Raw genomic sequence first — 57,671 nt, 5'->3', positions numbered from 1 at the left:
GCCGGCGGCCGGGATGCAGTCGGAGCACGCCCGGATCCTGCGGATGTGCGAGGCTCCGACCGCCGTGGTGGAGGTGGCGGCGGAGCTGGCGCTGCCCGTCTCGGTGGTGAAGATCCTGCTCGGCGACCTGCTGGAGTCCGGGGCGGTCACCGCCCGCCACCCCCGGTTCGCGCCGAACAAGGCCCGGCTGCCCGACCTCGACACGCTGAAGCAGGTGCTGCATGGCCTCCAACGGCTCTGATGCGTGGAACGTCGGCGTCGACGCTGCTGCTGACGCCGGCGTCCGGCCCGCCGGCGCGCGCACCCCGCTGCGGGCGACGGCCGACAACGCGCTGAAGATCGTCGTGGTCGGCGGCTTCGGGGTGGGCAAGACCACCCTGGTCGGCTCGGTCAGCGAGATCCGCCCGCTGAACACCGAAGAGGTGATGACCAGGGCGGGCGAGGGCATCGACCCGGCCGGCGCCTGGGGCAAGCGCTCCACCACGGTCGCCTTCGACTTCGGCCGGATCACCCTCTCCGAGCACCAGGTGCTGTACCTGTTCGGCGCGCCCGGCCAGGAGCGCTTCTGGTTCCTCTGGGACCGGCTGTTCAGCGGCGCCCTCGGCGCGGTCGTCCTGGTGGACACCCGGCGGCTGGAGGACTCCTGGTACGCGATCGACCGGCTGGAGCACCACGGCACGCCGTTCATCGTGGCCCGCAACAACTTCGGCGAGCCCGGCCACACCCTGGAGCAGGTCCGCGAGGCGCTGGACCTGCCGGCCGGGGTACCGCTGGTGGACTGCGACGCGCGCGACCGCGAGTCCGGCAAGCAGGTGCTGATCGCCCTGGTCCACCACCTGGCCGCCCTGGCCGGGGCCGACGAGGGGCTTCTGACGGGCGGGGCCGCTCCGGCCGTTGCCGCCGGGGCCGATGCCGCTCCGGCCGTTGCCGCCCGGGCCGTTGCCGCCGGGGCCGAGGAGCCCGCCCAGGCAGGGTCCCGCACCGTGATCTACGAGGAGAGCACCCCGTGACCGAGCCCGCCGCCACCCCGCCCCCGGGCTGCCCGGCGCACCCCGGCGCCACGCCGCTGTACGGGCCGCGCTTCCAGACCGACCCGTCCCAGCTCTACCGCGAGCTGCGCGCCGCGCACGGCCCGGTCGCCCCGGTCGAGCTGGCCGGCGGCGTGCCCGCCTGGCTGGTCATCGGCTACCGCGAGCTCCAGCAGGTGACCGGCCGGCCGCAGCTGTTCGGCCGCGACTCCAGCCGCTGGCACGCCTGGGAGACGCTGCCCGCCGACTGGCCGCTGAAGCCGATGATGGCGCCCGTGCCGTCGATCCTCTACGCCGAGGGCGAGGAGCACGTCCGGCGTTCGCGCGCGGTCACCGACGCGCTGGCCGGGATCGACCCGTACGAGCTGCGCAAGCATGCCGAGGAGATCGCCGACCGGCTGATCGACGAGTTCGCCGGGCGCGGTGAGGCCGACCTGGTCGCCGAGTACGCGCACCGGATGCCGCTGCTGGTGCTGTGCCGGGTGCTCGGCCTGGACGAGGAGCAGGCGCCGCAGTTGATCACGGCGCTGCTGGCGATGCTGGACGGCGGCCCGGACGCGCCGGCCGGCGCCCAGCGGCTGTTGGAGCTGATGCTCGCGCTGGTCGAGGAGAAGGCCGAGTACCCGGGCGCCGACGTCGCCTCGCGGATGCTGGCGCACCCGGCCGGGCTGACCCACGACGAGGTGATGCGCGACCTGCGGGTGCTGCTGATCGCCGGCCACCAGCCGAGCTCGTACTGGATCTCCAACGCGCTGCGGCTGATGCTCACCGACGAGCGGTTCGCCGCCTCGCTGGCCGGCGGCCGGCGCAGCATCAGCCAGGTGCTGAACAAGGTGCTCTGGGAGGACACCCCGACCCAGATCTTCGCCGGACGCTGGGCGGTCCGCGACACCCAGTTGGGCGGCCAGCGGATCGCCGAGGGGGACATGGTCCTGCTCGGCTTCGCCGGGGCCAACACCGACCCGGCCGTCCGACAGCCGGACGGCCGCCCGGCGGAGGGCAACCGGGCGCACATGAGCTACTCGTACGGCGAGCACGGCTGCCCGTTCCCGGCCCAGGAGGCGGCCGAGGTGATCGCCACCACCGCGATCGAGGTGCTGCTCGACCGGCTGCCGGACCTTCGGCTGGCGGTGGCCGAGCACGCGCTGGTGTGGCGGCCGTCGGCCTGGGTGCGGGGGCTGGTGGCACTGCCGGTCTCGTTCACCCCGGGCCACCCGGCCTGATCATTCAACACCCGCCGTTCGAAAGAGAGTTGTCGATGACCGCTGCCCCGGCCCGAATCGCCCTCGACCCGCTGGCCCGTGACAACGCGGCCGAGGGCGCGCTGCTGCGGGCCGCCGGCCCGGTGGTGCCGGTCGAGCTGCCCGGCGGGGTCGCCGCCTGGGCGGTGACGCAGCACGCCGCCGCGCGCGACCTGCTGACCGACGCCCGGCTGGTGAAGGACGCCGCGCACTGGGCGGCGTACCAGCGCGGCGAGGTGCCTAAGACCTGGCCGCTGATCGGTCTGGCGGTGCCCGGCCCGAGCATGGTGACCACGGACGGCGCCGAGCACCGCCGGCTGCGGGCGCTGGTCGCGCAGGCCTTCACCCCGCGCCGGGTGGAGCTGATGCGTCCGCGCGTCGAGGAGATCACCCAGGCGCTGCTGGACGCCCTGGCGGCGGGCGAGCCGGTGGTGGACCTGAAGACGGCCTTCGCCTTCCCGCTGCCGATGACGGTGATCTGCTCGCTGCTGGGCGTTCCCGAGTCGGACCACGGCCTGCTGCGCGACCTGTACGAGCGGTTCTTCGGCATCAAGCCGAACCCGGAGGGCATCCAGGCGACCGTCGCCGCACTGAACGCCTTCGTCAACGGCCTGGTGGCGCAGCGCCGTTCGGCTCCCGGCGAGGACCTGGCGAGTGTGCTGCTGGCGGCCGACACCGAGGGCGGGGCGCTGACCGACGCGGAGGCCGCGGCCACCCTACGGGTGATCATCGCGGCCGGCCACGAGACCACGGTGAACCTGATCGGCAACGCGGTGCGGGCGCTGCTGACCCACCCGGACCAGTTGGAGCTGGTGCGCTCGGGCCGGGTGTCCTGGGACGCGGTGGTGGAGGAGTCGCTCCGCTGGACGCCGCCGACCAGCAACTTCCTGTTCCGGTTCGCCGCGCAGGACATCCCGGTGGGCGAGGTGGTGATCCCGGCGGGTGAGCCGGTGCTGGTCTCGTACAACGCGATCGGCCGCGACCCGCTCCAGCACGGGGTGACGGCCGAGGTCTTCGACCTCACCCGGGACCCGGCCCGCCACCTGTCCTTCGGGCACGGCCCGCACGTCTGCCCGGGCTCCCCGCTGGCCCGGCTGGAGGCGGGGATCGCGCTGCCCGCACTGTTCGAGCGCTTCCCGGGGCTGTCGCTCGCGGTGCCGGACGCCGAGCTGCGGCCGAGCCCCTCGCTGGTGGTGAACAGCCTGCGGGAGCTGCCGGTCCGGCTGTTCTGACCTGATGTGTCGTCATGTCCTCGGCCCTGTCCGGATTTCCGGTCGGGGCCTTCGACTTCTGGCGGTGGCGGTCCGGGAGCCGCCTGGTCGCGGGTCACGGTCGGGACACCGGCTTGTGAAGGTCGAACGTGGACCTTGGCGAGGGGCGGCGGCTGCGTTAACGTCTTCGATCAGTCCGGACGCGGCTCGCCCGTGATCCCGTCCGTGATCCCGTCCGTGATCCCGTCCGTGATCCCCGCCCGTGATCCCCTGTCCGTGATCCTCTGCAGGCCCATCTCCGGTACAGCGCGATGTCGTTCAGCCCACCGTCGGCAGCACGCCCTGGCGAGGAGAACCGCATTGACCCTCAACCCGACCGCGCAGCACCCGGGTTACCGCCGTCGTCCGGTCGCCGCGGCCGCCCTGGTGGCGGCGCTGGCGCTGACCGCGGCCTGTTCCAACAGCTCCGGCGGTTCGGGCGGTGGCGGGGGCGGATCGGCCGCGTCGCTGTCCGGCGACTGCGCCGCGTACCAGCCGTACGCCGGACACGCGGGTACCACGGTGACGATGTTCGCCTCGATCCTGAGCCCGGAGTCGGACAACCTGGAGAAGTCCTGGGCCGAGTTCGGCAAGTGCACCGGGATCAAGATCAGTTACGAGGGCTCGAACGACTTCGAGTCCCAGCTGCCGGTCCGGGTCTCCGGGGGCAACGCCCCGGACTTCGCGATCATCCCGCAGCCGGGCCTGCTGGCACAGATGGTGAAGAGCGGCAAGGTGGTGAAGCCGCCCGCCCAGACCGTCGCCAACCAGGACAAGTGGAGCCCGATCTGGAAGACCTACGGATCGGTCAACGGCACGTTCTACGCGGCCCCGATGAGCGCCAACATGAAGTCCCTGGTCTGGTACTCGCCGAAGGCCTTCAAGGCGGCCGGCTACGAGGCGCCCAAGACCTGGGCCGACCTGATGGCGCTCAGCGACCGGATCGCCAAGGCGGGCGGCGCCAAGCCGTGGTGCGGCGGCATCGCCTCCGGAACGGCCACCGGCTGGCCGGCCACCGACTGGCTGGAGGAGGTGGTGCTCGGCTCGTACGGCGGCGAGGTGTACGACCAGTGGGTCGGCCACCAGGTGAAGTTCTCGGACCCGAAGATCACCACCGCGATGAAGACGGTCGCCGACTGGATGCAGAACCCGGCCTGGGTCAACGCGGGATTCGGTGACGTGAAGTCGATCGCCACCACCACCTTCCAGGACGCGGGTACCCCGATCCTGAGCGGCAAGTGCATGCTGCTCCAGCAGGCCTCCTTCTACGAGGCGCAGTGGCCCAAGGGCACCAAGGTCGGCCCGGACGGGGACGTCTTCGCCTTCCACCTGCCCGCGGTGAACCCGTCGATCGCCAATCCGGTCGAGGGCGGCGGCGAGTTCCTGGCGGCCTTCTCCGGCCGGCCCGAGGTCCAGGCGGTGCAGAACTACCTGTCCAGCTCCGCCTGGGCGAGCAGCCGGGTGAAGACCGCGACCGGCTGGGTCTCGGCCAACCAGGGCGTGGACAAGAGCCTCTACACCGACCCGATCGACAAGCTGTCGGCCGAGGCGCTGACCGACCCGTCGGCGACCTTCCGCTTCGACGGCTCCGACCTGATGCCGGCCGCCGTGGGCGCCGGGCAGGAGTGGAAGTCGCTGACCGCCTGGTTCGCCGAGGGGCAGTCGATCCAGAAGACCGCCGCCGACATCGACGCCGCCTGGCCGCAGTAGCCGACGCGCCGGTCCGCTGCCGGCGGGAGCAACCGATGCGCCGGCTCTGCGGCCGGCGCGAGCAACCGAGGCGCCGGTCCGCTGCCGGCGCACTGGGACCACCTGTCGAGGGCGGTGCGGGGCCACCCACCCGCACCGCCCGCCCCCTTCCCACCACGCCCGAAGGGACGTACAGCCATGTCCGTACCCGGATTCCCGTCGCCCGCCGCCGAGCTGGCCGCGGACCGGTTGGCCGCCGACGGGCTGGTCGCCGAGAGACTGGCGGCCGGCACCTGGAACGACGCGGCGGTCAAGTTCGGCAACACCTTCGGCGCCGTCGCCGGTTTCCTCGGCATCCTGCTGGTGGTCTTCCTGGTCGCCGGCCGGGCCCGGGGCCGCCTGGCCCGTCCGCTGGCGGTCGCGGTGTTCCTCGGCCCGGCGGCGCTGCTGCTGGCCGTCGGCCTGGTCGTGCCGCTGGTCCGCACGGTCTACCTCAGCCTCCAGAACGACGACGGCACCCGGTTCGTCGGCGGTGAGAACTTCGGCTGGGCCTTCACCTCCGACTCGGTGCAGAAGGTGCTGGTCAACACGCTGCTCTGGCTGGTGGTCGCGCCGTTGGCGGCGACCGGGCTGGGGCTGGTGCTGGCGCTGCTGGTGGACCGGATGCGCGGCCAGTCGGTGTACAAGTCGCTGATCTTCATGCCGATGGCGATCTCGCTGGTCGGCGCGTCGATCATCTTCAAGTTCGTCTATGAGTCGCGCGGTCCGGGCCAGCCGCAGATCGGCCTGCTCAGCCAGCTCGCCGTCGCGGTGGGCTGGGACGATCCGCCGAACTGGCTGCTCTCTCAGCCGCTGAACACCTTCCTGCTGATGGCGGTGATGGTCTGGGTGCAGACCGGCTTCGCGATGGTGGTGCTGTCGGCGGCGATCAAGGCGATCCCGGACGAGGTCGTGGAGGCGGCCCGGCTGGACGGCGCGAGCGGGGTGCGGCTGTTCTGGTACGTCACGGTGCCGATGATCCGCACCACGGTGATGGTCGTCCTGACCACCGTCATGATCATCACCCTGAAGGCCTTCGACATCGTCCGCACCATGACCGGCGGCAACTTCGGCACCCAGGTGCTGGCCAACGAGATGTACTCGCAGTCCTTCGTGCAGTTCAACTCCGGGCGGGGCAGCGCCCTCGCGGTGCTCCTCTTCCTCGCGGTGCTGCCGCTGGTGGCCTACAACATCCTGCAGCTGCGGAAGGAGCGTGAGGTCCGGTGACCGGGACGGACGGCCGGGAGGGGACGGCGAAGGCGGTGCGGTCGGAGGGGGCGGCACGGCCGGAGGGGGCGGTGCGACCGGCCGGTGCGGTGCGGCCGGTGCGGAAGGCCTTCAGCAGTCCGCTGGCCTCGGTGTTCGTGATCGCGATGACGGTGCTCTGGACGGTCCCGACGCTGGGTCTGCTGGTGACCTCGCTGCGGCCCAAGCAGGACGTGACCGCCAGCGGTTGGTGGAACGCCTTCCTCCACCCCGACCTCGGCCTCGGCAACTACCACTCGGTGCTGTTCGAGGGCGGATCCGGGGTGTCCACCGGCCTGATGCCCTTCCTGGTCAACTCGCTGGCGATCAGCATCCCGGCGACGGTCTTCCCGCTGGCACTGGCGGCGATGGCGGCGTACGCGCTGGCCTGGGTGCGGTTCCGGGGGAGCGACGCGGTCTTCTTCACGGTGTTCGCGCTCCAGGTGGTGCCGCTCCAGATGGCGCTGATCCCGCTGCTGCGGCTGTTCGCCGGCGGCGCGCACCTGGGCGCGCTGACGTTGATTCCGGCGGTGGACCTGAAGGGCAGCTACGCGCCGGTCTGGCTGGCGCACACCATGTTCGCGCTGCCGCTGGCGGTGTTCCTGCTGCACAACTTCATCGCCCAGCTGCCGCGCGACCTGATGGAGGCCGCGGTGGTGGACGGCGCCTCGCACTTCAAGATCTTCCGCTCCATCGTGCTGCCGCTGTGCACCCCGGCGCTGGCCTCGTTCGCGATCTTCCAGTTCCTGTGGGTCTGGAACGACCTGCTGGTGGCGCTGACCTTCGCGGGCGGCACGCCGGAGGTGGCGCCGATGACGGTGCGGCTGGCGCAGCTGTCCGGCTCGCTCGGCGGGCGCTGGGAGCTGCTGACGGCCGGGGCGTTCCTGTCGATCGTCGTGCCGCTGATCGTCTTCTTCAGTCTCCAGCGGTACTTCGTCCGCGGGCTGCTGGCCGGGTCGGTGAAGGGGTAGCGGGGGAGTCCTTGGTGGTGAGGGCGTTCTGAACGCGTTCAGAGCTGACTTTTGAACCTGTTCAGAATGGTCTACAGTCGGCAGCGGCCGGGGCGCCGGGAGCGCCCGCCGGTGGACCGCCCGACGGGCGGCCGCCGCATGCCCGCCGACCACTGAGGGGGACTCATGTCTGGTCCGTCCGTTCCTGCCGCGTCCGATTCGCCCGGTTCGTCTGGCCTGCCCGGCTCGCCCGGCTCCACCGGTTCGACCGAGCCGCAGGGGGCGTCCGAGGTGCCGGGGGCGACCGGGGTTCCGGGCCTGTCCGGGGCGACCGAGGAGGCCGGGGCGGCCGGCCCGACCGAGCCGCACAACCCCTATGACGCGTACGACCCGTACGGCCCGTACCGTGCGACGGGCCCCGGCCCGCAGGGACCGCAGGGACCGCAGGGACCGTCGGGCCGGCAAGGGCGGCCGGGCCCGGACCGGGTTCCCGGTGCGCCCGCGCCCTCGACCGGTGCGTGGCTGCGCCGCAGCGACCCCGAACGCCGGGTGGCGGCCACGCCCGGGGGCGCCCTGGCGGCCCTGCTCACCGGCCTGCTGACGGCCTGGCTGCTCTTCGACGGCCTGGGGCCCAACCTGCTGGTGCTCGGCGCCGCCGTCGCCGCCGGGGCGGGGGTCACCGCCCGGGCGGCCGGTCGCCGGATCCGGCCCTGGACGGCGGCGTGGAGCCTGCTCGCCCTCGCCCTGCTCGCCGTTCCGGCCTGTTGGGACGCCTCCTGGCCCACGGCGCTGGCCGCCGTCGGCGCGCTCGCGCTGGCCTCGCTGGCCCTGCACGGCGGCCGCCGCTGGGCGGGCGTGCTGCTCCCGCTGCCCGGCATCCTGTGGCAGCTGGTGCCCTCGGTGGTCTGGGCCTGGGAGAGCGTGGACCGGCGGAACCTGCCCGGCCGCGGCCGGATCGTCCCGGTGCTCAAGGCGCTCGCGGTCGCCGCCGGCCTGCTGACTGTCTTCGGCCTGCTGTTCGCCAGCGCCGACGCCGCCATGGCGGACCTGCTGGGCAGCCTCAGCCCGGACCTCGACCTCGACCAACTCCCGGGGCGCGGTGCCTTGTTCGTGCTCGGGGCGGCGACCGCGCTGGGCTTCGCGCACATCGCCGCCGGCCCGCGCCGCTGGGACCGTACGGCGGTCCGGCCGGGCTGCGAGCGGCGCCGGCTGGAGTGGGCGCTGCCGCTGGTCGCGCTCAACCTGATGTTCGGCGTCTTCGCCGTGATCCAGGCCGTGGTGGTGCTCGGCGGGGCGGACGCCGTGCTGAGCAACACCGGGATGAGCCGCTCCGCGTACGCCCGGCAGGGCTTCTGGCAGCTGAGCGTGATCACCGTGCTGACGCTGGTCGTGGTGGCGGTCGCCAAGCGGTGGGCGCCGCGCAGCACCGCGGCCGACCGCCGGATGGCGCGGATCCTGCTCGGGCTGCTCTGCCTGCTGGCGCTGGCCGTGGTCGCCTCGGCGCTCGGCCGGATGTGGTTCTACGTGGACGCCTCCGGGCTCACCCGGCTGCGGCTCTGGGTGCTGGTGGTCGAGGTCTGGCTGGGCGCCGTCTTCCTGTTGCTGATCGCGGCAGGGCTGACCCGCCGCACCGGCTGGCTGCCGCGCGTCGTCGTCCTCAGCGGGATGCTCACCGTCGCGGTCTACGGCCTGATGGGCCCGGACGCGATCGTCGCCGAGCAGAACGTCACCCGGTACGAGCGGGCGCTGCGGACCGACCCGCACACCGCGGCGATCGACCTGCGCAACGTCCGCCGGCTCGCGGCGGACGCGGTGCCCGCCCTGGACCGGCTCCCCGAGCCGCAGCGGAGCTGTGCGCTGCAGCTGATCGGTCAGGGCGTGGGCGGCGCGTCGAAGCCCTGGTACGCGACCAACCTGGCGGCCGCCCGGGCCCGGGAGATTCTGGCGGAGCGGCCGTTGACGGACTCGACGGCGCCCGGCCGCACGGCCTGCGACTGGGCGAAGCTGGCGTACGAGGACAGGTAGGACGACCGGGGCGGGGCCCGCGGACGGCGGCAGGGCCGGTCGGGAGCGTGCTGCTCCCGGCCGGCCCTGCGTCTTGCGGCGGCTTGTTGTGCCTGGTTGTGGCGTGTCGCGCGTGTCGCGGTGTCGCGGTGTCGCCGTTTCGCGGCCGCGGGCCGCGGTGTCGCCGCATCGTGACGGCGTCGGACTGCCGGACTGCCGTGACGGTGTCGGAGTGCCGTGACGGTGTCAGTGCATCGCGACGGCGGAGGAGCCGCTCGGCAGGTCGCTGGCCTTGGCCTTGATCGCGAAGACCGCGACGAGCAGGGCGACCGCCGCGAGCGCGGCGCCCACGATGAAGCCGTGCGAAATGCCCTGGGTGAGCACGGTGTTGGCGGCGTCCGTGCCCGGCGGGAACTCGTGGTGCTGCTGGAGGTAGGCCAGCTGCTCCGGCGTCGCGCTCGCCATGAACTTCGGCAGCTGCGCGGTGGCCTCCGCCGTGGCGTAGTGCGCGAAGACCGTGGTCAGGATCGACAGGCCGAGCGAACCGCCGATCTGCTGCATCGAGTTGAGGAGGCCGGAGGCGGCGCCGGTCTCCTCGCCCGGGACACCGGCGACGGAGAGCAGCATCACCGGGACGAAGATCAGACCCATGCCGAAGCCGAACACCACCGTGGGGCCGAGCACCCCGTCCAGGTAGCCGCTGTCCTTGCTCATCTGGGTCAGCCAGCCGAGCCCGACGGTGACCAGCAGCGCGCCGCCCGCCATGAAGGGCTTCGGGCCGTACTTGGCCTGGAGGTTGGAAGCGATCTGCGCGGCGATGATGATCGCGACGCTGATCGGGAGGAAGGAGACGCCGGCCTTCAGCGGGCTGTAGCCGAGCGGACCCTGCACGAACAGCACGACGTAGAAGAAGATGCCGAACATGGCCGCGGCCAGGCAGAGCATCATCACCAGGCCGCCGGTGCGGTTCCGGTCGGCGAACAGGTGCATCGGGGTGATCGGCTGGTCGGTGCGGCTCTCCACCACGAGGAAGGCCGCGAGCAGGATCGCGCCGGCGGCGAAGGAGCCGATCGTGATGCCGTCCGACCAGCCGTCCGAGGCGGCCCGGATGAATCCGTAGACCAGGCCGACCAGGCCGAGTGTCGAGGTGAGCGCGCCGGGCAGGTCGAAGCGGCCCGGGTGGCGCTCGGACTCGGCGATGTAGCGCGGCGCGGCTATCGCGATCAGGATCGCGATCGGCACGTTGACGAAGAATACCCAGCGCCAGTTCAGGTACTCGGTGAGCAAACCACCGGCCAGCAGGCCGATCGCGGCGCCCGAACCGGCGACCGCCGAGAACACGCCGAACGCGCGGTTGCGTTCGGGCCCCTCGTCGAAGTTGGTCGCGATCAGGGCGAAGGCGGTCGGGGAACAGATCGCGCCACCGATGCCCTGGAGCGCGCGGGCGGCCAGCAGCAGAGTGCTGTCCTGCGCGAAACCGCCGAGCAGCGAGGCCAGGCCGAACAGCAGGGTGCCGAAGATGAACACCCGGCGGCGGCCGAGGATGTCGCCCGCGCGACCGCCGAGCAGCAGCAGCCCGCCGAAGGTCAGGGTGTAGGCGTTGATGACCCACGACAGGTCGGTGGTGGAGAAGCCCAGGGCGTCCTTGATGTGCGGAAGCGCGATGTTCACGATGGTCGCGTCGAGGACCACCATGAGCTGGGTGGCCGCGATGACCGTCAGGGTGATGCCCTTGCCCCGCCCCTGGCTGGTCCGCGGTGGCGAGTTCTTGCTGAGCGTGTCGGAGATGGCCACGAATGCGCCCCCTGCTGGCTGTGTGCTCGGTGGTGCGGTTCGGCGGAGTCGCCGGTCCGGGTGCGGCCGCGCGCCCTTGCGCGTGCCGAGAAGGAACGGGATCGTTCACTAATCGGGACGATATCCTGGCCGTGATTGTGAACGCAAGCGTTCCTTAAGGATGGTGGCGATGGAGCGGTTGGTGCGGCGCCTGATGGCGGACCGGTCCGGTCGGTCGCACGGAGGCTCCCCGGGGGGTTCGCCGGGAGGGCCGGCAGGCTCGGCCGGCTGGGCGGACCCGGCGCCGGGGGAGGCGACTGTTCGGCCTGCGGAGGCGGACGCCGGGGCGGCGGTCGCGGGGCAGGGCGCCGGAGCCGGCGCGGAGCCGGGCGGCAGGCCGGGCGCGGACCCGGCCTTCTGCCCGGTGCGGGCCGCCCACCAGGCGCTGAGGCGGCCGACGCGGCGCCGGGGGAAGGAACTGGAGGCGGCGATCTTCGAGGCCGCGCTCGACCAGCTCACCTCCGGCGGATACGCGCGGCTGACCATGGAAGGGGTCGCCAGTGCGGCGCGGACCGGGAAGGCCGCGCTCTACCGGCGCTGGGCGTCCAAGGACGAACTCGTTCTCGACGCCCTGGACGCCACTCTCCCACGCCCTTACGACACCCCCGACCTCGGGTCCGCACGGGACGAACTCCACCAGCTCGTCGAGGGGTTCACGAAGGCGATGACCTCCCGGGTGGGCTCCGCGCTCAATGCGCTGATGGGCGAGATCGACCACGAGCGGGCCGAGGTCTTCAAGGCCTTCGTCACCGACCGGGTCATCGAGCCGACCGCGCGGACCATCCTGGAGATCCTGCGCCGCGGCGCCGAGCGCGGCGACGTCCGGCCCGGCGCGGCCACCCCCCTGGTCGCGGACGTCATCCCGGCGGTACTGCTCTACCAGGTCAAGATCCGCGGGCTGGAGAACATGGGGCCGGGCTTCGCCGGCCGGCTGGTGGACGAGGTGCTGGAGCCGATGATCCGCGCCTGAGGCGCCCGGCGCCGGGCGCGCGGAGCGTGCCGCCCGGCGGCCCGGCGGCCCGGCGGCCCGGCGGCCCGGACGGTCGGGCCCCGCCCGCCCGTCGACGGACCTGCCCGTCCGGGAGGGCGGACTCGGCGGTCGCGGGCCGGGCTTAGGCTGGAGGCTGCCCCCGCTGAACGGAAGACGCCATGCCCATCGTCCCCCCGACGCACTCCGTCGAACGCTCGCTCCGCCGGGCCGGCGCCAAGATCGTCGTCGGTCTCGACGAGGTCGGGCGCGGCGCCTGGGCCGGGCCGGTCACCGTGGGCGCGGCCGTCACCGGCCTGCGCAAGGCGCCGGAGGGGCTGACCGACTCCAAGCTGCTCACCGAGCTGCGCCGCCGCGCGCTCGCCCCCGTGCTCGCCGACTGGGTCACCGCGTACGCGCTCGGGCAGGCCTCCCCGCAGGAGTGCGACGAGCTCGGCATGACGGCGGCGCTGCGGCTGGCCGCCGTCCGCGCGCTGGAGGCGCTGCCGGTCGAACCCGACGCGGTGATCCTGGACGGCAAGCACGACTACCTCGGCGGCCCCTGGCGGGTGCGCACGGTGATCAAGGGTGACCAGTCCTGCATCTGTGTGTCCGCCGCCTCGGTGCTCGCCAAGGTCCACCGCGACGGCCTGATGGCCGAACTGGGCGAGGGGTGCCCGGAGTACGGCTTCGCCGACAACGCCGGCTACCCGTCCCCGGTGCACCGCGCCGCGCTGGAGGAGTTCGGTCCCACCGGGCACCACCGGCTCTCCTGGGCGTACATGGACGCACTGCCGAAGTGGAGCCATCTCAAGCGCGTCCGGGAGGGTGCGGGCGACGGCCGTGGGTCCGCCGACGAACAGTTGACGCTCGGTTTCTGACGATCCGTCTGGAATTGCCCCGGGAGGGGGCGGCAGGAGACCGGTGCCCAATGGGTGGGGCGCCCGTGCGCGTCCGACCGGCATTTGATAGATATCCGGGTATGCCTGTCTTCCCCGAGGAGCCGGAGATTCACGAGAGCATCCCGGGCCCCGGCGTTCCCTTCCCCCGCGAGTCGGACGCACAAGCCCCCGCCACCGCACCCACCACCACCACCGTCGCCGCCCCGGCCCCGGTGCCCGGCCCCCGTCCGGCGCCTCCGCGCCCGGTCCCGCCGCGCGCCGCCCGTCCGGGCCCGCCGCGACTGATCCCCAAGCCCGGGCCGGCACCGCGCCGCCCGGCTCCCGCCGCACCGCAGGTGGAGGTCCAACGGATCGCCGCCACCCCGGCGCGGGCCGTGGAGCACGCCGACGAGGCGGTCGACCTGCTGTTGGAGTCCGGCCGCGATCCGGGCGACATCCTGGTGCTGACGGTCGGCGAGGCCCACCCGTGGCAGCAGCACGAGCTCTCCTTCGGTGAGGAGCGCTACTGGGCGCAGCTCGCCGAGGGCGGGGACGTGTTCTACGCGGACGCCGCGCTGACCCGTCCGGTCACCCGCGAGGTGGTCGTCCTGGTGGTCAACGGCGGACCGTCCGCCCGGGCCGCCGAGGCGTACACCAAGGCGCTCGGCCACGCGACCGCGCTGCTGGTGGTCTGCGGCGACGCCGGCCCGGCTGCCGTGGGCGCGGCCGGAGCCGCGCCGAGCCGTCCGGTCAAGGCCTGACCACAGTCGTCCACCCCGGGCCCGGTGCCGTCGTACGGTGCCGGGCCCGGGGTCCGTCCCACAGCGCCCGGGGCCGACGGTGTCGTCGGTTTCGGCAGGTGTCGACGGCCCGGTGGGGCCGGTGGCCGGTGCGGACTCAGCCCGTGCCGGTGCGGCGCGTCGGTTCGGCCGCTGCGACCCGCGCCGCTGCCCACGGGGGCTCGGACTTCGGGGAGCGTGCCGCGTCCTCGCCGCGCTCGGCCTGGTCGGCGGTCTGTTGGCGGGTGCGGTGGTTGCGCGGGGCGTCCAGCGCCGAGCGCGGCGGCAGTTCCGTCACGGTGTGCACCGGCCCGTCGGCCCACGAGCCCGCGTGCGGGTTGCGTCCGCCCCGTCCGTCCCCGAGGACCTGCCAACCCGCCGGGGTGAGCCCGATGTACGCGCCGCAGCGCAGTCCGTGGAGTGCGGACGCGTCTCTCAGTGCCCACATCCAGGCGCCGTCCTGCTCCGTCCAGCCGGGTGCGCCGTCGCGGCAGCGCAGCAGCACGGCCGTCCGGGCCGGCTCGGACCGTCGCAGGTCGTGCGGAATGATCCGGCGCAGGTGCGTCAGCAGCGCGTTGCGGTGCTGCCAGCCGTCGGTGTCGTGCGGCCAGGGGGTGAACGAGGCCGAGGCGACGAGGCGGTGGAGCGCGTCCACGACGGCGACCACGACGGTGCCCGGCTGCGGCAGGTGATGCTGGTGCAGTTCCAGGACGAACTCGCGGGGGTCGCGCAGCAACGGGATCCCCGAGGCGGTCCAGGTCTCCAGGTCCAGCACCCGTCTGGGTTCCGGACTCCCGGAGAATGGATTCTGACCTCGGTCGATACCGTTGATCACGATCCTCCTTCCTGGCCCGTGGGCAGGCGGGTGCCTGGGTACGCCGAAGGGCGGGGCCAGCGGACCGGGTTTCGGGTACCTCCCAATTCTCAGGGCATCGGGGGCAGAGCGGCAATGATGAAAAGATGAACGCCACCCGATAGCCCATGGTCTGCCGGATATGTTCCACAGCGGACCGAGTGCCGAGCAGGTGCCTCCAGGCCTTGATCCACAGCGCCCTGAGGGCAGGGCGAACCGTCGTCGGCATGGTGAGCACTCCTTTCCCGGATCGTTCGGCCGGTGTGATCGAAATCGCTTCGCCTGATCCTTTCTGTTAGGCCATTCGGGTGAGTGGGTGGGCTTCGTCGACGGCCTTCCGCCGTCCCGTCACCCCTGCACGGCCAGCACCAGCGGCAGCACCGCGCTCGCCCCCGCCCGGCGCAGCAGCCGGGCGGCCACGGTGACCGTCCAGCCCGAGTCGACGAGGTCGTCCACCAGGAGCACCGGCCCACCGGCGGCCGCCACCGCCTGCTCCACCTCCGGGGGCAGGACCAGCGCGCCGGCCAGCGAGTGCAGCCGCTGGGCGCTGTTGCTGCGGGCACCGTGCGGGGGCAGCCCGCCGGCGTAGTCGATCCCGCCGAGCAGCGGCAGCCGCCCGACCTCGGCGATCCGGGCGCCCAGGCTGCCGACCAGCCGCGGCCTGGTCGAGGAGGCCATCGTCACCACGCCGACCGGCCGCTCCAGCCGGGCGCCCTCCGTCGTCGCGGGCCCGGCCCAGCCGCCCGGGCCCCGGGCCCAGTCGGCGAGCACCGCCACCAGCGCGTCCACCGCCTCGCCGGGCACCGGCACGTCCGGCGCCTGCTCGGCGAGCAGGGTGCGCAGCCGGGTGCCCCAGCCGATGTCGGACAGCCGGCCCAGCGCCCGGCCGGTCTCCGCCTGCTCGCCCGCCGGGATCCGGCCCTTGAGCGGTACCCCCAGCGAGTCCATCCCGGTCGGCCACAGCCGGCGCGGCTCGAAGCTCACGCCGGGGCGGCCGAGCGCGGCCCGGGCGGCCGCCAGCGCCTCCGCGGAGACGTCCGGGGTGTGCAGCGGCCCCGCGCAGTTGTCGCACCGCCCGCACGGCACGGCCTGCTCGTCGTCCAGCTGGCGGCGCAGGAACTCCATCCGGCAGCCGGTGCCCGCCGCATAGTCGCGCATCGCCCGCTGCTCCGCCTCCCGGGAGGCGGCGACCTTGGCGTAGCGGGCGCCGTCGTACGCCCAGCTCTGCCCGGTGGCCGTCCAGCCGCCCTTGACCCGGCGGACGGCGCCGTCGACGTCGAGCACCTTGAGCATGGTCTCCAGCCGGGCCCGGCGCAGGTCCACCCGGGGCTCCAGGGCGGCGGTGGAGAGCGGCCGGCCGGCCTCGGCGAGGGCGTCGATGGTGCGGCGCACCTGCTCCTCCGGCGGGAAGGCCAGCGAGGCGAAGTAGCGCCAGATCGCCTCGTCCTCGCGCCCGGGCAGCAGCAGCACCTCGGCCCGGTCCACCCCGCGCCCGGCGCGGCCGACCTGCTGGTAGTAGGCGATCGGCGAGCTGGGCGAGCCGAGGTGCACCACGAAGCCGAGGTCGGGCTTGTCGAAGCCCATGCCGAGTGCGGAGGTGGCGACCAGGGCCTTGACCCGGTTGGCCAGCAGGTCGGCCTCGGCGGTGCGGCGCTCGGCGTCCTCGGTGCGGCCGGAGTAGGAGGCCACCGGGAAGCCGCGCTCGCGCAGGAAGGCCGTCACCTCCTCGGCGGCGGCCACCGTCAGGGTGTAGACGATGCCCGAGCCGGGGAGCCGTTCGAGGTGGTCGGCGAGCCAGGCGAGGCGGTGGGCCGGGTCGGGCAGGGAGAGCACGCCCAGGGTGAGGCTCTCCCGGTCGAGCGGCCCGCGCAGCACCAGGGCGTGCTCGTCGGTGGCGCCGGTGCCGAGCTGTTCGGCGACGTCCGCGGTGACCCGGGCGTTGGCGGTGGCGGTGGTGGCCAGCACCGGGACGCCGGCCGGCAGGTCCGCCAGCATGGTGCGCAGCCGGCGGTAGTCGGGGCGGAAGTCGTGCCCCCAGTCCGAGATGCAGTGGGCCTCGTCGACCACCAGCAGGCCGGTGGAGGCGGCGAGCTCGGGCAGCACCTGGTCGCGGAAGTCCGGGTTGTTCAGCCGCTCGGGGCTGACCAGCAGGATGTCGACCTTCCCCGCGGCGACCTCCTCCTGGATCGCGGCCCACTCGTCGCTGTTGGCCGAGTTGATGGTGCGGGCGTGGATGCCGGCCCGGCCGGCCGACTCGACCTGGTTGCGCATCAGGGCGAGCAGCGGCGAGACGATCACCGTCGGCCCGGAGCCGCGGGCCCGGAGCAGGGCGGTGGCGATGAAGTAGACCGCGGACTTCCCCCAGCCGGTGCGCTGGACGACCAGCGCACGGCGGCGGTCGACCACGAGGGCCTCGATGGCCGTCCACTGGTCCTCGCGCAGGGTGGCTCCGGGGCCGGCGAGCTCGCGCAGGACGGCCTCGGCCCGCGCCCGGACCTCGGCGCGGTCGGCGGTGCTGGTGGTGTGGGTGTCGGGCTGCTGCATGGCGTCCATGTAACCCCGTACCGCTGACAAGCGACGAATGCGGGGGAGGGGCAGCGGGGGAAGGCGGGGTGTATTTCATCCGCTGATCCGCTGAACGGCAGACAAAATCCACCCGTGGGAGTGAGTCTTGCCTACTCCGAATGAGCGAAGGAAAATTCGGGGGCGGAGTTATCCACAGGAAAAAACTCGGTTCCGGCGTCGTCCGCGGATTGCGTCCACTCTTGCGGCCATGAACGCGATGAACAACGAACACGTCATTATGTCCCTCGGTCCGGCCTCCGACCACCGGTCGGTCGTCATGCGCGGCCCGGCCGACATGGCCGAGCTGCTTCCGTACTTCCTGGGCTTCTACCCGGACGACAGCATCGTCGCGGTCGGGCTCCACGGCCCCGGCCTCCACCAGGGCGGGGTGATCCGGGCGGACCTGCCGCGGTCGCCCGCGCAGTGGCCGGCCGCGGCGGAGGAGACGGCCGCCCTGCTGGTCGCCCTCTCCGACCGGCACGGCGCCCGGCCGCTCCAGGTGCTCCTCTACCTCTGCCAGGATCCCGGCACGGCCCACGCCCCTCCGGTGGTGGACGGGCTGCGGCCGCTGGCGCAGGCCCTCCGGGCGGCCTTCGGGCGCCGGGGCGTGGCCGTCAAGGAGTCGCTGTGCGTCTCGGACGGCCGCTGGTGGTCCTTCCTCTGCCGCGGCGACGGCTGCTGCGACGCGGCCGGCAATCCGGTGCGGCGCAGCCCCGACCCCGGTCCGGCGGCCGCCGCCGCGACGGTCGCCGGCCTGGTGCCGCGCGGCAGCCGGAAGGCGATCATCGGCGGGCTGGAGCCGGTCGGCCCGCCGGAGGCCGTCGCCCAGCGCGAGGCGCTCGCCCGGGCGGAGGCCGTGGACGCCCTGGCCAGGGAGCAGCGCATCGCCCTGCTCGACCAGGCCGTCGCCGAGTTCCGGGCCGGGGCCGGGGAACTCGATCCGGACCGGACGGCCCAACTGCTGCTCGCCCTGCGGGACCGCCTGGTACGGGACCGCGGCGTCGAGTACGCCCGGCCCGACGAGCTGGCCCCGGCCGAGCGGCTCTGGCGCTTCCTCGCCCGGCGGGCCGTGCCGCCCTACGAGGGCTGCGCGGTGGCCCCGCTCACCCTGCTGGCCTGGACGTCCTGGGTCGCGGGGGACACGGCGACGGCCCGGGTCGTGCTCGGCCACGTCCTGCGGCTCGCCCCGGGCTACCTGCTGGCCGAACTGCTCTACGAGTCGCTCAACGACGGCATGACGCCCCAGGGCCTGTTGGCCGCTGTCGAGGCCCAGCGGCGGCGGCGCGAGGAGCCCGAGGCCGCGGCGGCCCCGGTCGACGAACCTCGGCCCCCGGCCGGCGGAGCGCCGAGCGCCGAGGGGTCACCGCCCGCTCAGGAGGTGCCGTCCGGTGGCGCGGCGGCTCCCGGGCCCGCCGCCCCGGGGGCGGGTGCGGCTCCCGGTGAACGGCCCGGACGGTCCGCCGGTGGCCGACGGCATCGGCGGGGCGGTCGCCGGAAGGGCTCGTCCACGGCATCGGCACCGGCCGATCCGGGGCCGGGCGCGCCCGACGGCCCCGACAGCACGGAGCCGCGCGGTGGCGCCGCCGGGGCGGTCGCCCTGCTGCCGGCGCCCGGACGGGTCGAGCAGCCCGGGCACACCCGGGCGGCCGGCGAGCCGTCCGCCCGGGGCCTGCGGCTCGGCCGGGCCGCGGCGTGCGCGCCCACCGCGGTCCGGACCGGCCTCCACCGCTGCCGGGGCGTCCGGCGGGCGGGGAGGGGGAGCCATCGTGCGCACTGAGCCCCGCGGCACGGCGGCGCCGGCCCGCGGGCGGCTACGCCTCGCCGCGCGCCATCCTGATCAGGCGGTCCAGCACCTTGCCGCCGCTCAGCCGAAGGCCGTCGTGCTCCCACTCGTTGGTGATCCAGGCCCGCAGGCCGCGCACCGCGCACGCGGTCTCCAGCGAGTCGGCGGTGTCCACGTACATGTCGTCGTGGTACACCGCCGCCACGACCGGCACGGTGTTGGCGGCCAGCCGCGCCCGGTCGTACAGGTCGGGCCAGTCGGTGCGGGCGGCGAGCAGGTCCGCGGTCTCCTTCAGCGGGCGCAGCGCCGGGTCGGTGTCGAACATCCAGGGGTAGATCATCTCCCCGGTGAACAGCACCGGCGCGTCGGACTCCAGCGCGGCCCGGGCGTCGAACTGCGGGAACTCCTTGCGGACCCGCTCGGCCGCCCAGGCGGTGCCGCCCTGGGCCACCGACCGCTGGCCGTAGATCGACTCGTGCAGCACCGCGTACAGCGGACCGCCCGCGAAGGAGAGCTGGGCCTGGGCGCCGGCCAGGAAGGTGTCGGAGAGCTCGGGCCCGGCCGAGCCCTCCACCCAGGCCTCCTCCAGCAGGTAGTGGAGCGTGCCGGAGCCGTTGCCACCGCCGAGCAGCAGGCCGAGCAGCTGGAACGCCTCGACGGTGAGCAGCCCGCCGTCCGGCAGGGTCGCGGGGGAGTCGGCGAGGTGGGCCGCGATCCGGCGCACCGCCTGGACGTCCTGCGGGAACCGGGCGTAGTGGTCCTCGTTCTTTCGGACCACCCGCGGGTAGGCGGCGCGGTAGACGTCGTCGGCCGAGCTGCCGAGGCCGGAGAGGCCACCGGTGATGAAGGCCTCGGTCAGGCCCTCGGGGGCGATGGAGAGGTAGGTGAGGGTGCAGAAGCCGCCGAAGCTCTGGCCGAGCACGCTCCAGCGCCGGTCGGCGCCGAGCAGCCGCTCGCGGATCAGCTCGGCGTCCCGGACGATCGAGTCCGCCCGGAAGTGGGCCAGGTAGTCCGCCTGCTCCTGCGGGCCGCCGCGCCGGGCGAGGGTCTGCCGGGTCGCGGGGGTGGAGCGCCCGGTGCCGCGCTGGTCGAGCAGCAGCACCCGGTAGTCGTCCAGGGCGCGCTCCAGCCAGGAGTCCCGGCCGAGCGGGCGGGCCGCCTTGCCGCCGGGACCGCCCTGGAGGAAGAGCAGCCAGGGCAGGTCGTCCCGCTCGCGGCCTGTGGCCACCACCTCGCGGGCGTACACCTCGATCTGCTCGCCCTGCGGGGCGGCGTGGTCGAGCGGCAACTGGAACACGTGGTCGGTCGTGACAACCCCGGGCAGCCGGCTGATGGTGGACATGCAACTCCTCGGTCTCTGCTGGTCACAGCGATGGCGTCGCGGTTCACGGGGTCACCGGGTGCGGGGGCCGCGACCCCCGCACCGTATCCTGGCGGCGGTCGAGCACCGGTTCGACCGCCCCGCCCGCCCGATCGGACGGCCGAGCCCGACCGGCGGACGGCCCGAGCCGGCCCCGGCACCGGCCCGGACGGTGGGCGCCGGCCCCGGAGAGTGGACGGCGACGTGCCTGCAGCGAGGCCCCGGTGACGATCCGACGGAAGTGGTACGACCGCCGAGCCGGGCCGCCCTGACCAGCGGCGCAGCGGCGGGGCGTGACCTGACGGCGGTGCGCGGCGTTCACCCCCGGGGCCTGCACCCGGTTCGGGCGGGCCGATCGGGCCGATCGCCGGGCGGTGCGGACCCGGCCGCCCGGGCACCGGCAGCGCTGGGTGACCGCGTGCGGCGCCACGACCGGCTGCCGCCACGGGACCGTACGGCCCGGAGGGCGCGGGCCGCGGGGGAAGGGCGTCACCGGTAGACCGGGGCGCCGGACCTGACGGCGTGCCGGGCACGGCGGCGAGCCCCGGAACGAAGGCGCGGCGCGCCGGTACCCACCCGGTACCGAGCACCGCATGGCACGACCCACCGCCGGGTACGGCCAGACACGGCACATCCGCCGACGGGACGGCCCCGCCGGCCCGGCACCACCAGCACGCGATCGAGCACGCTCGCGGCCCACCGGCCTGACCCGGCCACCGGACCGCCGAGGGGAGGAGAGTCCGGTGACCGCCATGAGGCCACCACAGGCCATGCCGGCCGAGAGCGTGGTCGGCGCGCCGCCCAGGCCGATGGGCCGCCCCGACCAGGCCCCGGTGGCCGGGCCCGCGGGCGCACCGGTCGGCCCGGGCCGACCCGCGGCCCCGCCGCGCCCGCAGCCGCCCGCCGTCCACCACGCGGTGATCTGCGTCAACGCCCCGGCGATGGCCGCCTCCGGCCCCGACGGCCAGCTGCGCGGCCACGGCCTGCACGGCTTCTACCGCAACGGCGTCCGGGTGCTCGCCCGGATGGAGCTGCGGCTGGGCGGCATGGAGCCGCTGCCGCTCCAGGGCACCCTGACCAGCACCGCCGAGGCCCGCTTCCTCGGCGCGGTCCGCGTCCCCGGCGACCTGGACCCGGACCCGGCGCTCACCGTCGAGCGGCTGCGGCACGCGGACGGAGTGGAGACGGTGGTCGTGCGCAACTCCGGTCCGCGGCCCGCCCGGCTGCCCCTGGAGATAGCCCTCGGCACCGACCTCGGCCCGGTCGCCGAGATCGCCGCCGGGCACCGCCAGCCCGACCTGCCGGGCCAGGTGCAGTCCGCCGGGCTGCGCTGGACGGGGCCGGTGCACAGCGCCGTGGTCAGCGCCCAGCCCTCCCCGCACGCCGTCCTGGCCGGCGCCGGCGTGCTGCGTTGGGACCTGGAGGTCCAGCCCGGCGCCCGCTGGTCGGTCGAGCTGCACACCGAGCTGGAGAGCCCCGTCGGCGGCCCGCGCCCGCCGGGCGGCCGCGGCACCGGCGCCCCGCTGCCCTGGTCCGAGCCGGAGGTCCGCAGTGACGACGGCCGGGTGGCTCCGCTGGTCTCCCGCTCGCTGGACGCCCTCGGCGGGCTGCTGTTCGCCGACCCGGACCGCCCGACCGACCTCTACCCGGCCTCCGGCGCGCCCTGGCGCTTCGGCCTCGCCCCGGCCGACGCGCTCTGGGCCGCCCGGCTGACCCTGCCGCTCGGCACCCGGCTGGCGGCCGGCACCCTCCGGGCGCTGGCCCGCCGTCAGCAGCTCGCCCCCGCCCCGGGCCGCACCGAGGGCCTGCTGCCCGGCGCCCTGCGCCACGGCGGTCCCGAGCTGCCGCCCACCTGCACCGCCACCGAGGCCACCCTGCTGTTCGTCACCGTGCTGACCGAGGCCTGGCGCTGGGGCCTGCCCCCGGCGGAGGTCGCCGAGCTGCTCCCGGCCGCCGAGCGGGCCCTGGCCGCCCTGCGCGAGGGCCTGGTCGACGGCTTCGTCACCGACCTGAGCCGCCCGCTGGAGGAGCGCTCCGCCCACCCGGTCGCCGCCCGCGCCGAGGTCCAGGCGCAGGCCCACCGCGCCGCCCTGCACGGGGCCGAGCTGCTGGAGGCCTTCGGCAGGCCGGGCGCCGAGGACTGGCGCGGCTGGGCCGCCGCGCTGCGCGGGCGCTTCCGCGAGCGGTTCTGGATCGACGACCTGTCCGGCGGCCGTCCCGCGGCCGGGCTGGCCCCGGGCGGCCAGCCGCTGCCCGCCGTCGCCTCCTCCCTGGTGCACCTGCTGGACACCGGGCTCGCCGTCGACGGCGGCCGGTACGAGAGCCTGCTGGACCGCGAGCAGACCCGGCTGCTCGCCCAGCGCCTGGTCGCGCCGGAGCTGGACAGCGGCTGGGGCCTGCGCACGCTGAGCGCCAAGTCCCCCCGGTTCAACCCGCTGGGCCACCGCGGCGGTGCGGTGCGGGTCCACGAGACGGCCCTGGCGATCGCCGGACTGGCCGAGGCCGGCCACGAGAACGAGGCCGGCACCCTGCTGGAGGGCCTGCTCGCCGCGAGCGCCCACTTCGAGGGGCGGCTGCCGGAGATGTACGCGGGGGAGCAGCGCACCCCGGGCTGCCCGCCGGTGCCGCACCCGGCCGCCTGTCGCCCGGCGGCGGTCTCCGCGGCCGCCGCCGCGCACGCGGTGTTCGCCCTCGCCGGGGTCCGGCCCGACGTCCCGGGCGGCCGGGTGCTGGTCCGCCCGGCCAGCACCGCACCGCTCGGCGAGCTGGAGCTGACCGGCCTGCGGGTGGCGGGCGAGCCGTTCTCCGTCCGGGTGAGCCGGATCGGCGTGGCGATGGTGGAGGAGGCGTCCACGGACCTGCAACTCGTCGCCCGCTGAGCCGTCGCGGGGGCTCGCGCCCCCGCGACGGTGACACCGGGTCACCGACGCCGCGCCTGCCCGTTCCCGGTCCCGCGCTGGACGGGTGCGAACCGCACGGGGCCCGTGCGGGGCCCCGGCCCTGCGCGGTCCCCGCACGGGCCTGTGCTTATCGTCAGAGAGACGACTATGATCGTCGCCATGTCGCGCTACGATCCGTCGGCCTTTCCCCCGTTCGCTGTCACGGTTGACCTCGTGGTGCTGACGGTGCGCGACCACTCGCTCTGCGCCCTGCTGGTCAGACGAGGAGAGCCGCCGTTCCAGGGGTACTGGGCGCTGCCCGGCGGCTTCGTCCGTCCGGACGAGGGCCTGGCCGAGGCCGCCTCCCGAGAGCTGGCCGAGGAGACCGGCCTGCGCGCGCACACCGCCCCCGGCCACGAGGCGGTCGGCCCCGGCGCGGCCGGTGCCCACCTGGAGCAGCTCGCCACCTACGGCCACCCGCAGCGCGACCCCCGGATGCGCGTGGTCAGCGTCGCCTACCTGGTGCTGGCCCCCGATCTGCCCACGCCCCGGGCCGGCGGTGACGCCAGCAGCGCCCGCTGGGCCCCGGTCGGCGAACTCCTCGGCGAGAACCCGGCCGACGGCGTCCCGCTCGCCTTCGACCACGGCCTGATCCTCGCCGACGGTGTGGAACGCGCCCGCTCCAAGATCGAGTACTCCTCCCTCGCCACCGCCTTCTGCCCGACCGAGTTCACCGTCGGCGAGCTGCGCCGGGTCTACGAGGCGGTCTGGGGCGTGGTGCTGGACCCGCGGAACTTCCACCGCAAGGTCACCGGCACCCCCGGCTTCCTGCTGCCCTCGGGCGGCACGACGACGCGTCAGGGCGGCCGTCCGGCCCAGCTGTTCACCGCCGGCGGGGCGACCGTTCTCAACCCGCCCATGCTCCGCCCGGAGTCCTGAGCGCCGCTGGACCCGTGCCCGCCCCGCTCCGCCCCGCCCCGTCCCGATCCCCCACCCGTCCCGCTCCGTCGCGCGAGCCGCCCCGAGGCGGCCGAATGGCCTGACCTGGCTGCGAACGCGGGGCCGGCGGCGCAGAGTGTCGGTGGACGCTCCGGCCGCCGGGTCGGAGGCCTTCCGGCCCAGGGAGCCCCGCGATGGCCATTGAGGACTGCGCCAACCAGCGAACCCTCATCGAGGGGCTGGCGGCGGACTACCGGAGCCTCGACGAGACCACCACCGCCACGGAGAAGGAACTGGCCGCACTGCAGGCCGAGCAGGCGGCGCCCGAGGCGATCGCCGCCGTGCAGGAACGGCTGGCCGCCGAGCGGGAGCGACTGGGCGAGATCACGGTGGAGGGCCAGGCAGCCGTCGACGAGTTCCACGCGGTGTGCGGCGGCGAGCAGCTCCCACCCCCGCCCTGGCCTCCCCGCTAGCGGCTGCGCCCCGTCCTCGGGCACGGCGCTGCGCCCGGCCTGAGCTCCCGGGGTCACCGATGCCGGTGAAGCTCCCGAAGCCCGGTGAAGCTCCCGAAGCCCCGGAGCCATCAGCGTTCCCGGAGCCGGCCGGAGCGGCCCGGTTCTGGAGCAGCCAGGGTCCGGAACGGACCGGTCCCCCGTGAATCGCAGGATCGGATTTTCCCCTGATCGGGTGAGGTGGGCAGTCGGCGGGCCCGTGCCGTTCCCGCAATGCCCGGAATAGCCGTCGTCGCCCCCTAATGTGCTGGCGCGGAGCCGCGCGGGTGCATGCCCGCCCCTCAGGGGCGCTCCGCGTCGAGCAGGTCGGCCGAGGGCATGGGAGCAGCCAGCGATGATCCAGATCACCGGACTGACCAAGGTCTATCGCAAGGGCGCTCCGCCCGCGGTACTCGATCTGACCTTCGACGCCCGGCCCGGCACGGTGACCGCGCTGCTCGGCGCCGAGGGGGCGGGCAAGTCCACCGCGCTGCGGCTGATGCTCGAACTCGAACGGGGCCAGGGCGTCACGTTCTTCGGCGACCGCCCGTACCGCCGGCTGCGCCACCCCGAGCGCGTGGTCGGGGTGATGATGCCCGGCGCGGGGGAGTCCGCAGTGGCCGGTCACCCGGGCCGCAAGGCGCGCAGCCACCTGCGGATGCTCGCCGGGGCCGTCGGCGTCCCGGCCCGCCGGGCCGACGAACTGCTGGAGCAGACTCGGCTGGCCGCGGTCGCCGGGCAGCGGTTGCGCACCTTCTCGCCCGGCATGCACCGCCGCCTGGCGCTGGCCGCCGCCCTGCTCGGCGACCCCGGCGCGCTGCTGCTGGACGGGCCCGCCGACGGCCTGTCACCGCGCAACGTCGAGTGGTTCCACTCCTTCCTGCGCTCCTTCGGCGCCGCCGGCGGAACGGTCCTGGTGACCACTCGCAGCCCGCAGGAGGCCTCGCAGCTCGCGGACCGGGTGGTCACCCTGGACCGCGGCCGGCTGGTGGCCGACCAGCCCGTCGCGGAGTTCCGGCAGACCAGGCTCAGTCCTGAAGTGGCCGTCCGGGGACCGCAGATGGCGCGACTGGCGGATCTGCTGGTCAGCCAGGGTGCGGAGGTCCGCCGGGACGGCAATGTCGGTCTCGCGGTGGCCGGGATCGACCGCACCGAGATCGGCGAACTCGCCTACCGCCACGGGATCCTGCTGCACGAGCTGGCCGACCGGGTGGTCGAGCAGCCGGCGCCGCGGGTCGTCCTTCCGGTCGGCTCGGGCCGCTCCGGCGACCTCCGCCTCCACCCGGAACCCGAGACCGGTCCGAGTCAGGAGCCTGGCCGGCGGCCGAAACGGGAGCCGACCCGGGAGGCGGGCCCGAAGCCGGCCGCCCGGCGGGTCCCCGAACCGGCCGCCGAGCCCGTTCCGGTCGAGGCCGTGACGTCCCCGGCCGAGCGCACGACGGCCTCGCCCCAGCGCCCGCCCCTGCCCCTGACCCCGGCCGAACCGGCCACCGCCGCCGCGCCCGGAGGCGCCGCCGTCCCGAAGCGCGGCGCTCCCCGCCGCCCCCGGCAGGACGGTTCCCTGCCCGCCCGCGCCCTGCCCGCCGTGGCCGTCGCCGCCGCTCTCCCGGCCGCCGCGCTCCCCGTCCTCGGCTCGGCCGGCCGCCGACCCGAGCCGCCGGGCCGTCGCCCCGGGCCGTCCATGCGGACGGGGGCCGACGCCATGGACGAACCCGCGCCCACGGTGGCCGTCGACCGGCTCTTCCGCGACGACCCGGCCCCGCCGCTGGAGCCCGCCCGGGTCCGGCCCCTCGGCCGCCGGGCCAGCGCCGACGACCTGCTCACCGACGACACCGTGCGCCTCCGGCGCCCCGCCTCGGGCGCGACCGCCGTCCGAGCCTCCGCCGTCCGGGGTGCCGCCGCCCAGAGCCCCGTCAGGCGAGCAGCCCCGGCCACTCCGGCGACCCCGGCGACCCCGGCGACCCCGGCCACTCCGGCGACCCCGGCCACTCCGGCGGCCCCGGTCACCCCGGGCACCTCTGCAGCCCCCGCCATCCCCTACGACCACCGGAGCGAGTGACCCGTGCGTGTCCTGGCCTACGAGCTGCGCCGCCTGCGCGGCCTGCGTTCCACCTGGCTGCTGCTCGCCGCCGTACTGCTCGGCGACGCCGGCGTGGCCGCCGTCCTGGCGAGCCAGGCCCCGGACGGCCCGCTGACGGCCCCGGCGGGGGTGCGGCTGCTGACCGCCGCCGTCCCGCTGATCCCGCTGCCCTTCGCGGCGCTCGGCGCCGGGGTGCTGGGCGCGCTCTCGTACGGGCACGAGGTGCGCCACCCGGGGCTGGTGGCCTCGCAGGTGTCGTACCCGCGCCGGGTGCGGCTGCTGCTGGCCAAGCTGGTGGTGATCGGCCCGGTGGCGGCGCTGCTGGCGCTGGCCACCCTGCTGTTCGACACGGCGGCCGTGCACCTCGCGCAGCCGGACGGCGTCACGGTGGCGGCCTGGGCGGACCCGTCCGCACTGTCGGACCGGGTCTTCGAGGCGCTGACCGGTGCGGGGGTGTCCGGGCTGTCCGACCTGCCGGGTGTGGGCGCCCCGCTCGGGCTGGTGGCCGGCCACGGGGTGCCCGCCGCACTGCTGGCCTTCGTCCTGCTCACCGTGGTGGCGGGCTGGACCGGGGTGCTGGCCGCTTCGCTGACCCGCAGCGCCGCGGCCGGGGTGCTGCTGCTGTGTGCGCTGCCGCCGCTGCTGGAGTCCGGCGTCGCCCTGCTGCTGCGCCGCACCGGCAGGCCGTGGCCGACCCGGGCGACCGAACTGCTGCCGTTCCAGTCCGGGATCGAGTGGGCCTACGGCTGGGTGTACGGCGGTGCGCACGAGGCGGTGGCCGGGAGCGCGGCGCTGACCGATCCGGCGCTGCTCGCCGCGGTCGCGACCCCTGCGGCGCTCCTGCTGCTGGCCGCCCTGCTGGCCCAGGCCCGCCGCCGAGCCCTGTAGCGCCGCGTCGCACGGAACGCCCGCGCCGCACGGATCTGCCCGCGTCGCACGGAACGTCCGCGCCGCGCCGCGCCCCAATGGACCGCGCTGGGCCGCTTGTGCGGGGCCGCCCGCCCGGGCCCGAGGCTGCGTCACGGGTGCGGTCCCGCCCGGGACTTCCAAGATCGACCAGCAGTGACCGTAATGCGCGGTTCTTCCTGATAAGAAGTCAATTATCCAGTCACGGTCGATCACCCTTTCGTGTGCTTTTCACGAGAATTCTCAAGCCACGCCTGCCGATCGCCGACAAAGGAGGCGTGAGTACCCTTGCGCACCCCACCATGACCCCCGCCCGTTCCGCCGAAGGGCCCATCCACGGTCCCGGCGACCTGGACCGCTTCTCGTACGCCGACCGGCCGACCCCGCCGGTGCCCCGCTGGGAGGGCGCCGAGTCGGACATCGCCCGGGTCGGCCGCAAGACCACCAGCAGCCGGGGCCGCGGTCTGCACGGCCAGCTGGTCCAGCAGCTCGGCCAGATGATCGTCTCCGGCGACCTCGGTGCCGACCGCCCGCTGGTGCCCGAGGAGATCGGCCAGCGGTTCGAGGTCTCCCGCACCGTCGTTCGCGAGTCGCTGCGCGTGCTGGAGGCCAAGGGCCTGGTCAGCGCCCGGCCGAACGTCGGCACCCGGGTCCGTCCGGTCGGCGACTGGAACCTGCTGGACCCGGACATCATCGAGTGGCGCGCCTTCGGGCCGCAGCGGGACGAGCAGCGCCGGGAGCTGTTCGAGCTCCGCTGGGCGATCGAGCCGCTGGCCGCCCGGCTCGCCTCCGGCCACGGCCGGGAGGACGTCCAGCAGCGCCTGGTCGAGCTGGTCGAGATCATGGGCCACGCCGCCTCCCAGGCCGACCTCTCGACCTACACCCGGGCCGACGCCGAGCTGCACGGCCTGGTCCTCCAGATGGCGGGCAACCGGATGCTGGAGCACCTGTCCGGGATCGTCGCCTGCGCGCTGCAGGTCTCGGGTGGTCCGGCGATCTCCTGCGAGCGCCCCACCGAGTCCTCGGTCAGCCTGCACGCCCGGCTGGTGGAGGCGCTGGGCGCCGGCGACGGCGCCGCGGGCGAGGTCGCGATGCGGGCGCTGCTCACCGTTCATCCCGAGATCGAGCCGTCCGTTCCCGCGCCCAGGGAGCACTGAACGGGCTGTTTTCCACGAGCGGAGGCGCCGGACGGCGGCGGCCCGCTCCGCCCGGGCCCTCCGGCCGCACCGCGCGGCGCAGCCGGGGGGCTTCCGCATGCCGCAGTCCCATCGGGCGGAGCCGGCGGAGGCCGCGTGGCCCGAAGGGGTGGCGCCCCCAGGGGGCGAACCGCCGGGAGCGGCCCGGCGAATGCGGGCGGTGAAAGCGGGCGGCGAATGTGGGCGGCGAAAGCGGGCACCGTCGGGCCTGTCCATGACAAGGGATTCGCCGGCGAGTGCGCGATGATGGATAGCGGCTCCGGGTTGCGGGCGCCGGATGGTGTGACCCGCGACACGAAGGCCATGCGTAACACTTGACGAGTAGCAGCGATGTGTCCTGAGCGGAAGCAGCTCCGGAATACTCCAACATGTCAGAATGCTGTGTTGGTCCGCGGCGCTGCTGCCGTCCTGCAAACCCAGTCCTCAAGCCCGAGTCGGTCGGAATCGACACCGCGCGTCCGACGCGCGATTTCCTTCCCCGCCCGCTCGGGCGGCCGGTACGGGTTCGAGATCCACTCATCGTCCGAGAGGTTGTTCGTGTCGGCCAGCACATCCCGTTCGCTTCCCCCCGAGATCGCCGAGTCCGCGGCTCTGCTGGCTCTCATCGAGCGGGGCAAGGCCCAGGGGCAGATCGCCGGTGACGACGTGCGCCAGGCGTTCGAGGCGGACCAGATCCCGGTCACCAAGTGGAAGAACGTCATGCGCAGCCTCAATCAGGTGCTGATTGAGGAGGGCGTGGACCTCATGGTCAGCGCGGCCGAACCGGCCGGCGCCAAGCGCAAGAGCGTTGCTGCCAAGAGCCCCACCAAGCGCACCGCCACCAAGGCTGTCACCACCCGGACCCCGTCGGCCCCGACCAAGCCGCCCGTGCGGATCGCCCCCGGCGCTCCCGTCGCGGCTCCGGCCGTCGTCGCCGCCGCGGCCACGGCTCCCACCGTCTCCGCCGAGATCACCGCCGAGGAGACGACCGGCGTCGTCGCCGGGGTGAAGGCGCCGGCCAAGAAGGCCGCGCCGGCCAAGAAGACCGCCGCCAAGAAGACCGCCGCCAAGAAGACCGCCGCGCCGGCCAAGAAGACCGCCGCCAAGAAGACCGCCGCCGGCAAGACCGCCAAGGGCGACGAGGAGCTGCTCGGCGAGGAGGAGCTGCTCGAGGACGCCGCGCTGCCCGGTGACAAGACCGAGGCCGAGGGCACCGGTCCGGAGGAGGAGTCGGAGGGCTTCGTCCTCTCCGACGACGACGAGGACGACGCGCCGGCCCAGCAGGTCGCCGTCGCCGGCGCCACCGCCGACCCGGTCAAGGACTACCTGAAGCAGATCGGCAAGGTCCCGCTGCTCAACGCCGAGCAGGAGGTCGAGCTCGCCAAGCGCATCGAGGCCGGTCTGTTCGCCGAGGACAAGCTCTCGGCCGCCGACAAGCTCGCCCCGAAGCTCAAGCGCGAGCTGGAGATCATCGCCGAGGACGGCCGCCGGGCCAAGAACCACCTGCTGGAGGCCAACCTCCGTCTGGTGGTCTCGCTGGCCAAGCGCTACACCGGTCGCGGCATGCTCTTCCTGGACCTGATCCAGGAGGGCAACCTCGGTCTGATCCGTGCGGTCGAGAAGTTCGACTACACCAAGGGCTACAAGTTCTCGACCTACGCCACCTGGTGGATCCGCCAGGCGATCACCCGCGCCATGGCCGACCAGGCCCGCACCATCCGCATCCCGGTGCACATGGTCGAGGTCATCAACAAGCTGGCCCGCGTCCAGCGCCAGATGCTCCAGGACCTGGGCCGCGAGCCCACCCCGGAGGAGCTGGCCAAGGAACTCGACATGACCCCCGAGAAGGTCATCGAGGTCCAGAAGTACGGCCGCGAGCCGATCTCGCTGCACACCCCGCTGGGCGAGGACGGCGACAGCGAGTTCGGTGACCTGATCGAGGACTCCGAGGCGGTCGTCCCGGCCGACGCGGTCTCCTTCACCCTGCTCCAGGAGCAGCTGCACTCCGTGCTGGACACCCTGTCCGAGCGCGAGGCGGGCGTGGTCTCGATGCGCTTCGGCCTGACCGACGGCCAGCCGAAGACGCTGGACGAGATCGGCAAGGTGTACGGGGTCACCCGTGAGCGCATCCGCCAGATCGAGTCGAAGACCATGTCGAAGCTGCGCCACCCGTCGCGCTCCCAGGTGCTGCGCGACTACCTGGACTGATCGACGGCAGTCGTTCCACGCGAAGGCCCGGAGCCGCACGGCTCCGGGCCTTCGCGGCTGTCCGGGCCCGGGTGTGTCAGCGTCCGGGTGGTGGTTGTCGCTCGTCCGGGTGGCGGCGCGGCGGGAAGTGGTCGCACGGTGTAGCCGGTCACCTACGCTGTGCCGGTTGCCTGCTTCCGAGCCTCCTGGAGTCACGGTGCCGACCGAGCCGGACCGCACTGACCTGCCGACGCCCATCCCGTTTCCGGCAGACCTCGCCGATCCGGCAGGCCTCGCCGATCCGGCCGATCCGGCCGTCGGCCGGGCGGGCCGCCGCCGCAGGGCCGCCGTGCTGGCGCTGCTGGCCGCCGTGCCCGTCCCGCTGGTCGCCCTCGGCGGCGCGGCGCCGGCCGAGGCCCAGCGCCGGGTGGTCGGCGGCACGGCGGCGAGCACCGGGGACCACCCGTGGATCGTGGCGCTGTCCAGCCGCCAGCAGTTCGGCAGCGGCCGTTCCGGCCAGTTCTGCGGGGGAGCGCTGGTCACGCCGACGAAGGTGGTCACGGCCGCGCACTGCTTCTACGACGAGGGCAAGGGCCGGGTGGAGCGGCCGGGGCTCAAGGTGATCGTCGGCCGGGACGACATGCGCGGCACGACCGGCCGCGAGGTGGCGGCGCGGTCGGTCTGGATCCACCCCGACTACTCCTTCGACGCGAACATGAACGACGTCGCGGTGATCACCCTGGCCGAGTCCCAGGGCGCCCGGCCGGTGGTCGAGCTGGTCGGCCAGGGCGAGACGGCGCCGTACCTGGCCGGGACCACGACGCAGGTGTACGGCTGGGGCGACACCACCGGGCGGGGCGACTACTCGCCCACGCTGCGCGGGGTGTCCGTGCCGATCGTGCCGGACGGGGCCTGTGCGCAGGCGTACCCGGGCGGGCAGGACGGAAAGTTCGACGCCCGGGGCATGGTCTGCGCGGGCGAGGAGCGCGGCGGCAAGGACGCCTGCCAGGGCGACAGCGGCGGTCCGATGATCGTCGAGGGCCGGCTGGTGGGCCTGGTGTCCTGGGGGACGGGCTGCGCCGAGGCGGCCCACCCGGGTGTCTACACCAGGGTGTCCTCGGTCGCCGACGCGGTGCGCTCGGTCCTGTGAACGTCCGCGGACGCGGTGTGTCCGGTGCCGCGGACGTCGCGGTGGGTGTGCGCCCGGTCACGTGCTGACGCCGGGTTCTGACGCAGTGTCGGCAGTCGCGGCCGGGCCGTCACCGGGCCCGGGAGGGCGCCCGGGGGTACAGCAGAGCCGGGCGGCCGGCCCCCGAAGGGGTCAGCCGCCCGGCCCACCGGTCGCGCGCGGTGCACGACCGGACACAGCTCGACGCCGGCTGCTGGTTTTGGCGCCCGGGATCAGCGCTCGTCTTCGGTCGCCGTAGCGGTGGTCGTGGTGAGACGGCCGCTCTCGTCCTGTATCTCCACGGCGATCTTCTTGAGCTCGGGCTCGAACTTCCGGCCGTGGTGGGCGCAGAAGAGCAGCTCTCCGCCGCTGGCGAGTACGACGCGCAGGTAGGCCTGGGCGCCGCAGCGGTCGCAGCGGTCAGCCGCGGTGAGCGGGCTCGCAGGGGTCAGAACAGTAGTCACGTCGCCTCTTCTCTAGCTCGACGAGCTGTCGTACCAGGGTCAACATCCAACCAGGCCGAAAACGTTCCCGCTCGTGGCTTTTCTTCTCTGAGGATTCTGCTGTGTTGATGAGGACGTGCCCCGGGCGTCGGTGGTTCATGCGTGCCGATTCCCGGGATCCGCCCGTCGCTCGAACGCCCGATCGGGATCGGGTACGAGGTCCGCGTAGCATAATCCTCTGCCGGGTTGGAGCATAAGCCCCGCCCCGGGCCCCGGTAGCCTGCATAACGGCAGTTCCGGAGCCTGTGCCGGGTCCCACGATCCGCCAGGACCGGTGGTACCGGGAGGAGATGGCGCCCCCGGGGTCCGTACCCGGGTGCGGTGCTTGTTCGCGCAGCGCGTACAAGCTGCGCGGGGCCGGCCCGTCGTGCTGTGCACCCGGCGCAGGGGATCGGGCACGCAGGGCGACGGGTGTCGGTGCGGCGTGCTGCACTGGCGTTTGGTCCGGATGCGTCCGGATGTGACCGATGAGACAGAACTTCACCGAGGAGAGTGCCGCGTGAGTGCCGAAACGACCGTGCCGTCCGCGCTGCTGGCCGGCGACGACGGTTCCAACTACACCGCGCGGCACCTGCTCGTCCTGGAGGGCCTGGAGGCGGTCCGCAAGCGCCCCGGCATGTACATCGGCTCGACCGACAGCCGCGGCCTGATGCACTGCCTCTGGGAGATCATCGACAACTCCGTCGACGAGGCGCTCGGCGGCTACTGCGACCGCATCGACGTCGTGCTGCACCCCGACTCCTCGGTCGAGGTCCGGGACAACGGGCGCGGCATCCCGGTCGACGTCGAACCCAAGACCGGACTGTCCGGCGTCGAGGTCGTGATGACCAAGCTGCACGCCGGCGGCAAGTTCGGCGGCGGCTCCTACGCGGCCTCCGGCGGTCTGCACGGCGTCGGCGCCTCGGTCGTCAACGCGCTCTCCGCCCGCCTCGACGTCGAGGTCGACCGCGGCGGGCACACTCACGCGATCAGCTTCCGCCGCGGCACCCCCGGCCTCTTCACCGAGGCCAGCCCGGACGCGCCCTTCGAGCCCGGCAACGGCCTGACCAGGGCCCGCAAGGTGCCGAAGACCCGCACCGGCACCCGGATCCGCTACTGGGCCGACCGGCAGATCTTCCTCAAGGACGCCAAGCTCTCCCTGGAGAACCTGCACAGCCGCGCCCGGCAGACCGCCTTCCTGGTCCCCGGCCTCACCATCGTGGTGCGTGACGAGCGGCTCACCGAGAGCGAGAAGGTCGAGGAGAGCACCTTCCGCTTCGACGGCGGCATCGCCGAGTTCTGCGAGTTCCTGGCCCCCGACAAGCCGGTCTGCGACGTGGTGCGGCTGCACGGCGAGGGCACCTTCAAGGAGACCGTGCCGGTCCTGGACGACCTCGGGCACATGACCCCCACCGAGGTCACCCGCCACCTCGGCGTGGACATCGCGCTGCGCTGGGGGACCGGCTACGACACCACGCTGCGCTCCTTCGTCAACATCATCGCCACCCCCAAGGGCGGCACCCACGTCACCGGTTTCGAGCGCTCGCTGGCCAAGACGGTCAACGAGGCGCTGCGCGCGGGCAAGCTGCTGCGCGTCGCCGAGGACGACATCACCAAGGACGACGCCACCGAGGGCCTCACCGCGGTGGTCACCGTCCGGCTCGCCGAGCCGCAGTTCGAGGGCCAGACCAAGGAGGTGCTCGGCACCTCGGCGGCCAACCGGATCGTCGCGGCCGTCGTCGCCAAGGAGCTCAAGGCCTTCCTGACCTCGGCCAAGAAGGACCAGAAGCTCCAAGCCCGGGCCGTGCTCGACAAGGTCGTCGCGGCCGCCCGCACCCGGGTCGCCGCCCGGCAGCACAAGGAGGCCCAGCGCCGCAAGACCGCGCTGGAGACCAGCTCGCTGCCCGCCAAGCTGGCCGACTGCCGCAGCGACGACGTCGACCGCAGCGAACTGTTCATCGTCGAGGGGGACTCCGCGCTCGGCACCGCCAAGCTCGCCCGCAACTCCGAGTTCCAGGCGCTGCTGCCGATCCGCGGCAAGATCCTCAACGTGCAGAAGGCCTCGGTGAGCGACATGCTCAAGAACGCCGAGTGCGCCGCGATCATCCAGGTGATAGGGGCCGGCTCGGGCCGCACCTTCGACATCGACCAGGCCCGCTACGGCCGGGTCATCTTCATGGCCGACGCCGACGTCGACGGTTCGCACATCCGCACCCTGCTGCTCACGCTCTTCCACCGCTACATGCGGCCGATGGTCGAGCAGGGCCGGGTCTTCGCCGCGGTGCCGCCGCTGCACCGGATCGAGCTCACCAGCCCCAAGCGCGGCCAGGAGAAGTACCACTACACCTACTCCGACGCCGAACTGCGCTCCACGCTGCTGGAGTTCCAGCGCAAGAACCAGCGCTGGAAGGAGCCGGTGCAGCGCTACAAGGGCCTGGGCGAGATGGACGCCGACCAGCTGGCCGAGACCACCATGGACCCGCGCCACCGCACGCTGCGCCGGATCAACCTGGGCGACCTGGAGCAGGCCGAGAGGATCTTCGACCTGCTGATGGGCAACGACGTCGCCCCGCGCAAGGAGTTCATCGTGGACTCGGCGGCCACCCTGGACCGCTCCCGCATCGACGCCTGATCCCGGCCGCGCGCGAGGGCCCTCCACCCGTGGGTGGAGGGCCCTCGCGCCGCCGGTTCCACCCGTGGTCCACCCCGGCTCCGATCAGCGGGAAGCGCCGGATCCGTAGCGTCGGAGAGGTCAGCAACAAGCCTCTCCCCGGGACGGAGAATTCGATGAGTTCCATCGCCAACATCCTCGTGGTTCTTGCGGTGGTGGTCCTGGTGGTCCAGCGCCAGATGCGCGTCCAGCGCCTGGACACCGAGCGCCGTTTCTGGCTGCTGCCGCTGATCCTGGGCGCGCTCGCGCTGCGCGACCCGCAACTCGTCGACCACCAGCACACCGCGCTCTCCGCCGGGCTGCTGGCCGCCGGACTGGTCGCCGTGCTCGCGATGGGCACGATTTGGGGCTGGACCGTCCGGGTCTGGCGGGCCTCCGACGGCAGCGTCCTGGTCAAGGGCACCAGGGCCACCGTGGCCGCCTGGTGCGGGATGATCGCCGTCCGGATCGGCCTGTACGCGGTCGGTGCGGCCCTGCACGTCCACCAGGCGGGCAGTTCGCTGATGCTGGGCATGGCGGTCCTGCTGCTGGTCCGCTCCCTCGTGGTGAACTGGAGGGCCCGGTCGCTGGAGCCCTCGCGGCCCGCCGCCGCACTGCACTGACCCGCCGCCGTGAGCATCGAGGAGGCCCCGTGGCCGGGTGGTACTGGACCCGCTGGCCGTCCCGGGAAGGGATCGGCCACGAGGACGAGAGCCGGCCGCGGCGGGTCCTGTCCGTGTTCGGCCGGAGCGTCCTGCTGGTCGCCGTCGGCTGGGGGACCTTTTCCGGCGGCAGGTACACCGGCTGGGCGGTGGCGGCCGCGGCGGCCGGGCTGGCCGCGGCCGTCGCCCTCTGCACGGCGTACCTGCGGGTCACCCGGGAGCAGCGCCCGGCGGTCTCGTACCTGCTGGCCGCCGTCCTGGTCGGCGGCGGCTGGCTCGCCGACCAGGGGCTGGCCCACACGCTGGCCGACTTCCTGTGGATCGGGTTGGCCGTGACGGCTCTGATCCGGCTGCCGCCCGCGCCCGCGCTGGTCGTCGCGGCGGCCGCGCTGGGTTCGTACGCGGCGGTCTCCCCGGCGGGCTGGCTCGGCAACGCCGCCACCGTCGGGGGCTCCGTCCTGGTCGGCTGCCTGCTGCGGCTGGACATCGAGGCGCGCGGCACCGCCCGCCGGCTGCTCGCCCAGGAGAGGGCCGCCCGGGCCGCCCAGGCGGAGAGCGCGGCGCTCGCCGAACGGGCCAGGATCGCGCGGGAGATCCACGACGTGCTCGCCCACAGCCTCTCCGCGCAGCTCGTCCACCTGGAGGCGGCCCGGCTGATGCTGGACGCCGGGACGGACCGCGAGCAGATCCGCGAACGGGTCGTCGCCGCCCGGCGGATGGCGCAGGACGGGCTGGCCGAGACCCGCCAGGCACTGTCCGCGCTGCGCGGGGAGCTCACCCCGGTCGGGGAGTTCCTGGTCGAGCTGACCGGTCGGGAGCGGGCCGCCCTCACCGTCACCGGCACGCCCCGCCCGCTCGCCGCCGAGGTCGCCCTCGCGGTGCGGCGCACCGCGCAGGAGGCGATGACCAACGTCCGCAAGCACGCGTCCGGGGCCCGCAGCTCCGTCGAACTGCGCTACCTGGACGGCGCGGTGGAGCTGGAGGTGTGCAACACCCGGCCGTCGCGCGGCCAATCCGCGGGTGAGGCCCCGTCGGAGGAGCTGGCCGCCAGCGGCAGCGGGTACGGTCTGCTGGGAATGCGCGAACGCGCGGAACTGCTCGGGGGCACGCTGCTGGCGGGCCCGCAGGACGGAGGGTGGCGCGTGCTGCTGCGGGTGCCGGCATGAGTGAGCACATGAGTGGTGCGGGGGCGATCAGGGTGGTGGTAGCGGACGACCAGACCGTGGTGCGCGAGGGCATCGTGATGCTGCTGGGGCTGTTGCCCGGTATCGAGGTGGTCGGTGCAGCCGGGGACGGGGAGGAGGCCGTCGCCCTGGTGGAGCGTCATCACCCGGACGTGGTGCTGATGGATCTGCGGATGCCGCGCTGCGACGGGGTCGAGGCGACGAGGCGGATCCGCGCGGCGCACCCGGAGACCGAGGTCGTGGTGCTCACCACCTACGCCGACGACGACTCGCTGTTCCCGGCGCTCCGGGCCGGGGCGCGCGGCTACCTCACCAAGGACGCCGGCGCCGAGGAGATCGCCCGGGCCGTCGCGGACGTCCGCTCGGGTGCCGCCGGGCTCTCCCCGCAGATCCAACTCCGGCTGCTGGAAAGGCTTTCGGAGAAGCCCGGCGACCCCGGGCCGGCCGCCGGGAGGCCCGGAAGCCGGTCGGGGGAGCTGCCCGACGGGCTGACCGTCCGGGAGGCCGAAGTGCTGGCGCTGATCGCCGAGGGGCTGTCCAACGCCGAGATCGCCCAGCGGCTGTTCGTCAGCCAGGCGACCGTGAAGACCCACATCAACAATCTGTTCGCCAAGACCGCGGTGCGGGACCGGGCTCAGGCGGTCGCGTACGCGTTCCGACACGGAATCACTGGGACGCAGCAGTAGTCCGATGAGTGTCTGTCGGATGATCGATCACCTCATCGAGTGAACGTATCTGCGATGGTCAGGGGCGCTCTCCTAGGGCCGCCATCATGGTTCGGGTCAGAACATCCGGCCGTCCAGGAGCAGCAGTGCCACAGCAGCAGACGAGCAGTCCCGGCCCGGGACAGCAATTCGACTGGTGGGCCGCTGCGGCCGCCGGTAACCCCGTTGAGTCCGCCGAGCCATCGGCTGCGCACCGCCGGACGGCGGTACCGGCGCAGTCGGGCCCCGCCCCCACGGACCACGTTCCTACGGCCCGGTCGGCAGAGGCCGCCGTCGGGTCAGTGGCCGTCGGCGCACCGGTCCACGGGGCCGCCGTCGAGCCGTTCGCCCAGAGCATCCCAGCCGATCCGGCGGCCCCGGCCGCACCGCACGCACCACTCGACGAGGAACCGGTCGCCGACCGCACCGAGGTCTACCGGACGGTTCAGGCCAGCGAGACGTTCCTGCAGATCCGCCGCAGCTACCGGACTTTCGTCTTCCCGATCACCGGTGCCTTCCTCGCCTGGTACCTGCTGTACGTCGCCGCCCAGGCGGGTGCCCCCGACCTGATGCGCCGGACGGTGGCAGGCCCGCTCAACGTGGCCTGGCTGCTGGGGCTGCTGCAGTTCGCCTCGACCTTCCTGCTCACCTGGCTCTACGCCCGCAACTCCCGGACCAAGCGCGACCGCGCCGCCCTGGGCCTGCGCTGGGACACCCAGGACCAGCTGCGATGACGCCCCTGCTGGCCACCGTGCCCACCGATGCGGCCAAGGCCGCGGTGCAGACCGCCGTCCGGACCGTGGTGTCGACCGCCACCCCGCCGCCGGTCGCCCCCACCGGCGACCACCACTCGCTCGCCATCGCGCTGTTCGCCGTCGTCGTCCTGGTCACCCTGGGGGTCACCCTCTGGGTCGGCCGCCAGGGCAACGCCGCCGAGGACTTCTTCGCCGGCGGCCGCGACTTCACCCCGCTGCAGAACGGCTTCGCGCTCTCCGGGGACTACCTCTCCGCCGCGTCCTTCCTGGGCGTCGCCGGGCTGATCGCGCTGTACGGCTACGACGGCGTGCTCTACAGCATCGGCTTCCTGGTCGCCTGGCTGGTCGTGCTGATGCTGGTCGCCGAACTCGTCCGCAACGCGGGCCGGTACACCCTCGCCGACGTCCTCGCGCTGCGGCTGCGCCGTCGCAAGGTGCGCGCCGCGGCCGGCGGTGCCAGCGTCGTGGTCACCCTGCTCTACCTGGTGGCCCAGATGGTCGGCGCCGGTTCGCTGGTCGCCCTCCTGCTCGGCACCGGCAGCCCGCACGCCCGCACCTGGACCATCATCGCGGTCGGCGCCCTGATGATCGTCTACGTCACCATCGGCGGGATGCGGGCCACCACCTGGATCCAGATCATCAAGGCCTTCCTGCTGACCGGCGGTTCGGTGCTGCTCACGGTGCTGCTGGTGGTCCGCTTCCACGGGGACCTCGGCGAGCTGATGCGCGAGGCCGCCCAGCACAGCGGCGCCGGGCAGCGCTACCTGGAGCCCGGGCTCAAGTACGGCGGCAGCATCACCAGCCGGCTGGACTTCGTCAGCCTCGGACTCGGCCTGGTGCTCGGCACCGCGGGCCTGCCGCACATCCTGTCCCGCTTCTACACCGTGCCCACCGCGCGGGCCGCCCGCCGCTCCACGATGTGGGCGATCGGCCTGGTCGGCAGCTTCTACCTGATGGCCATCGTGCTCGGCCTCGGCGCCACCGCGCTGATCGGCTCGGCCGAGGTGCGGCACGCCAACTCGGCCGGGAACACCGCCGTTCCGCTGCTCGCCCTGGTGCTCGGCGGCGGCAACGGCAGTACCGGCGGGGTGGTGCTGTTCGCCCTGATCTCGGCGATCGCCTTCGCCACCATCCTCGCGGTGGTCGCCGGGCTGACCCTGGCCTCCTCGGCGGCCTTCGCCCACGACATCTGGGCCGGCGCCTGGCGCGCCCGGCCGAGCCGCGAACAGCTGAAGAGCCGCGAGCAGTCGAAGAACGGCCGCGGGCGGCGCCGCCGGGGCGAGAGCGTCCCGGCCTCCCGGGCGGCGGAGGAACCGGTCTCCGAGCTCAGTGAGCAGCAGGAGGTGGTGGTCGCCCGGTTCGCCGCCGCCGGGATCGGTGCGACGGCGATCGTGATCAGCCTCTTCGCCCAGCAGCTGAACGTCGCCTTCCTGGTGGGCCTGGCCTTCGCCGTCGCCGCGTCCTCCAACCTGCCGGTGCTGCTGTACAGCCTGTTCTGGTCGCGGTTCACCGCTCGCGGCGCGGTCTGGGCGGTGTACGGCGGGCTGGTCCCGGCGATCGTGCTGGTGTTCTTCTCGCCGGTGGTGTCCGGCTCCCCCGAGGCGCTCTTCCCGGGCCTCGACTTCCACTGGTTCCCGCTGGAGAACCCGGGCATCGTCTCCATCCCGCTGGGCTTCCTGGCCGGCTGGGTCGGGACGGTCACCTCGTCCGAGCCCGCCGATCCGGACCGGTTCGCCGAGCTGGAGGTACGTGCCCTCACCGGTGCGGGCGCGGCCTGAGCCGTCGCGCCCGGGGAACCCCGGCGGGCCTGGGGCCGCCGGGGTTCCCCCCTGTCCGGCCCCAGGCCCGGGACCACGCCCGGCCCCAGGCCCGGACCCTGTCCGGCGCCCCTAGGCGCGGGCCGCCAGCCCGTAGCGGTGCTCCGGCCGGCCGGTGTCGCCGTACCGCAGGGTCAGCCGCAGCCGGCTGTCCCGCTCCAGCTGCTTGAGGTAGCGCTGCGCGGTGGAGCGGCTCAGCCCGGTGGCGTCGGCGACCTCCTGGGCGGACAGCGGCCGGCCGGCCCGGCGCAACACCCCCATCACCAGGTCCGTGGTGGGCGCCGAGTGGCCCTTGGGGAGCGTTCCGGCCGGGGCGGCGGCGCTGCGCAGGGTCGCGAACAGCCGGTCCACCTCGTCCTGGCCGGCCTCCCGGGCCGGCGCGGCGAGCGCGTGGCGCAGCTGCGCGTACGCCACCAGCTTCTCCCGCAGCCCGGCGAAGGTGAACGGCTTGACCAGGTACTGGAGTGCGCCGTGCTGCATCGCGGCGTGCACCGTCGACACGTCCCGGGCGGCCGTCACCATCATCACGTCGCAGGCGACCTGGCGTTCCCGCAGCCGGCGCACCAGGGCCAGGCCGGTCTCGTCGGGCAGGTGGTGGTCGAGCAGCAGCAGGTCCACCGGGCGGCGCTCCAGGGCGGCCAGCGCCTCCCCGGCCGAGTGCGCGGTGCCGGTCACCCGGAAGCCCGGGACCTTGGCCACGTAGGCGGCGTGCACGTCCGCGACCCGGAAGTCGTCGTCCACCACGAGTACGTCGATCATCACGCCTCCACGAGCCGACTGGTGAGCAGGGCCTCGGGCAGCTCGACGGTGAACCGGGCGCCGCCGAGCGGCCCGGTGTCGAGCACGATCCGGCCGCCGGTCCGCTCGACCAGCCGCCGCACCATCGCCAGCCCCAGCCCGCGCGGACGGTGCGCGGGCGCGTCCTTGCTGGTCCACCCCTCTTCGAAGACCTGCTCGCGCAGCTCCTCCGGCACGCCCGGGCCGCTGTCCGCGACCTGCAGCAGCAGGGTCGCTCCGGCCGCCGCCAGGCTGACCTCCACCCGGCCCCCGCCGCCCGCGGCCAGGGCGTCCACCGCGTTGTCGATCAGGTTGCCGAGCACCGTCACCAGTGCCCGGGCGTCCACCACCGCGTCCGGCAGGTGCGCCGCCGCGGCCAGCGCCAGCAGCACCCCGCGCTCGCCCGCCACCGAGGTCTTGCCCGCCAGCAGTGCCGCCACGTGCGGGTCCTGCACCTGCTCGGCGATCCGTGCGGCGACCACGGCGTGCGAGCCGGACTGCTCCGAGATGAACGCCACCGCCTGCTCGTGGCGGCCCAGTTCCAGCAGGCCCAGCAGGGTGTGCATCCGGTTGGCGTGCTCGTGGTCCTGGGCCCGCAGCGCCTCGGTCAGGCTGCGGGTGGTGTCCAGCTCGCGGACCAGCGACTCCAGCTCGGTGCGGTCCCGCAGGGTGACCACCGCGCCGCCCTCGGGGGTGGTCGTGCGGTTCACCACGAGCACCCGGTCGTCCCGGACGGCCGGCAGGTCGGCGCCGGCGATCCGCCCGGAGAGCACGTCCGCCAGCCGGCCCGGTGGCAGCACAGCGCCGATCGGCCGGCCGGTGCAGTCCTCGGGCAGGCCGAGCAGCCGCAGGGCCTCGTCGTTGGCCAGCCGGATCCGGCCGCGTTCGTCCAGCGCCACCATGCCCTCGCGGATTCCGTGCAGCATCGCCTCCCGTTCCACCAGCAGCGCCGAGATGTCGGCCAGCGCGATGTTGTGGGTGCGGCGCTTGAGCCGGCGGGCCAGGAGGAGGGTGGCGAGCGTGCCGGCGGCCAGGCCGGCGCCCGCGCACAGCAGGATGCCGGTGAGCATCGTCAGCAGCCGGCGGCGGATCGAGTCGTCGCTGATGCCGACCGAGACCTCGCCGACGATCCGGCCGTCCGCCATCCGCAGCGGCACCTTGCCGCGGGCGGTGCGGCCCAGGGTGCCCTGCTGGATGGCGGTGACGCTGCGGCCGCTGAGGGCCGGCTCCGGATCGGTGCTGACCCGCTGGCCGATCCGGCCCGGGTCGGTGTGCGACAGCCGGATGCCGTCCAGGTCGGTGACCACCACGAAACTGGCGCCGGTGGCCAGCCGGATCTGCTCGGCGTTGCGCTGGGCGGCCACCACGTCGCGGCCGGCGGCGGCCCGGGCGATGTTCTCGTCGGTGGCGGTGGCCTGGGCGATCGACAGCGCCCGCTGCATCGCGTCGTGGTCCAGCTCGCTGCTGACCGGGGCCAGGAACAGCCCGGCGGTCACGGCGGTGACACCGACGGTGACGACGGTCTGGCTCAGCAGCAGCTGGGCGAAGACCCGGCGGGGTCCGCGGGGGAGCTTCATCCGGACCTCCTCTCGGCGGCTGCGGGGGATCGGGCGTCCTCGGGGGGCGGTCGGGGCGCCGATGGGTGGGGTCGGGACACCCTATGTTTCCGGGGTGTTTCTGTCAGCCGCGTCCCCGCAGTTGTAGCGGAAGCAAAACGAGCAGAACACCCCTCTATGCGGAGAAGTCGCACTACGCGAAGAAGGCTCCCGCCGGGGCCGGGCCCGCTCCTACCTTTCCGGGGCAGGCAACAGACCCGGGAGGATCGACATGAGCAAGACCCCGGCGATCGAGCTGACCCGCGCGACCAAACGGTTCCGCACCCCCTCCGGGGCGCTGCACACCGCCGTCCGCGATCTCGATCTGACCGTCGCCCAAGGCGAGTTCGTCGCCGTCGTCGGCCCCACCGGCTGCGGCAAGTCCACCACGCTGACGCTGGTCAGCGGTTTGGAGGAGCCCACCGAGGGCGAGGTCCGGGTGTACGGCGAGCCCGTGCGCGGGATCGACCCCAAGGTCGGGTTCGTCTTCCAGCAGGACGCCGTCTTCCCCTGGCGCACCGTCCTGTCCAACGTGATGGCCGGCCCGCGCTTCCGCGGCGTGCCCGCCGCCGAGGCCCGGGAGCGGGCCCGGGACTGGCTCGGCCGGGTCGGCCTGGCCGCCTTCGAGGACCGCTACCCGCACCAGCTGTCCGGCGGCATGCGCAAACGCGTCGCGCTCGCCCAGACCTTCGTCAACGACCCGGCGATCCTGCTGATGGACGAGCCGTTCTCGGCACTGGACGTGCAGACCCGGGCGCTGATGTCGGACCAGCTGCTGGAGCTGTGGGCGGGGACCGGTTCCGCCAGGGACGCGGCGTCGGTCGTCTTCGTCACCCACGACCTGGACGAGGCCATCGCGCTCGCCGACCGGGTCGTCGTCATGACGGCCGGACCGGCCACCGTCAAGGAGATCTTCACCGTCGACCTGCCGCGCCCGCGCAGCGTGGAGGCCGTCCGACTGGAACCGAGGTTCGTCGAGCTGTACCGCGAGATCTGGGCCTCGCTCGGCGAAGAGGTGCGCATCACCCGGGAGAGAGGAGCGGGTCGTGCCGCTTGAGACCGCATCCGAGTCCGCGTCCGAATCCGGGGCGGAGTCCGTGCCCGGGTCCGGGGCGGCTCCGGCGTCCGCGCCGGCCGCCGCCGGGAAGCCCCCGGCCGTCACGACGAGGACCGAGGCCCGTGAACGGGCCGCCCGCAACCGGCGGCTGGGTGTCTTCGGCGCCCGGGTCGCGGTGCTGGTCGCCTTCCTCGGACTGTGGGAGGTCTGCGCCCGGACGGACGTCATCGACCCGTTCAACTTCTCCCAGCCGTCGAGGATCTGGGACCAGATCTGGCAGTGGACCACCCACGGCACCGCGCAGGGCTCGCTCGGCGAGCAGATCGGCTACACCCTCTACGAGGCCCTCACCGGCTGGGTGATCGGCGTCATCGGCGGTGTGCTGCTGGGCATCGCGCTCGGCCGGGTCCGCTTCCTGGCCGATGTCCTCGGGCCGTACATCAAGGTGCTCAACGCCATCCCGCGGATCGTGCTCGCGCCGATCTTCCTGATCTGGTTCGGCCTGGGCCCGGCCTCCAAGGTCGCCTCCGCGGTGGTGCTGGTGTTCTTCCCGGTGTTCTTCAACGCCTTCCAGGGCGCCCGCGAGGTGGACCGCAACCTCGTCGCCAACGCCCGCATCCTGGGCGCCGACAACCGCAGGGTCACCCTCCAGGTGGTCATCCCCGCCGCCACCACCTGGATCTTCACCAGCCTGCACGTCAGCTTCGGCTTCGCGCTGATCGGCGCCATCGTCGGTGAGTACATCGGCGCCACCAAGGGCCTCGGCCTGCTCGTCGCGGCCGCCCAGGGCACCTTCAACGCGGCCGGCGTCTACGCGGCCATGACCATCCTCGCCGTCGTCGCACTGCTCACCGAGGGACTGCTGACCTTCGCCGAGAAGAAGCTGTTCCGCTGGAAGCCCGCCGACGCGGGCGACGGCCGCTGAACTCCCCCCGTCGTCAGAAGAGAGAGGCACCCCCCACCCATGCGCAGACCAGTCGCCGCCGCCCTCGCCGCCGCCCTGCTCCTCCCGCTCTCCGCGTGTGCCAACGACGCCGCCACCGCCGGCCACGGCGCCGTCGCCGCGCCCGCCGGGCAGCAGGTCGACGGACCCAAGGTCAAGATCATGGTCGGTGGCCTGGACAAGGTCATCTACCTGCCCGCGATGCTCACCCAGCGGCTCGGCTACTTCGCCGACGCCGGCGTCAACGTCGAGCTGATGACCGAGCCGGCCGGCGTCAACGCCACCACCGCGCTGCTCGCCGGGGACGTCCAGGGCGCCGTCGGCTTCTACGACCACACCATCGACCTCCAGGCCAAGGGCAAGAAGGTCGAGTCCGTCGTGCAGTTCGCCCAGGCGCCCGGCGAGGTCGAGGTGGTCTCCACCAAGCAGGCCGACGCCATCAGGTCCGGCGCCGACTTCAAGGGGAAGAAGCTCGGCGTCACCAGCATCGGCTCCTCGACCGACTTCCTCACCAAGTACCTCGCGGTCAAGAACGGCACCGCCGTCAGCGAGTTCAGCCCGATCGCGGTCGGCGCCGGCCAGACCTTCATCGCCGCGCTCCAGCAGGGCAGCATCGACGCCGGGATGACCACCGACCCGACCGTCGCGAACATCCTGGACAAGGGCCTCGGCAAGGTCCTGTACGACATGCGCACCCCCGAGGGCTCGCGCGAGGCCCTCGGCGGGCTGTACCCGTCCTCGTCGCTGTACATGAACACCGACTGGGTGGAGAAGAACAAGGACACCACCCAGAAGCTCGCCAACGCCTTCGTGAAGACCCTCAAGTGGATGTCCGGCCACACCCCCGAGGAGATCGCCGCGAAGATGCCCGCCGACTACGCGCAGGGCGGCGCCGAGCAGTACGCGGCGGCGATCAAGGCGACGCTGCCGATGTTCACCACGGACGGCGTGATGCCGGCCGACGGGCCGAAGACGGTGCTCTCGGTGCTCGCCGAGTTCCACCCGGACGTCAAGGGCAAGGAGGGGACGATCGACCTGGCGAAGACGTACACCACGGAGTTCGTCGCCAAGGCGGCCGGCTGACGCTCCGCCGCAGCGGTCCCGCGCTCACCCCCACGGGCGCGGGGCCGTCGCGTATCAGACCCCCCGTACGGACAGCACGTCCATCCGCGAGGGCGTCCCCGCCGCCTTGCCGCAGCTCTCCGGGCGGGCCGGCTCGCTGGCCGCCTCGATCACGTCCACCTCCCAGGACCGCCCGTCCCGGTGCAGCACCGTCACCAGCCAGCGGCCCCCGCCGTCCGGCCGCTGGGTGAGCGTCAGCACGTCCACCCCGGTCTCGCCGGTGGCCAGCCGCACCGCGTGCTCGGCCGCCTGGCCCGGACGCTCCCAACCCGAGCAGCCCCGCGACCACTCCGGCACCACGTGCCCGGCCGCCGTCGCCGCCAGCACCTCCTTGGCCGTCTCCGGCGTCAGCCGCCCGTACGCGTAGCCGTACGGCAGCACCAGCATCGTGGGGGAGAAGCGGTGCCCGCCCAGGTGGGTCACCTCCCACACCTCGCTGTGCCCGGCCGCCGCCAGCTCCGCCGCGAGCGGCCGGCCCAGCAGTGCGCAGCAGCGGTCCCGCCGCCCGTTGGTGCACACCAGGGCCACCGGGCCGCCGACGTGCTCCGTTCCGAAGCCGGTGTGGTCACCGGCGCCCAGCGCCGCGAAGTCCAGCTCCAGCAGCTCCGCCGGATCCGCCACCCCCGCCCGGCGCACCCAGCCGCGGCCGGGCACCGTGTGCGCCACGAGCACCTCGTGGCGCGCGGTCGGCAGGCAGTCGGCGTGCCGACCGGGCCGCCGGATCAGGGCCACCCGCACGCCCGTCCCCGCCGCGGCCGCCTCCAGCGCCCGCCCGACCGCCGCGTCCAGGTGGCTCTCACCCAGCGCCTTCGCGCCCCACGGCCCGTTCTGCTCCACCAGCAGCCAGGTGGTCGCCACCGCCGCCGTCGCTGCCAGCGGCTCCGAAAGTTCACGCGACACGGTCGCACAGGTGCTCACCCCGGCAAGGCTACCCTCACCTGATCACCCGCACCCGGCTCACCCGAACGCGGCCCTCACCCGCTGCGCCACCTCCTCGTCCACCGTGTCGTACAGCGGCTCGGAGACGATCGGGAGGTCGGCGAACTCCAGGTGGATGCTGCGGACGACATCGGCGAACAGCTCCGAGTAGAGCACCCAGTCCTCGGGGCACGGGGTGCTCAACTCCAGCGAGAGCAGCTGGGACTCGTTCGGCAGCGGCAGGTGCACCTGGATCACCGAGGTGGTCAGCACCCCGTCGGCGAGCGGGACCGCCAGGCCGTCCAGCGGGGTCGACCCGTCGTCGACCGGGGTCGCCACGGCGTCGATCACCGCCACCGCCCGTCCGGCCGGCAGCTCGATCGCCGTCACCTCCGCCTCCGGACGGGACAGGGCCAGGCGGGTGAGCAGGAAGTCCACCGCGCCCGGGTAGTCGGTCCCGACCAGGGGACACACCGAGGCCGTGATCGACGCCGTGCTGGGGCGCCCGTCCACGTCCACCAGGCACATCCCGGCGTGGATCACCCCGGCCTCGGCCATCGGCGGGATCAGCCCGGCCAGCGCCACGGCCCAGCGCACCCGCATCTCCTCGGGATGGGAGGCCAGCACCTCGCAGACCAGCTCCCAGAGCTCCTCGGCCACCTGGTCGTCGGTGCCCAGCACCGGGACCTCGTGGAAGGCGGGCGGGACGACGAAGCGGATCTGGAGCCGGGTGTCCTCGGTGACTGTCGGAATGTCGGACATCGGGCCCTCCACGGAGGTCATGAGGGCTTGCGGATCCGGTGGCGGACGTCCAGCCAGGACGGCGGGACGGGGACCGGGACGCCGTACGCGCGGGCCTCGATCAGCAGGTCGAGGTAGGCGTTGGCCCGGTCGCGCAGGCCGGAGCGGTGCCAGGTCCAGTGCGTCTTCAGTGCGGGGAGGGCGGTGAGCGCACAGGTGGCCACCAGCCCGCCGATGACGAGGATGGACTGCCGGCGCTGCTCGGAGTAGGTGAAGTCCGAGCCGAGAACGCCGACCATCACGGCCACGACGAGGACCAGGGCGAAGATTTTGCTCCACGTCGATCTCCGGCGGACGGTGCGCTTCTGCGCGGTGAGCAGCCCCCGGACCGCCTGTTCGTCCAGGAAGTCGACACCGTACGGAGCACCGAGTTCACGGGCCCGGCCGGCCAGTGCCCAGTGCTGTGCGAGCGCCGCCGGAGGCAGCACCGGGAACTTGGGGTCGATCACGGCGCCGGCCGGCCACCACGAGCCGGGCTGTGCAGCGACAGCGGGTGGGGGAAGCGGGGAGCCGTACGGGACCGGACCGGTGGGGTGTGGGGTCGGGGCGGCCGGTGGCTGCGGCTGCGGAGCGGCCCGGGTACCTTCCTCCCACACGGCCCGATCGGCATCGGCTCCCCACTCGGCGGGAATCCGGACCGTCAGCCCCGCGCGCCTGGCGTGGTTCAGCAGACCGATGTACGCGGTGAAGTGCACCGAGGCGGTCTGCTTGCTGGAGCTGCGGCCCGCGCCCCGCAGCCAGACCGCGATTCCGGCCGGAATCCCCAGGATCGCCGCTGCCCAGTTGCCGGTGACCAAGGAGACCACGATTCCACCGAGGACGAGGAGACCCGCGGCTTCGTCGTGCCAGTCCTGCTGATCCCGCTTCCGCAGGTGCTTGATCACCACGTTGCGGGCCACGTCGTCGTTCAACAGGGTGACCCCGTAGAGCGTTTCGGCCCGCCGCGCCGCCTCGGCCACCTCGGGCACGGCGGCGAGCTGTCCGCCCGGAACCGGCAGCGTCACATGGAGGTCCTTGACCATGAGCTGCTCCTCTCTCAGCCGACGGCGTTCAGGAACGGTGCGGACGCCGGTCGGTACGCGGGCTTTGGAAGCGGTCCCGGGGCCTCGACGTAGGACTCCCGGGCCTTCTCCTTCTTCTCGTCCTGGTAGAAGCCGTAGGCAAGTCCGTTCGCCTTGTTCGTGATGGTGACCGCGCGGGGATCCACTTCGACGCCTGCCTTCTTGAGCCCGCCGACGATGGCCTTGGTCGATATCGGGTTCACGGTCTTCTCGAACAGGCCTGCGCCGGCGGCCGAGGTGCGCTCGGCAGCGCCGGCTCCCTCGGCGGCCACCGACGTCCTGATGTTCTTGATCGGGGCCCGGACCACCTTGTTGACGACGCCCACGCCCTGAACTTTCGTGATCGACTTTCCGGCGGTGGCGAAGCCCTTGATGGCGCCGACACCGGGGATCACCCCGAGCCCGTCCATTCCGATCTTCAGCCAGGAGACATCCTGTCCGCGGGACTTGGCGATGCCGTGCCCGGCCATCGCGGCCGCACTGGTCAGCATGGCCGCGGCGCCCAGGATCGGGCCGGCCCCGGGGATCACCAGGGCCGCGATCGCCAGTCCGGCCGAAATCTTGGACAGGTCGTCGGCGTGCTCGGCCAGGAAGTCCAGCGACTTCTGCCAGGCGTGCTCCACCTTGTCCAGCATCCGCTTGAGGAAGCTCGGGTCCGGCGGGTGGTGGCGGGACGCCTCCATGATCGCCTTGGCGGCCGCCTCGGCCTTGTTCTTGTGGTCGGATAGCTGCTTGCGGCCGTTGGCGATCACCTCGTCGAGCTGGTGCACAAGCTGCTGCTGGGCCTGGAGTTTGGCCTCGAAGTCGGCCTTGGCCTTCGTCTGGGCCGCCGCGTCGGCGGACTGAGCGGAGGCGTCGAGGGCCTTTCCCGCGGTGTCGCACTGGACGTTCATGTCGCCCAGCCGGGAGCGCAGTTCGACGGCCTGGGCCTCCATGGTCCGGCCGGTGGAGAGCAGTCCGGTGAGCTGGGTGTGCCAGGCCTTGAGGGCCCGGGAGCAGGCGGCCATCGATTCGTGGCCCTGGGTGAGGTACTTGGGCAGTTCGCCCAGTTTGCCGGCGAAGTTGCGGGCCGCCTCGCCCTGCCATGCGCTGCCCTCGGAGCCGAGGTCGGCGAGCGCGTGGCGCAGTTCCTCCAGTTCGCGGGCGACGGCGTCGACGTCCGCGTACATCTTGGCGATGGCCGGGAGGTCCCCCGGGGCCGGGCAGAAGCCGAGGCCCGGCCAGTTCTTGTCACTCATGGTGTAAGTCAGTCCCCTGGGTGTTGGCTCAGGTCGCGCCGAGGCCCTTGGCGGTGCCCTGCTCGTTGTCCCCGTAGTTCTTGAGCGAGGCGTCCAGGCCCTCGCGCAGGCCGTGGGCGAGCTTGGCCATCCGGCCGATGCCGCCGTGCCAGTGGTCCTCGAAGCCCTTGCAGGCCGAGTCGAGCCGCTCGGTGCCCAACTGCTTGCCCTTTCCGAGGTTTTCGAGGCTCTTGGCGACCGCCCCCATGCGGTTGCCGCATTCGTCGAGCTGTTTGGACACCGTTCTCATCCGGCCCATGTCGATCTTGAATTCTTCGGCCAACTCCCCGTCCCCCCAAAGCTTGTGGCGCGATATGGAGCACCTGTTCGGTGAACCTAACCCATGGGTGGGCAAAGTTCGGGCCATGCCCGGGAATTGGAGATCGCCCTTCCGCATTCCCGGCCGGACGGGCACGAAAAAGCGGAGGGGCACCGGATGATCTCCGGTGCCCCTCCGCTCGTACGGGTGCCGCTACGCCGGGCCGGCGACCACCGCGATCGGGGTGGTGACCGGGGTGCCGGAGCCGTCGCGGCGCGGGTCGCGCTCGGGCAGGTCGACCGGGGCGCCCTTGGCGGTGGCGGCGCGGGCCGGGGCGGCGCCGGCCCAGGCGAAGGTCAGGGCCTCCTCGCCGCGCAGGAAGCGCTGGCAGCGCACGCCTCCGGTGGCGCGGCCCTTGCGCGGGTACTGCTCGAACGGGGTGACCTTCCAGCTCGTCTGCTCGCCGTCGGACAGCGTGCCCGTGGCCGTGGCCACCGAGACCACCACCGCGTCCGCCGCCGGGTCCACCGCCGTGAAGGACAGCACCCGCGCGCCGTCCGACAGCTTGATGCCCGCCATGCCGCCCGCCGGGCGGCCCTGCGGACGCACCTGGCCCGCCGGGTAGCGCAGCAGCTGGGCGTCCGAGGCGATGAAGACCAGGTCCTCCTCGCCGGTGCGCAGTTCGACCGCGCCCACCAGCTCGTCACCCTCCTTGAGGGCGATCACCTCGAACTCGTCCTTGTTCGCCGGCCACTCCGGCACCACCCGCTTCACCACGCCCTGCAGCGTGCCCAGCGCCAGCCCCGGCGAGGACTCGTCGAGGGTGGTCAGCGCCAGCGCCCGCTCCCCGTCCTCCAGCCGCAGGAACTCGCCCACCGCGGCCCCGCCCGCCAGCGTCGGCGACGGCGTCGGCGGCAGGCCCGGCAGGTCGATCACCGGCAGCCTCAGCACCCGGCCCGCGGACGTCACCACGCCGATGTCCGCCCGGGCCGTCGCGTGCACCGCCGACACGATCACATCGTGCTTCGCCCGCTTCTCCGACACCTCGAACGGCTCGCCGTCCGCCGTCCGCGCCAGCAGACCGGTCGACGACAGCAGCACCCGGCACGGGTCGTCCGCGACCTCCAGCGGCACCGCCAGCGCCGCCGAGGGCACCGCCCCCGCCTCCAGCAGCACCGTGCGCCGCTCGGTGCCGAACTGCTTCGACACCGCGCCCAGTTCGGACGAGACCACGCTGCGCAGCTTGGTGTCCGACTCCAGGATCTCGGTCAGGTCCGCGATCTCCGAGGTCAGCTTCGCCTTCTCCTGCTCCAGCTCGACCCGGTCGAAGCGGGTCAGCCGGCGCAGCGGGGTGTCCAGGATGTACGCGGTCTGCGTCTCCGACAGCGAGAAGCGCTCCATCAGGCGCTCCTTCGCCTGCTGCGCGTTGTCACTCGACCGGATGATCGCGATGACCTCGTCGATGTCGACCAGGGCCACCAGCAGGCCCTCGACCAGGTGCAGCCGCTCCTCGCGCTTGCGGCGGCGGAAGTCGCTGCGCCGGCGCACCACGGTGAAGCGGTGGTCGACGTAGACCTCCAGCAGCTCCTTCAGCCCCAGCGTCAGCGGCTGGCCGTCCACCAGCGCCACGTTGTTGATGCCGAAGGTCTCCTCCATCGGCGTCAGCTTGTACAGCTGCTCCAGCAGCGCCTCCGGCACGAAGCCGTTCTTCACCTCGATGACCAGCCGCAGTCCGTGCTCGCGGTCGGTCAGGTCCTTGACGTCCGCGATGCCCTGGAGCTTCTTCGCGTTGACCAGGTCCTTGATCTTCGAGATGACCTTCTCCGGGCCGACGTTGTACGGCAGCTCGGTGACCACGATGCCCTTGCGGCGGGCCGTCACCGCCTCCACCGTCGTCGTCGCCCGGATCTTGAACGTGCCGCGGCCCGACTCGTACGCATCCCGGATGCCCGACAGGCCCACGATCCGCCCGCCCGTCGGCAGGTCCGGACCGGGCACGAAGCGCATCAGCGTGTCCAGGTCGGCGCTCGGGTGCTTGATCAGGTGCCGGGCCGCGGCCACCACCTCGGAGAGGTTGTGCGGCGGCATGTTCGTCGCCATGCCGACCGCGATGCCCGTCGCGCCGTTCACCAGCAGGTTCGGGAACGCGGCCGGCAGCGCCAGCGGCTCCTGCTCGCTGCCGTCGTAGTTCGGGCCGAAGTCGACGGTGTCCTCGTGGATCGACTCCACCATCGCCATCGAGGCGGCCGTCAGCCGCGACTCGGTGTAGCGCATCGCGGCCGGCGGGTCGTCGTTGCCCAGCGAACCGAAGTTGCCGTGGCCGTCGATCAGCGGCAGCCGCATCGAGAACGGCTGCGCCATGCGCACCACGGAGTCGTAGATGGACGCGTCACCGTGCGGGTGCAGCCGGCCCATCACCTCGCCCACCACGCGCGCGCACTTCACGTGCGCGCGCTCCGGGCGCAGGCCCATCTCGTTGGCCTGGTACAGGATCCGGCGGTGCACCGGCTTCAGGCCGTCCCGTGCGTCGGGCAGCGCACGCGAGTAGATCACCGAGTAGGCGTACTCCAGGAAGGAGCCCTGCATCTCGTCCACGACGTCGACGTCGAGGATCCGCTCCTCGAAGTCTCCGGGCGGCGGGGTCTGCGAACTGCGGCGGGCCATCGCGGCGGGGCTCCCTTACGTGTCGCTGGCTGTGTCTCGGTAGGTCGTCGGTCGGTCGCCGAACGCCCGGGGGCGGTCGTCGGCCGTCTCCGCACCGTCCCGCCGCCGGACCCGTCAACCGGGTGCCGCCGACAGGGCGCGGCGCCCCCATTGTGGACCCTCTCGCCGACACTCCCGGTCAGCGGCCCTCTTCCGCCCCTGGCGAACGGCCCCGTCCGCGCGGACACGAACACGGCTCCCGCACGTTGCACCACAATGGGGGACGCCACACGAACCCCGACATCGACGACGGGAAGGACCCGAGCGCATGGCCAACCCGGCCCCCGCCTCCAGCCGAGGCATCGCCATCACCGAGCACCGCCTGGCCAACGGCCTGCGCGTCGTCCTCTCCGAGGACCACCTGACCCCGGTCGCCGCCGTCTGCCTCTGGTACGACGTCGGCTCCCGCCACGAGGTCAAGGGCCGCACCGGCCTCGCCCACCTCTTCGAGCACCTGATGTTCCAGGGCTCGGCCAACGTCTCCAACAACGGGCACTTCGAGCTCGTCCAGGGAGCCGGCGGCTCGCTCAACGGCACCACCAGCTTCGAGCGCACCAACTACTTCGAGACCATGCCCGCCCACCAGCTGGAGCTCGCCCTCTGGCTGGAGGCCGACCGGATGGGCTCGCTGCTCGCCGCGCTCGACGAGACGTCCATGGAGAACCAGCGCGACGTCGTCAAGAACGAGCGCCGCCAGCGCTACGACAACGTCCCGTACGGCACCGCCTTCGAGAAGCTCACCGCGCTCTCGTTCCCCGACGGCCACCCGTACCACCACACGCCGATCGGCTCCATGGCCGACCTCGATGCGGCCACCCTGGAGGACGCCCGCACGTTCTTCCGGACGTACTACGCGCCCAACAACGCCGTCCTGTCCATCGTCGGCGACATCGACCCCGAGCAGACCGTCGCCTGGGTCGAGAAGTACTTCGGCTCCATCCCCGCGCACGACGGCAAGCAGCCCCCGCGCTCGGGCGAACTCCCCGAGACCATCGGGCGGGAGATCCGCGAGGAGATCCACGAGGACGTCCCCTCGCGCGCCCTGATGGCCGCCTACCGCCTCCCGCACGACGGCACCCGCGAGGCCGACGCCGCCGACCTCGCCCTCACCATCCTCGGCAGCGGCGAGTCCAGCCGCCTCTACAACCGGCTGGTCCGCCGCGACCGCACCGCCGTCGCCGCCGGCTTCGGCCTGCTGCGGCTGGCCGGCGCCCCCAGCCTCGGCTGGCTCGACGTCAAGACCTCCGGCGACGCCACCGTCGAGCGGATCGGCACCGCCGTCGACGAGGAGCTCGCCCGCTTCGCCGCCGAGGGCCCCACCGCCGAGGAACTCGAACGCGCCCAGGCCCAGATCGAGCGCGAGTGGCTCGACCGGCTCACCACCGTCGCCGGCCGGGCCGACGAACTGTGCCGCTACGCCGTCCTGTTCGGCGACCCCAAGCTGCTCAACGACGCCCTCCCCAAGGTCCTCGACGTCACCGCCGAAGAGGTCCAGGCCGTCGCCAAGGCCCGGCTCCACCCCGACAACCGGGCCGTCCTCGCCTACGAGCCGACCGCCGCCGCCGAGACCGACGCCGACTCCGACGCCGCTTCCGAAGAGGAGGGTGCCGCCGTATGAGCACCGACTTCGTCCCCGCCATGACCTTCCACCCGCAGCCCCGGCCGGGCACGCCCAGCCCCTGGGACTTCCCCGCCCCCGAGCGGGCCGCCCTCGGCAACGGCATCACCGTCCTGCACTGCCACCGGCCCGGCCAGCAGCTGGTCGCCGTCGAGGTCCTGCTCGACGTCCCGCTCGCGGTCGAGCCCGAGGGCCTCGACGGCATCGCCGGGATCCTCGCCCGCGCCTTCAGCGAGGGCACCGACAGCCTCAGCGCCGAGGAGTTCGCCGCCGAGCTGGAGCGCGCCGGCGCCACCCTGGACGCCCACGCCGACCACCCGTGCATCCGGATCTCCCTGGAGGTGCCCGCCTCCCGGCTCCAGCGCGGCCTGTCCCTGCTGGCCGACGCCCTGCGCGCCCCCGCGCTGCCCGAGGCGGAGATCGAGCGGCTGGTCGCCAACCGCCTGGACGAGATCGTCCACGAGCAGGCCAACCCCGCCCGGCGCGCCGCCAAGGCCCTGTACGCCGAGCTCTTCGACGCCGCCGACCGGCTCTCCCGGCCCCGCGCCGGCACCGCCGACACCGTCAAGTCGATCGACCGCGCCGCCGTCAAGGCCTTCTACGACGCCCACGTGCGCCCCGCGACCGGCACCGTCGTGGTGGTCGGCGACCTCACCGGGGTGGACCTGCCGGCGCTGCTGGAGAGCACCCTCGGCACCTGGACCGGGACGGCCGCCGAGCCGTCCGTCCACGCCCCGGTCACCGGCGACGACCGCGGCCGCGTCGTCATCGTGGACCGCCCCGGCTCCGTCCAGACCCAGCTGCTCATCGGCCGGATCGGGCCCGACCGCCACGACCCGGTCTGGGCCGCCCAGACCCTCGGCACCTACTGCCTCGGCGGCACCCTCACCTCCCGCCTCGACCGCGTCCTGCGCGAGGAGAAGGGCTACACCTACGGCGTGCGCGCCTTCGCCCAGCCGCTGCGCTCGGCCGCCGACGGCAGCGGGCGCGCGATGCTCGCCATCAGCGGCTCGGTGGACACCGCCTCCACCGCCCCCGCGCTGGCCGACACCTGGACCATCCTGCGGACCCTCGCCGCCGAGGGCCTCACCGACGCCGAGCGCGACGAGGCCGTGCAGTTCCTGGTCGGCGTCGCCCCGCTGAAGTACGAGACCGCGGGCTCGGTCGCCGGCACGCTGGCCGACCAGGTCGAGCAGTACCTGCCGGACGACTACCAGGCCGAGGTCTACCGGCAGCTCGCCGAGCTGCGCACCGCCGCCGCCACCGAGGCGGTTGTCGCGGCCTTCCCGCCGGACCGGCTGGTCACCGTCCTGGTCGGCGACGCCGCCGTGATCGCCGACGACGTGCGGGCGCTCGGCATCGGCGAGGTCACCGTCGTCAGCTGACGCCCTTCGCCGTTCCGTCCGGCCCGGTGGAGCACCCGCTCCGCCGGGCCGGACGCGTCTTTAAATCCATTGCGGGCCGCACCCGTTCCGTGGATAGATGTTCCCCGGCGCACAGCACGTGCGAACCGCGCACCGCGACTGCGGACCGCGCACTGCGGACCGCGAACTGCGAACCGTGTACCGCGCACTGCGACGAAGGAAGGGAGGCGGTCACCATGCGGGTCGAGCAAGCCATACGACGCTCCCCGAGGCCGTATTCCCCCTGCACCGTCGCCCAGGGCGTCTGAGCCCCACCCCTGAACTTCCCCGAGCCGCACCGGGATTCCTCGCGCGGCACCATATTCCCCGAACCACCCGGCCCCTGGAGGTCGTTCACCCATGTCGTACACCGAGGTACCCGGCGTCCGCGTCCCGATCCGGATGTGGACCGACCCGGCCACCGTCGAGGGCCAGGCCCTCCAGCAGCTGCGCAACATCAGCTCCTTGCCGTGGCTGCACGGCCTCGCCGTGATGCCCGACGTCCACCTGGGCAAGGGCGCGACGGTCGGCTCCGTCATCGCCATGAAGGACGCGGTCTGCCCGGCGGCGGTCGGCGTCGACATCGGCTGCGGGATGAGCGCGGTGAAGACCTCGCTCGCCGCCGAGGACCTCCCGGACGACCTCTCCGTCCTGCGCCGCGAGATCGAGCGGGCCATCCCGGTCGGCCGCGGCCTGCACGCCGACCCGGTCGACCCGGCCAAGCTGTACGGCTTCCGCACGGCGGGCTGGGACGACTTCTGGCAGCGCTTCGACGGCATCGCGGAGGACGTCAAGTGGCGCCGCGAGCGGGCGATGCAGCAGATGGCGACGCTCGGTGGAGGAAATCACTTCATAGAACTGTGTGTTGATACGACTGATGCGGTCTGGCTGATGCTGCACTCCGGATCGCGCAACATCGGCAAGGAACTGGCCGAGCACCACATGGGCGTCGCCCGCGCGCTGCCGCACAACCAGGGCCTGATCGACCGGGACCTGGCCGTCTTCCTGGCGAAGACCCCGGAGATGGCCGCCTACCGCCAGGACCTGTTCTGGGCGCAGGAGTACGCCAAGCACAACCGCGCGGTCATGATGGCGCTCTTCCAGGACGTCGTCCGGCGCGAGTTCACCAAGGCGGAGGTCACCTTCGACGAGGTCATCAGCTGCCACCACAACTACGTGGCGGAGGAGCGGTACGACGGCGTCGACCTGCTGGTGACCCGCAAGGGCGCGATCCGGGCCGGCTCCGGCGACCTCGGGATCATCCCCGGCTCGATGGGGACGGGGTCCTACATCGTCCGCGGTCTGGGCAACGCGTCGTCGTTCAACTCCGCCTCGCACGGCGCCGGCCGCAAGATGAGCCGCACCGCGGCGAAGAAGCGGTTCACCGCCCAGGACCTGGCCGAGCAGACCAAGGGCGTGGAGTGCCGCAAGGACGGCGGCGTGGTGGACGAGATCCCGGGCGCCTACAAGAACATCGAGAAGGTCATCGAGCAGCAGAAGGACCTCGTCGAGGTGGTCGCGCACCTCAAGCAGGTCGTCTGCGTCAAGGGCTGACCGAAAGCCGATCGGGGTGCCGCCACGGTGTGGCGGC

At 73.5% G+C, this 57,671-nt stretch carries 45 protein-coding genes (1 of these 45 only partly in view); 32 read left to right on the top strand and 13 right to left on the bottom strand.

Features of this window, described 5'->3' with window-relative positions; all coding sequences use genetic code 11:
* The 8 genes from ACFVUY_RS33800 to ACFVUY_RS33765 all read left to right on the top strand — a co-directional run.
* On the top strand, window positions 1–241 hold the 3' portion of the coding sequence (locus ACFVUY_RS33800; protein ID WP_387736118.1) for a DUF742 domain-containing protein. The gene continues 128 nt to the left of window position 1, outside the view; 241 of the gene's 369 nt are visible here — the last part of the coding sequence; its start codon lies beyond the left edge, outside the window; it ends in the stop codon at window positions 239–241.
* Window positions 222–1,010 carry an ATP/GTP-binding protein gene (locus tag ACFVUY_RS33795; RefSeq protein ID WP_387736117.1) on the top strand — a complete coding sequence of 263 codons (789 nt, stop codon included), beginning with the start codon at window positions 222–224 and terminating at the stop codon, window positions 1,008–1,010. The genes ACFVUY_RS33800 and ACFVUY_RS33795 overlap by 20 nt, the downstream gene beginning before the upstream one ends.
* On the top strand, window positions 1,007–2,251 hold the full coding sequence (locus tag ACFVUY_RS33790; RefSeq protein WP_387736115.1) for a cytochrome P450: 1,245 nt from the start codon (window positions 1,007–1,009) through the stop codon (window positions 2,249–2,251). The genes ACFVUY_RS33795 and ACFVUY_RS33790 overlap by 4 nt, the downstream gene beginning before the upstream one ends.
* A 35-nt stretch (window positions 2,252–2,286) precedes the next feature.
* Window positions 2,287–3,501, top strand: coding sequence for a cytochrome P450 (locus ACFVUY_RS33785; RefSeq protein WP_387736113.1), 1,215 nt, complete (start codon window positions 2,287–2,289; stop codon window positions 3,499–3,501).
* A gap of 339 nt (window positions 3,502–3,840) precedes the next feature.
* Entirely contained in the window at window positions 3,841–5,229 is a 1,389-nt protein-coding gene (locus ACFVUY_RS33780; RefSeq protein WP_387694091.1) for an ABC transporter substrate-binding protein, read from the top strand.
* A gap of 177 nt (window positions 5,230–5,406) precedes the next feature.
* Window positions 5,407–6,474 carry a carbohydrate ABC transporter permease gene (locus ACFVUY_RS33775; protein WP_387694093.1) on the top strand — a complete coding sequence of 356 codons (1,068 nt, stop codon included), beginning with the start codon at window positions 5,407–5,409 and terminating at the stop codon, window positions 6,472–6,474.
* Window positions 6,471–7,463, top strand: coding sequence for a carbohydrate ABC transporter permease (locus ACFVUY_RS33770; protein WP_387694095.1), 993 nt, complete (start codon window positions 6,471–6,473; stop codon window positions 7,461–7,463). The genes ACFVUY_RS33775 and ACFVUY_RS33770 overlap by 4 nt, the downstream gene beginning before the upstream one ends.
* Before the next feature lie 270 nt (window positions 7,464–7,733).
* The gene (locus ACFVUY_RS33765; protein WP_387736111.1) at window positions 7,734–9,467 is read left to right on the top strand and encodes a DUF4153 domain-containing protein; all 1,734 of its coding nucleotides are present in this window, start codon (window positions 7,734–7,736) and stop codon (window positions 9,465–9,467) included.
* Between the two features lie 225 nt (window positions 9,468–9,692).
* Here the strand turns inward: ACFVUY_RS33765 and ACFVUY_RS33760 are convergent, their stop codons facing one another.
* Window positions 9,693–11,240, bottom strand: coding sequence for an MFS transporter (locus ACFVUY_RS33760; RefSeq protein WP_387736109.1), 1,548 nt, complete (start codon window positions 11,238–11,240; stop codon window positions 9,693–9,695).
* A gap of 403 nt (window positions 11,241–11,643) precedes the next feature.
* Between ACFVUY_RS33760 and ACFVUY_RS33755 the strand changes: the two genes are divergently transcribed.
* From ACFVUY_RS33755 to ACFVUY_RS33745, 3 genes are all read left to right on the top strand, one after another.
* The gene (locus ACFVUY_RS33755; RefSeq protein WP_387736107.1) at window positions 11,644–12,249 is read left to right on the top strand and encodes a TetR/AcrR family transcriptional regulator; all 606 of its coding nucleotides are present in this window, start codon (window positions 11,644–11,646) and stop codon (window positions 12,247–12,249) included.
* Between the two features lie 179 nt (window positions 12,250–12,428).
* Window positions 12,429–13,127, top strand: a complete 699-nt coding sequence (locus tag ACFVUY_RS33750) for a ribonuclease HII (RefSeq protein WP_387736105.1) — start codon at window positions 12,429–12,431, stop codon at window positions 13,125–13,127.
* Between the two features lie 101 nt (window positions 13,128–13,228).
* Window positions 13,229–13,888, top strand: coding sequence for a hypothetical protein (locus ACFVUY_RS33745; RefSeq protein ID WP_387736103.1), 660 nt, complete (start codon window positions 13,229–13,231; stop codon window positions 13,886–13,888).
* A 136-nt stretch (window positions 13,889–14,024) separates the two neighbouring features.
* On the opposite strand, the gene ACFVUY_RS33740 is transcribed toward ACFVUY_RS33745, so the two are convergent.
* Together ACFVUY_RS33740 and ACFVUY_RS33735 are read right to left on the bottom strand one after the other, a co-directional pair.
* The gene (locus tag ACFVUY_RS33740) at window positions 14,025–14,681 is read right to left on the bottom strand and encodes a hypothetical protein (RefSeq protein ID WP_387694101.1); all 657 of its coding nucleotides are present in this window, start codon (window positions 14,679–14,681) and stop codon (window positions 14,025–14,027) included.
* A 426-nt stretch (window positions 14,682–15,107) separates the two neighbouring features.
* Window positions 15,108–17,303, bottom strand: coding sequence for a RecQ family ATP-dependent DNA helicase (locus ACFVUY_RS33735; protein ID WP_387736101.1), 2,196 nt, complete (start codon window positions 17,301–17,303; stop codon window positions 15,108–15,110).
* A 229-nt stretch (window positions 17,304–17,532) separates the two neighbouring features.
* Here ACFVUY_RS33735 and ACFVUY_RS33730 point away from each other — a divergent pair, with 229 nt between their 5' ends.
* On the top strand, window positions 17,533–19,101 hold the full coding sequence (locus tag ACFVUY_RS33730) for a DUF4192 family protein (protein WP_387736099.1): 1,569 nt from the start codon (window positions 17,533–17,535) through the stop codon (window positions 19,099–19,101).
* 34 nt (window positions 19,102–19,135) lie between these two features.
* Here ACFVUY_RS33730 and ACFVUY_RS33725 read toward each other — a convergent pair whose 3' ends face one another.
* Window positions 19,136–20,449, bottom strand: a complete 1,314-nt coding sequence (locus ACFVUY_RS33725; protein WP_387736097.1) for an alpha/beta fold hydrolase — start codon at window positions 20,447–20,449, stop codon at window positions 19,136–19,138.
* Between the two features lie 770 nt (window positions 20,450–21,219).
* Between ACFVUY_RS33725 and ACFVUY_RS33720 the strand changes: the two genes are divergently transcribed.
* The 8 genes from ACFVUY_RS33720 (at window position 21,220) to ACFVUY_RS33685 (ending at window position 32,274) form a co-directional block, all read left to right on the top strand.
* Window positions 21,220–23,346: a glycogen debranching N-terminal domain-containing protein gene (locus ACFVUY_RS33720; RefSeq protein ID WP_387736186.1), complete on the top strand. Its 2,127-nt coding sequence runs from the start codon at window positions 21,220–21,222 to the stop codon at window positions 23,344–23,346.
* A gap of 180 nt (window positions 23,347–23,526) precedes the next feature.
* Window positions 23,527–24,285 (top strand): NUDIX domain-containing protein, encoded by a 759-nt coding sequence (locus tag ACFVUY_RS33715; protein ID WP_387694105.1) that lies wholly within the window; start codon window positions 23,527–23,529, stop codon window positions 24,283–24,285.
* A 194-nt stretch (window positions 24,286–24,479) separates the two neighbouring features.
* Complete coding sequence (locus tag ACFVUY_RS33710; protein ID WP_387694106.1) at window positions 24,480–24,758, top strand: hypothetical protein; 279 nt, start codon at window positions 24,480–24,482, stop codon at window positions 24,756–24,758.
* A gap of 373 nt (window positions 24,759–25,131) precedes the next feature.
* Window positions 25,132–26,835 carry an ATP-binding cassette domain-containing protein gene (locus ACFVUY_RS33705; protein ID WP_387736095.1) on the top strand — a complete coding sequence of 568 codons (1,704 nt, stop codon included), beginning with the start codon at window positions 25,132–25,134 and terminating at the stop codon, window positions 26,833–26,835.
* A gap of 3 nt (window positions 26,836–26,838) precedes the next feature.
* Entirely contained in the window at window positions 26,839–27,744 is a 906-nt protein-coding gene (locus ACFVUY_RS33700) for a hypothetical protein (protein WP_387736093.1), read from the top strand.
* Between the two features lie 242 nt (window positions 27,745–27,986).
* Entirely contained in the window at window positions 27,987–28,919 is a 933-nt protein-coding gene (locus ACFVUY_RS33695) for a FadR/GntR family transcriptional regulator (protein WP_387694109.1), read from the top strand.
* Between the two features lie 576 nt (window positions 28,920–29,495).
* Window positions 29,496–31,145: an RNA polymerase sigma factor gene (locus ACFVUY_RS33690; RefSeq protein ID WP_387736091.1), complete on the top strand. Its 1,650-nt coding sequence runs from the start codon at window positions 29,496–29,498 to the stop codon at window positions 31,143–31,145.
* Window positions 31,146–31,473: 328 nt separating this feature from the next.
* Window positions 31,474–32,274, top strand: a complete 801-nt coding sequence (locus tag ACFVUY_RS33685) for a S1 family peptidase (RefSeq protein WP_387736184.1) — start codon at window positions 31,474–31,476, stop codon at window positions 32,272–32,274.
* 251 nt (window positions 32,275–32,525) lie between these two features.
* On the opposite strand, the gene ACFVUY_RS33680 is transcribed toward ACFVUY_RS33685, so the two are convergent.
* Window positions 32,526–32,756, bottom strand: coding sequence for a hypothetical protein (locus ACFVUY_RS33680; protein WP_359912625.1), 231 nt, complete (start codon window positions 32,754–32,756; stop codon window positions 32,526–32,528).
* 538 nt (window positions 32,757–33,294) lie between these two features.
* On the opposite strand from ACFVUY_RS33680, the gene ACFVUY_RS33675 reads away from it, so the two are divergent.
* The 6 genes from ACFVUY_RS33675 to ACFVUY_RS33650 all read left to right on the top strand — a co-directional run bounded on the left by ACFVUY_RS33675 (window position 33,295) and on the right by ACFVUY_RS33650 (window position 40,507).
* Entirely contained in the window at window positions 33,295–35,406 is a 2,112-nt protein-coding gene (locus ACFVUY_RS33675) for a DNA topoisomerase IV subunit B (RefSeq protein ID WP_359912622.1), read from the top strand.
* Between the two features lie 155 nt (window positions 35,407–35,561).
* A complete protein-coding gene (locus ACFVUY_RS33670) occupies window positions 35,562–36,047 on the top strand; it encodes a DUF1453 domain-containing protein (protein WP_387736089.1) in 486 nt (161 codons plus the stop codon).
* A 29-nt stretch (window positions 36,048–36,076) separates the two neighbouring features.
* Entirely contained in the window at window positions 36,077–37,252 is a 1,176-nt protein-coding gene (locus tag ACFVUY_RS33665; protein ID WP_387736087.1) for a sensor histidine kinase, read from the top strand.
* Window positions 37,249–37,956, top strand: coding sequence for a response regulator (locus tag ACFVUY_RS33660; protein ID WP_387736085.1), 708 nt, complete (start codon window positions 37,249–37,251; stop codon window positions 37,954–37,956). Before ACFVUY_RS33665 ends, ACFVUY_RS33660 begins: the two co-directional genes overlap by 4 nt.
* Window positions 37,957–38,276: 320 nt before the next feature.
* Entirely contained in the window at window positions 38,277–38,708 is a 432-nt protein-coding gene (locus ACFVUY_RS33655; protein ID WP_359912610.1) for a DUF485 domain-containing protein, read from the top strand.
* Window positions 38,705–40,507 (top strand): cation acetate symporter, encoded by a 1,803-nt coding sequence (locus ACFVUY_RS33650; RefSeq protein ID WP_387695453.1) that lies wholly within the window; start codon window positions 38,705–38,707, stop codon window positions 40,505–40,507. Before ACFVUY_RS33655 ends, ACFVUY_RS33650 begins: the two co-directional genes overlap by 4 nt.
* Before the next feature lie 111 nt (window positions 40,508–40,618).
* On the opposite strand, the gene ACFVUY_RS33645 is transcribed toward ACFVUY_RS33650, so the two are convergent.
* Together ACFVUY_RS33645 and ACFVUY_RS33640 are read right to left on the bottom strand one after the other, a co-directional pair.
* Window positions 40,619–41,305, bottom strand: coding sequence for a response regulator (locus tag ACFVUY_RS33645; RefSeq protein WP_359912604.1), 687 nt, complete (start codon window positions 41,303–41,305; stop codon window positions 40,619–40,621).
* A complete protein-coding gene (locus ACFVUY_RS33640; protein WP_387695452.1) occupies window positions 41,305–42,900 on the bottom strand; it encodes an ATP-binding protein in 1,596 nt (531 codons plus the stop codon). Before ACFVUY_RS33640 ends, ACFVUY_RS33645 begins: the two co-directional genes overlap by 1 nt.
* A 250-nt stretch (window positions 42,901–43,150) precedes the next feature.
* On the opposite strand from ACFVUY_RS33640, the gene ACFVUY_RS33635 reads away from it, so the two are divergent.
* Genes ACFVUY_RS33635 through ACFVUY_RS33625 form a run of 3 tightly spaced genes read left to right on the top strand, consistent with a single transcriptional unit; the run spans window position 43,151 to window position 46,001 of the window.
* Window positions 43,151–43,975: an ABC transporter ATP-binding protein gene (locus ACFVUY_RS33635; protein WP_387736083.1), complete on the top strand. Its 825-nt coding sequence runs from the start codon at window positions 43,151–43,153 to the stop codon at window positions 43,973–43,975.
* Window positions 43,976–44,015: 40 nt separating this feature from the next.
* Window positions 44,016–44,900, top strand: a complete 885-nt coding sequence (locus ACFVUY_RS33630; protein WP_380540235.1) for an ABC transporter permease — start codon at window positions 44,016–44,018, stop codon at window positions 44,898–44,900.
* A gap of 39 nt (window positions 44,901–44,939) precedes the next feature.
* A complete protein-coding gene (locus ACFVUY_RS33625; protein WP_387736081.1) occupies window positions 44,940–46,001 on the top strand; it encodes an ABC transporter substrate-binding protein in 1,062 nt (353 codons plus the stop codon).
* A 54-nt stretch (window positions 46,002–46,055) separates the two neighbouring features.
* Here ACFVUY_RS33625 and ACFVUY_RS33620 read toward each other — a convergent pair whose 3' ends face one another.
* The 6 genes from ACFVUY_RS33620 to ACFVUY_RS33595 all read right to left on the bottom strand — a co-directional run bounded on the left by ACFVUY_RS33620 (window position 46,056) and on the right by ACFVUY_RS33595 (window position 53,020).
* Window positions 46,056–46,958 (bottom strand): sucrase ferredoxin, encoded by a 903-nt coding sequence (locus ACFVUY_RS33620; protein ID WP_359912592.1) that lies wholly within the window; start codon window positions 46,956–46,958, stop codon window positions 46,056–46,058.
* A gap of 39 nt (window positions 46,959–46,997) precedes the next feature.
* The gene (locus ACFVUY_RS33615; RefSeq protein WP_387736079.1) at window positions 46,998–47,720 is read right to left on the bottom strand and encodes a hypothetical protein; all 723 of its coding nucleotides are present in this window, start codon (window positions 47,718–47,720) and stop codon (window positions 46,998–47,000) included.
* A 17-nt stretch (window positions 47,721–47,737) separates the two neighbouring features.
* Window positions 47,738–48,781: a hypothetical protein gene (locus ACFVUY_RS33610; protein ID WP_387736077.1), complete on the bottom strand. Its 1,044-nt coding sequence runs from the start codon at window positions 48,779–48,781 to the stop codon at window positions 47,738–47,740.
* A gap of 14 nt (window positions 48,782–48,795) precedes the next feature.
* A complete protein-coding gene (locus ACFVUY_RS33605) occupies window positions 48,796–50,058 on the bottom strand; it encodes a WXG100 family type VII secretion target (protein WP_387736075.1) in 1,263 nt (420 codons plus the stop codon).
* Between the two features lie 28 nt (window positions 50,059–50,086).
* Complete coding sequence (locus ACFVUY_RS33600) at window positions 50,087–50,380, bottom strand: hypothetical protein (protein WP_359912580.1); 294 nt, start codon at window positions 50,378–50,380, stop codon at window positions 50,087–50,089.
* A gap of 189 nt (window positions 50,381–50,569) precedes the next feature.
* Entirely contained in the window at window positions 50,570–53,020 is a 2,451-nt protein-coding gene (locus ACFVUY_RS33595; protein WP_387736073.1) for a DNA topoisomerase (ATP-hydrolyzing) subunit A, read from the bottom strand.
* A 307-nt stretch (window positions 53,021–53,327) separates the two neighbouring features.
* Between ACFVUY_RS33595 and ACFVUY_RS33590 the strand changes: the two genes are divergently transcribed.
* The 3 genes from ACFVUY_RS33590 to ACFVUY_RS33580 all read left to right on the top strand — a co-directional run bounded on the left by ACFVUY_RS33590 (window position 53,328) and on the right by ACFVUY_RS33580 (window position 57,634).
* Entirely contained in the window at window positions 53,328–54,677 is a 1,350-nt protein-coding gene (locus ACFVUY_RS33590; protein ID WP_359912575.1) for a pitrilysin family protein, read from the top strand.
* Between the two features lie 20 nt (window positions 54,678–54,697).
* Window positions 54,698–56,062, top strand: a complete 1,365-nt coding sequence (locus ACFVUY_RS33585; protein ID WP_387736182.1) for a M16 family metallopeptidase — start codon at window positions 54,698–54,700, stop codon at window positions 56,060–56,062.
* Window positions 56,063–56,440: 378 nt separating this feature from the next.
* On the top strand, window positions 56,441–57,634 hold the full coding sequence (locus tag ACFVUY_RS33580) for an RtcB family protein (protein ID WP_387736071.1): 1,194 nt from the start codon (window positions 56,441–56,443) through the stop codon (window positions 57,632–57,634).
* Window positions 57,635–57,671 lie beyond the last annotated feature (37 nt).

It is taken from the genome of Kitasatospora sp. NPDC058063, from assembly GCF_042885395.1.
In the GTDB taxonomy this organism is placed as follows: Bacteria; Actinomycetota; Actinomycetes; order Streptomycetales; family Streptomycetaceae; genus Kitasatospora; species Kitasatospora lactacystinica.
This window is presented reverse-complemented; position numbering and strand designations above follow the sequence as displayed.

Coding starts and splice junctions, on each gene's coding strand:
- ACFVUY_RS33795 (WP_387736117.1), top strand. CDS start 222: ATGGCCTCCAACGGCTCTGATGCGTGGAACGTCGGCGTCGACGCTGCT.
- ACFVUY_RS33785 (WP_387736113.1), top strand. CDS start 2,287: ATGACCGCTGCCCCGGCCCGAATCGCCCTCGACCCGCTGGCCCGTGAC.
- ACFVUY_RS33775 (WP_387694093.1), top strand. CDS start 5,407: ATGTCCGTACCCGGATTCCCGTCGCCCGCCGCCGAGCTGGCCGCGGAC.
- ACFVUY_RS33750 (WP_387736105.1), top strand. CDS start 12,429: ATGCCCATCGTCCCCCCGACGCACTCCGTCGAACGCTCGCTCCGCCGG.
- ACFVUY_RS33745 (WP_387736103.1), top strand. CDS start 13,229: ATGCCTGTCTTCCCCGAGGAGCCGGAGATTCACGAGAGCATCCCGGGC.
- ACFVUY_RS33735 (WP_387736101.1), bottom strand. CDS start 17,303: ATGCAGCAGCCCGACACCCACACCACCAGCACCGCCGACCGCGCCGAG.
- ACFVUY_RS33730 (WP_387736099.1), top strand. CDS start 17,533: ATGAACGCGATGAACAACGAACACGTCATTATGTCCCTCGGTCCGGCC.
- ACFVUY_RS33725 (WP_387736097.1), bottom strand. CDS start 20,449: ATGTCCACCATCAGCCGGCTGCCCGGGGTTGTCACGACCGACCACGTG.
- ACFVUY_RS33720 (WP_387736186.1), top strand. CDS start 21,220: ATGAGGCCACCACAGGCCATGCCGGCCGAGAGCGTGGTCGGCGCGCCG.
- ACFVUY_RS33715 (WP_387694105.1), top strand. CDS start 23,527: ATGTCGCGCTACGATCCGTCGGCCTTTCCCCCGTTCGCTGTCACGGTT.
- ACFVUY_RS33710 (WP_387694106.1), top strand. CDS start 24,480: ATGGCCATTGAGGACTGCGCCAACCAGCGAACCCTCATCGAGGGGCTG.
- ACFVUY_RS33705 (WP_387736095.1), top strand. CDS start 25,132: ATGATCCAGATCACCGGACTGACCAAGGTCTATCGCAAGGGCGCTCCG.
- ACFVUY_RS33670 (WP_387736089.1), top strand. CDS start 35,562: ATGAGTTCCATCGCCAACATCCTCGTGGTTCTTGCGGTGGTGGTCCTG.
- ACFVUY_RS33660 (WP_387736085.1), top strand. CDS start 37,249: ATGAGTGAGCACATGAGTGGTGCGGGGGCGATCAGGGTGGTGGTAGCG.
- ACFVUY_RS33650 (WP_387695453.1), top strand. CDS start 38,705: ATGACGCCCCTGCTGGCCACCGTGCCCACCGATGCGGCCAAGGCCGCG.
- ACFVUY_RS33645 (WP_359912604.1), bottom strand. CDS start 41,305: ATGATCGACGTACTCGTGGTGGACGACGACTTCCGGGTCGCGGACGTG.
- ACFVUY_RS33640 (WP_387695452.1), bottom strand. CDS start 42,900: ATGAAGCTCCCCCGCGGACCCCGCCGGGTCTTCGCCCAGCTGCTGCTG.
- ACFVUY_RS33635 (WP_387736083.1), top strand. CDS start 43,151: ATGAGCAAGACCCCGGCGATCGAGCTGACCCGCGCGACCAAACGGTTC.
- ACFVUY_RS33625 (WP_387736081.1), top strand. CDS start 44,940: ATGCGCAGACCAGTCGCCGCCGCCCTCGCCGCCGCCCTGCTCCTCCCG.
- ACFVUY_RS33615 (WP_387736079.1), bottom strand. CDS start 47,720: ATGTCCGACATTCCGACAGTCACCGAGGACACCCGGCTCCAGATCCGC.
- ACFVUY_RS33610 (WP_387736077.1), bottom strand. CDS start 48,781: ATGGTCAAGGACCTCCATGTGACGCTGCCGGTTCCGGGCGGACAGCTC.
- ACFVUY_RS33605 (WP_387736075.1), bottom strand. CDS start 50,058: ATGAGTGACAAGAACTGGCCGGGCCTCGGCTTCTGCCCGGCCCCGGGG.
- ACFVUY_RS33595 (WP_387736073.1), bottom strand. CDS start 53,020: ATGGCCCGCCGCAGTTCGCAGACCCCGCCGCCCGGAGACTTCGAGGAG.
- ACFVUY_RS33590 (WP_359912575.1), top strand. CDS start 53,328: ATGGCCAACCCGGCCCCCGCCTCCAGCCGAGGCATCGCCATCACCGAG.
- ACFVUY_RS33585 (WP_387736182.1), top strand. CDS start 54,698: ATGACCTTCCACCCGCAGCCCCGGCCGGGCACGCCCAGCCCCTGGGAC.
- ACFVUY_RS33580 (WP_387736071.1), top strand. CDS start 56,441: ATGTCGTACACCGAGGTACCCGGCGTCCGCGTCCCGATCCGGATGTGG.